Raw genomic sequence first — 57,671 nt, 5'->3', positions numbered from 1 at the left:
CAGCGCAGAGACAACTTCCGCCAGCCATTTGGCCAGCAGAAGAATGGACAGGCTTTGCACCAGGGTCAGGAAGCCGACGATCAGAAAGACCGGCTTAACTCCTTTGTACCCAAGCAAATTTTTATCCATTAGTATTCAAGATGCTCCTTCTCGTGAACCCGTTTGTGAAAGATAAAATAACTCCAAATCTGATAACCTAGCACGAACGGCAGCAGCGTCAACGCCACAATCGTCATAACCTTCAGTGAATAATGACCGGAAGCTGCATTTGTGATCGTCAGGTTGAACGCCTGATCAATGGAGCTAATCATCACCCGCGGGAACAGTCCCACGAAGATGGAAGCCACCGACAAGGCGAATACTGCTCCGGTCATTCCGAATGCCCAGCCGTCCTTCTTCTTCAACATGAAGTAGCCTGCCAGTACATATGCAATAATACCCAATATTACTATACTCAGAAGCAGTGTTCCACGCTTTTCAAAGATATCGGTCATGAAGTAGGTCATTACCACAAAACCCAGAAGTAGTACGCCGAGTGGAATCAACAGCTTCTGCCCCAGCTTGCGGGCCCGCACCTGTAGATCTCCAATCGTACGCAATGTCGTGAACATCAGGCCGTGTACCAGACACAGCAGAACGACTGTAATCCCGGCAACAACGGTGTAGATATTAACGATATCCGTGAATCCGGCATACATCTGCATGTTCGCGTCAATCGGCAGGCCTTTGATGAAGCTTGCGAATACGACAGCCAGCAGGAATGGTGGGAGGAAGCTGCCGAGGAAGATGCAGACATCCCAAGTTCTTTTCCAGGCTAGAGAATCACGCTTGCCCCTGAATTCAAATGCCACACCCCGAGCAATCAGCGCCAATAGCGCGAACACAAAGGGAATATAAAATCCGCTAAATAGCGTCGCATACCAGTTCGGAAAGGCCGCGAACATCGCGCCTGCACCCGTCAGCAGCCATACTTCATTGGCATCCCAGAACGGTCCAATGGAGTTGATCAGCACCCGGCGCTCCGTATCATTCTTGGCCAGGAACTGTGTTTCCATTCCTACACCAAAGTCAAAACCCTCCAGGAAGAAGAACCCGATGAACAGAACCGCAATCAATACAAACCACAATTCATTAAGAGAAAGCATGGGATCCCTCCTTGTTATATGGATCATGGGAATCGCCGTGATCGTTATCCATGGCATAAGGACCTTTTTTGATAACTTTGATGAACAAGCCGACCAGTACCAGACCCAGAATTAAGTAGATCGTTGTAAAAGAAATCACTGAGAACAACACCTGTCCGCTTGTGATATTAGGCGATACACTGTCTTTGGTCTGCATTAAACCAAATACCGTCCACGGCTGGCGGCCAAATTCGGTCATCACCCAGCCCGCCGTATTGGCGATTGGCGGAAGCAGCAGTCCCCAGAACATGAACCGCATGAACCAGGTATTCGGACGGTCCATCTTTTTACGCCAAATCAAGTAAATCGCATACAGACCAAGCACGATCATTGCCGTACCCGCAGCGACCATGATCCGGAAGCTCCAGAACGTAGTCCGTACCGGAGGGATATAATCCCCAGGTCCGTACTGCTGCTCATATTCTGCCTGCAATTGGTTCATCCCTTTAACTTCACCAGAGAACTTACTGTAAGACAGGAAACTAAGCAAATACGGAATTTTGAATTCACCGCTGTTAGTCTTGTTCGTAGGGTCAATATTCGCCCACACCGTCCAAGGTGCAGGATCGCCGCTCTCACCCCATAGTCCTTCGGAAGCCGCCATCTTCATCGGCTGAGTCTCTACCAGGTATTGTGCCTGGGCATGTCCTGCCACGGCTACACCCACAGAAGAGATAATGCCGACAATCGCCGCAATTTGAAAAGATTTCTTAAAGAAAGATACTTCCTGATTCTTCAGCAGCTTATAGGCACTGATACCCGTTACAAGGAATGCGCCTGTAGCGTAGGCCGCCAACACCGTATGCGGGAATTCCACCAGTAATTGTCCGTTCGTTATGAGGGCAAAGATGTCATTCATTTCTGCACGTCCATTGTTGATCGCAAAACCCACCGGATGCTGCATGAATGAGTTAGCCGTCAGAATCCAGAAAGCCGACATCATCGTACCAAAAGCCACCATCCAGATCGAGAGCAGATGCACCTTCTTAGAGACTTTGTCCCAGCCGAAGATCCACAGCCCGATGAACGTAGACTCCAGGAAAAAAGCCAGTAGAGCTTCCACGGCCAGCGGTGCACCAAACACGTCACCGACGAATCGTGAATAATCTGACCAGTTCATCCCGAACTGGAACTCCTGCAGAATACCTGTAACTACCCCGACTGCAAAATTTATGAGGAATAGCTTTCCCCAGAATTGCGCCATTCTCTTGTACTCTTCATCGCCTTTTCTTACATACATGGTCTCCATGATGGCAATTAAAAGCGCTAGCCCAATAGACACCGGCACAAAGAAATAGTGAAAAATTGTCGTCGACGCAAATTGAATACGTGACAGCATGATTGTATCCATATTTCTCCCCTTCCCTCTCCCTTATCAATACGTCTATTTTGTCAAAAATTTTAAGGGAACTGTGTGATGTAAATCACATTATACGCTCTATTTTTGCTATAAAAATAATAATTTTGTGACAAATATCACAAAGTAGTGACAAAAAAGCAAAAAAAATAAGACGGTTTAACCGTCTCGGAGTTTGTGCGTTATTCTATACTAAGCTTGGCTCATAAAGGCGCCGGTCACGTAATGGAAATACCCTTCTTCAGCGACTTCAGATCACCGTTGGAATTGAGCAGCAGCGGCAGCATCTTCATACTGCGGACCATTGGAGCGTTGCATAGACGACAAGAAGGCACAGTGTCAAAAGCAAAATTGTCCCTCATCCATCCATTGCACCCCTCGTTCGTACAGGCCCAAATCGCGGTATTCTCTTCCGGGATTTCCTCCACGGGTTTCTTCCGGTAGTTCATTGCCGTTCCTCCTTCCTTTATGTCACAAGTGGATTAACGATACATGATACCCCAAAATGTTAAGATTTATGCTTACACCTCTATAATAATAAGAAAAGCCCCAGTACGGAGCCCTTACAAAGGTTGTTGAATTCTGTTAAAAAAAGACCGTCCCAACTTTCAACAAGCGGGGACGGTATCTTCTATTATTACAGTTTTACAACGTTTTCGGCTTGTGGACCACGGTTGCCTTGAACAACGTTGAACTCAACGCGTTGGCCTTCGTCCAAAGTTTTGAAGCCTTCGCCAGTGATCGCACTGAAGTGTACGAATACGTCGCTACCGCCTTCAACTTCGATAAATCCGAATCCTTTTTCAGCGTTGAACCATTTAACTGTACCTGTTTGCATGTGTGTAACCTCCACAAATTTAAATTAATATGTTCTTTTTATCTTCAAACAAAGAAAAAATTCACACATTGAAAAAGGTTGTATATCGCTTGACCTGACAGCCCTTTTCAATAAGAGGATTAGTATCAAATGTCTGATTGTTCTCATAGTACCACACCTTCGAAGTAAAGGCAAGCTGACCCATCCGAATATCTCCGTTTTTTCCCACAAAAGGCTGACTTCCCAATGTAAGGGCTGTCAGCCTGGCTGGTCATGACTGCTATATCATTATATACCATTTGTGAAGGTTTTATTCCTCAGGCTTCTCTAAAAGTTTTACCGATACCTGTTTTAGAACCCCGTTTCTATAAAAAGTAATCTGCAATTCATCACCGATCTTAGTGTGATTATACAAATACTTCCGCAGTGAAAGGGTAGATGTGATGGGCTCTCCGTCAAATTTTGTGATAACATCGTTGAACTGGAGTCCCGCTACCTTTGCCGGTCCAACAGCATCGAGCACGACTACACCGTCTTTAACAGCCACAGGCAGATTCAGCTCTTTGCGCTGGTCTTCGGCCAGTGGAACATAAGGGTTGTTCAGATCGACCGTGTAGACACCCAGATAGGATCGTGCGATCTTCCCCTTGCTGGTTAGCTCCTCCGCCGTCTCCATAACATGATTGGTCGGTATGGCAAAGCCAAGCCCTTCTACGCCGGTATCCGAAATCTTCATCGTATTAATCCCGATAACCTTGCCGTTGAGATCAACCAGCGCACCACCGCTGTTACCTTCATTGATCGCCGCATCGGTCTGGATGACCTCTTGCTCCCAGTCGTACACACCATCCTGGTTGAGCGATACGGGAATCTTCCGCTCCGTATAGCTTATAATACCGGAGGTTAGCGTATCACCAAGGCCAAGTGGATTGCCAATAGCTATGACGGTCTCCCCGAGACGCAGTTTGGAGGAGTCACCGATCTGAGCGATGGTGTTGATGCCCTTGGCATCAATCGAAAGCACAGCAATATCGGTTACTTTATCTGCACCGACCAGCTCCGCTCTGCGGGTCTCCCCCGACACCGTAACAATCTCCAGCTTACCTGCACCCTGAACGACATGGTTATTAGTTATGATGTAGGCCTTATTCGCATCTTTTTTATAAATAACTCCGGAGCCCAGTGAGGACTGATCCAGAATATTCTGTTCCTTGTTATCTTCCTTGTGGTTAACGATGCTTACTACGGCAGGACGAACCATCGCCGCCGCCTGAATAATACGATCATAAGGATCGCCACTGCTCGGCGTCACGTTCTCAATAACGGTAGATCCTACTGCTCGCTCCGGCGCCCAATGTCCAGTCACCACGCTGAACAGCAATACCGCTACCACCGCACTGATTACGGAGCTAAGCGCAGAAATCTGCCATGTTGAGAGACTCCGACGCGATCTGCTAGTTCGCCACCCGCGTGACAAACCTTTGGATTTGTCTTGTTCTCTGCTCCGCCGTGGTACCTTCGTTGAATAAAAATCATCATCAAACAATCCCAACGGTAATCCTCTCCCCTCTATTGCTACTGCATTCATACCTGAACGCCAAGCAACACCCGAACGGCTTCGTACTCTTCTAAGACTCCAAAGAGTGCCAAAAGGTTTCACTTTATCCATTCGCCCAAATAGGCGGGTTCCAAGCGTAGGGGTCTCATATTCTTTCAATCAGGGAATATTTTACGACTTAAAAGACTACAATAGTAGAAAGCTCCAATTGTCACTTACGCCTAAACGCTCTGTATTGATTGTATCACAGGCGGGCACGCTTTCGCGGCTTTTCCGCCGTAATTATTCTGCACATTTTTCCCAAACCCCTATCTCATCCCCAAAGGAGGTGCAAAGAAATGGAATCCTCTTCGCTAGGCATGGATTTGGTGCAATTTATCGGTAAACTGGGTGATTTGAAGGATGAGCATTACCATATGACACTCGCCCTCAGTGCCATCATAGAGTTGTTGATCGACAAGGGCCTGATCACCCGTCAGGAGTTGGAGCACAAGACGGCCGAACTGGATCAGCTTATGGCTGGCTCACCATATCCCATGGCGTAGGGCGGTCATAATAAGTCTCACATAGCTTGAACTCACTGTCCTTGTAGAAGCAACCCCGGTCCTCCATGGCACCGCGTACAGACATCTTAGCTAGGTCCATCATATTATGATCCAGGCTCAAGTGCGCCAGATAGGTGCGTTTCGTCCTGCCGGTCAAAATCTCACTCAGAGCTGCGCCTGCGGCTTCGTTGGAGAGATGGCCCATGTCGCCGAGAATACGGCGTTTGGTGTTCCACGGATAGCGTCCCATCCTCAGCATCTCAATATCATGATTAGCCTCCAGCACCATCACATCGGAATCCGCAATCGCCATCCTTACCTTATCACTGACATATCCCAGGTCTGTAGCCACACATAGCTTTTCTTTGCCATCATAAAAATTGTAGCCCACCGGCTCTGCTGCATCATGAGAGATTGCGAACGACTCCACGCGCAGGCTACCGAAATCCCTCTGCTGTCCGGTCTCCATAATAATGCGATGATGGTCCGGTATTTTCCCGATGCCCTTCTCGATGGCCCCCCAGGTATTGGTGTTGGCGTAGATAGGTAGCTCATATTTACGGGCCATAGCCCCGAGTCCTTTGATATGATCAGAATGCTCGTGGGTCACCAGAATTCCGTCTATATCGCGCCCAGTCAGCTCACGCATGCCCAATAGTTCGTCAATCCGCTTCGCACTAAGACCCGCATCAATCATCAGCGTCGTCTCCCCATTACGTACCACAGTTACATTACCTGTAGACCCGCTCGACAATACTGAAAAAGATATCCCCATGTTTACTACTCCTTCTATCCTGAAATCACGATATTCTAATCTGTTGTTGTCTTGGGACTAATGATGTCCGCACTGATGGCGTCCACATAATAGGACTTGCCATTCTCCAGCATGAACCGCCACATCGGGGCAGCCACCTGACTTTCGGAATTGAACAACTCCCCATAATAACCAAGTACAATTTCCTTGACTGCCGTATCTGGCGGAAAATATTTCTCAATCAGGCTGCTTAGGGCATTGGATGCCGGAAGCACCTTCTGGACATCCTCATTGTTGCCGGGTCCTATCTGAATATTGGGGCGACGGTACGCCACAATCTTTTGATTGTTGTAAATAAGCTCCAGCCTGACCCTAAACAGCGGCCACTCCTTCTTCACCAGTGGATGCAGCACGAATTTCCCCGCTTCGCTTTCCAATGGATCGAACTGATAATCTGAGATATCCGGAATTTCACTCTGCAGCTCACGACTAAGTTCGGAGAACGTAAAGATCAGCTTACTATCTATGGGCCGCTTGAGCAGCACCGGCTGCTCGCTCTGCTCATCCCCGGAGTAGCGGTATGTAATCCCAGGAAGCTGAGGCGTTGCCGCCGGGATGGGGCACAGAATACGGATTCCCTTCTGCTCCATCACCTGCTGTGTGGTTTCGGAGAGGGAAGTGAAATCCAGATTGGCGCTGACCTGATCGCGCAGGTCAATCCACAACTGATAACACAGCAGTAGGTTCAACAGTAAAAAAGCGTAGATCAGCACATTTTTGGCCCTTCCCCAATCCATACCCGTTCCTCCTTCAATTGAATAGCTTAATTCAGTGTAAGCACACTGCCGTCACGCAGCGTAACCTTCCATACCGGCACTAGCTGCAGCTTCTCTCCCTTCAGAGAAGGGACGTAGGCCGGCGTCAAATCCTGGACCGGCGAGGTCTTGCTGATTTGGGCCAGTTGGCTGAGCAGCGTGTCGCCACCCGACAGTTCGGCCACCTTTTTAACCGCCTGATTCTCGTTCAGATACAATAGGGAACGCTCATAAGAAGAGACTGTGCCCTTCTGCAGCTCCAGATGAATCACGCCGAATTTCAGCTGCGGACGGTTCAGGATCGGGTAGGAGCCGTAAGGGTAAGAACCATAATATTGTTGAAAAGATACCCGTCGCTCCTTGCCGCCGTCCCCGATAGGTAGTTGATCCTGCAATTCGTCTTCCGCTGCAGCCAGCCGGTAAGTTCCATTCCATCCACCATGCTGATTCACGAAATCTACGGCTTCCAGCGCATCCTTCGCAGGCGTGCTCTCCCCGGCCGGCAGAGCGGCCGGATCACTGTAGCTCATCCAGTTCTGTTCCTGATCCACCTGGAGACTGCGCTTGCTGTCCGTATAGATCTCCGATCCATCCTTCTCACGAATATATCGCGTGCTGCTAGTATCGAAGAAGAGATTACTCTGCATTTGCTCAATGGTATACAAACCTGAAGGAATCTCGACCTGCACTAGCGACAGCTTGTCTGACGGCACATAATAATCCCCGTTCGCTGTTGTATACGGCGTCCAGTTCTTGCCGAAGTCCACATGCTGCTGAACATCCTGCACCGTCAGGTCGGCTTTGGCCGCTTCATAGACGATGTCTCCTCTCGTACTAAAGAAGATTGCATGCGCCTTGGAATCGTTCTTAACATTGTAAATCCAGATTCGGTCAATGCTCTCCCCCGCGAACAGGGAGTCGGGCGAAAGCTGCATCACCCGTTGCAGCAGCGTTACGGGAATTCCCGCACCGAAGGAAAGCTCGATCCCCGGGTTCTCTTTGCGGATCTTATTCCAGTCAAAGTCATCCACCGACCGCCGCTGGAAGCTCTCGAAGGTACGCCCCTTCAAGCGGTTGATAATCAAATTGTAGAATGTTGAGCTGGGATAGAACAGCGTGTGCTTGTCCTCGCCCATATGAATAATCATCTTGTCGGGATAGAGCAAGTTCTCTACCTTTTCCTCTGGTCCCATATTGTCTGTCTTTACATACAAATTCTCCGACATCACCGCCGAGTCGCTGCCCGGCAGACGATAGATCAGATAATAGCTCTCCACAAGACTGCTGAGGACGAGCAGCGCAAGAATCCATGACTTTACCCTCTCCTTCACGCTTCACTCCCCCTTTGCTCGTTCAGAGGCAGCGTGAAGGTCACCTTCGAGCCTTGGTTCACTTCAGATTGTAAGGAAATTGAGCCTCCATGCGCCTTCACAATTTCCCGGGCAATGGAGAGTCCAAGTCCGGTTCCTCCCATATTGCGTGAGCGGGCTTTATCTACCCGGTAAAAGCGTTCAAAAATGCGCTCAATATCCTTTTTCGGAATCCCGATTCCGGAATCTCGCACAGAAATTGATAGCATGCCGTCCTCATTCTGTAGGGCCTCCAGCTCAATACTGCCACCCTCAGGCGTGTACTTGAGTGCATTGGACACCAAATTGCCTAGCACCTGATCAATCTGATCACGGTCCAGCCAGGCAGAAGCAGCCTCCCTGCGCACTCTCGTACTGATATTGATCCGCTTCTGCCGGATCTGGAAGGAGAAGCGGTCGGCCACATCCTCCAACATTTCGGCCACATCCGTCTGCTGTATACGCAGGCGAGCCTCCTTGGAGTCGAGCCGCGACAGATGCAGCAGATCCGTTACCAGCCGGATCATCCGCTCTGTCTCGTTGCGAATGACTCCGACAAAGCGAGCGGCCAGCTGCGGATCATCCAGCGCGCCGTCATCCAGCGCTTCGGCGTAGCTCTTGATCGTCGTGAGCGGCGTACGCAGCTCATGCGATACATTCGCCACGAACTCACGGCGGGATTCCTCCAGGTTCTCCTGCTCCGTGACATCTTGGAGCACGGCGATCGTTCCCGCGATTCCGCCTTCCCGGCGATGGATCGGCGTGAAGGTGACCCGCACAATATTAGGGTCACCACCGCCCATCGGCGACAGATGAAGCATGGCCGAGTGTGCATTGTCGCGCGGCAAGGCCCCGGCCTGCTCTGAGTCTAAGCCGAGTAGTTCATTCAAGGGCGCGCCCTCCGGGAGCGGCCCTTCGGCGCCCAGCATGAGCGCGGCACGGCGGTTCATCAGGATGACCACGCCGCTCTCGTCGGTTGCTACCACGCCATCACTCATGTTCGTCAGAATAGAGGCCAGCTTCTCCTTCTCTTCCTCGTTCTGTGACAGCGCCTCATGCAATCGGCCCGTCATATAGTTGAAGGCCTGGCTCAGCTGGCCGATCTCGTCATTGCCAAAGACAGGCATCTTCCGGTTGAAGCGTCCCTCAGCGACTGCTGTAGCATGACGAGTCATCTCCTTGATCGGCTGAGTGAACGTATGGGCGATGATAACGCCCAGCACCGCCGTAAGAGTCAGTGCCAGCAGCAGCCCGGAGATGAATACGCTGTTAATCCGGCTCATTGTGGCATAAAGATCCTTCATATCGGCGGCGATGTAGATAGCGCCAACGACTTTCCCACCAGAGAGCACCGGCTTCGCGACGACCTTCTTCCGCACATTGTCATCGCCAATAATATATTCCTCATTGTCGCTGATGCCTTGAAGCGCACGGCTAACTACGGTCTGCGTATTTCGCTGACCCACATAATCATTCTGTGAAGGGACAGATGTCGTGATAATCTTGCCGCTGGCATCCAGCACCTGTATTTCGGCACCGTTAATATAGAGATTGTTCACCATGCCGCGCAGACTCTCTACCGCTGTCTCCTCATCTATGGTACCGGCCTCACTACCGAACTTGTCGGCAGTCAGGATGGACAACATCTCAGCTCTTGCCTTAAGGTCCTTCGTAAAGTTATCTGTCAGTGAATTTTTCATCGAACTGACAAAATAGACGCCGATCAGTTGCATTGCAATCAGAATCAGCAGGACATAAATGATAATGAACTTGGCCTGAATCGTCCGGAAAAAGGACAGTCCCTTCATCCTAACCCACCGTTTTTAGGGCTATGCATCAAATAACCAAGACCGCGCCGGGTGAAGATATACTCCGGCTTGCTGGGATTCTCCTCAATCTTCTCCCGCAGACGCCGGATCGTAACATCCACGGTCCGCACATCTCCGAAGTATTCAAAACCCCAAACGGCCTGCAGCAAATGCTCCCGGGTCATGACCTTGCCGGCATGGCGGATCATGTAATAGAGCAGTTCGTACTCCCGATGTGTTAGATCGAGCGCTTCTCCCTCTTTATAAACCATATACATATCCGTATCTATAAACAAATCGAAATGGTGAATGCCCTGCTTGGCAACGGGAGGCTCGTTACTTAGCGCCTCCGCCGTACTGGGCTTGTGCTGCCGCCGCATCTGTGCCTTGACCCGGGCCAGCAGCTCACGCGTGCTGAACGGCTTGGTTACGTAATCGTCGGCTCCCAGCTCCAGCCCAAGCACCTTGTCGATCTCCCCGTCCTTGGCTGTGAGCATAATGATTGGAATATCCAGATGGGCCGAGCGTACCTCCCGGCATACATCCATCCCGTCCTTGCCGGGAAGCATGAGATCCAACAGCATGAGATCGGGCCGTTTGGACAAAGCCAACTCTACTGCGCTATTACCATCAAAGGCGCAAATGACCTCATAGCCTTCTTTTTCAAGATTAAATTTCAAAATATCAGCAATAGGCTGCTCGTCGTCCACCACCAGAATCGTTCCCATCTGCATATGCGGCTTCACCTTTCTATCTGTACTTGCTTACTTTCCTTTATTCTAACATACCTGCCGTGGCCTCACATCCTACCAATTAAGCAGTCTGCTTAGGGAAAATAGAAGCCGCCCGAAGGAAGTTTCGGACGGCCTGTTAGAAGATATGAATTATTTCAAATACTTCATAGGATTCAATGCCGATCCGTTCTTGCGGATCTCAAAATGCAGATGTGTGCCGGTGGAACGTCCTGTACTACCCATGACGCCGATCTTCGCACCCTGCTCCAGACGCTGTCCTTGGGATACTGCAATACTGCTGAGGTGGCCGTAGTAGGTCTCATAGCCATTATTGTGATTGATAATCACTACATTGCCATAGCCACTCTGCACGCCCGCAAAGGATACTGTCCCCGCATCTGAGGCCTTGATGCTCCGGTTGCCTGACACCAGATCTACGCCCTTATGGGCACGACCCCAGCGTTCGCCAAAGCTGCTGGAGATCGTTGCACCGCTGACCGGCCATGCAAACATGCCGGATGCTTGCATGGCCGCTTTGATGGCGGATGCTTGCGTGGCCGCTTTGGTACCGGATGCTTGCATGGCAACTTTGGTCCCCCGGTATACAACCTCCGGGAGTGAGGCCTTCAGCACTGTCTGGCCCAGCCATTCCTCTCGCACCACGGTTCCGTTCTCCTTGGTCAACCGGTACTCCATTTCTTTAAGTCCGGTCTGTCCCGGACGAACTACCTTGCTCTTGCCGGCTTCCAGCAGATCGCTTGTACGCACGACCACTTCCGGTTCCGTAACAATCTGCTCGGACACTTTCTCTACTGTCACAACGGTAAGCTCAGGCTGGGGAACTGTCAGCTGCAGCTCATCCCCAATCTGCAGTGTCAATTCCTTAACCTCCGGATTGTTGCGGAAAATATCAGCTTGCGTGATCCCAAACCGCTTGGCAATAGCCGAGATGGTGTCGCCTTCCTGAACCTCATAGGTCAGCGGAGCATCTTTGCCTTCCGTCAGCGCTTTGACCGCTTCTTCCATGTTCAGTACCTTGTTCGGGTCCGCCTTAGTCGGTTCAATCGTCACCTGCTCACGAATCTTAGCCGACCCCATTAGCTCCGGCGAGGACTTGGAAGCAGTGGCCGCTGCCGTCCCGTTCGCCGCTGTCCGCTTCAGCTGGGCACCTTGTGATCCTCCTGTTTCTGGCACATAATGCTGCTTCACTCCCTGCAACACAGCATTAGCAGTTTCCTGATCCTTGACGATGCCGACGGCCTTGCCGTTCACCATCAGCTGTACACCTACCGCGTACGCCTTGAGCATGCCATCCAGCTTCTTCAGGGTAGCTTCGCTTTCAATTGTTGGTTTGTACGCCCGGTCAGGCTTCGTCGTAATCCCTTCCGTCTGTACAACCATCAGCGCTCCCGGGTACTTGGTCTGATATTCCTGTCTCTTCTTCTCGAAGAGGACGGACAACTCTTCCGCCTCGCGGATGGTGCCAATTTCCTTGTCATGCAGCATTACCCGGTAAAAGCTCTCCGTGTTGGCAGCCACATACTTCTTCTCTGCATTGATGCCAAATACGGTGAGAAGCGCCAGCCCGGCTGAGGCTAATACCCAATAGCGCCACCGTCTTCGAGGCTTCCCTTCTTCATGAACATCCCTCACTCCGGATTCCGCAGGCGTCTCCGCGTTGTTCTGCAGCTTCCCCATCCGGCGTATAATCTTGAATCCTTTCATGAAACTCTCCCTTTCAGCTTGCTTGCTTTTCCATGCCGCAGGTCAGCGGCCGAGCTTAGAATTGCGACCCCATGTACATCCTCTGCTCTATATATTGCTGCTTCTATTGCTGCTTAGATTCATCCGATTTTCTCTGGTGTTATGGCTGTGAAAAAAGGTTACAAAATATTAACCTTATTTGATCCTTGTCTACTTTAACATAGCCAGCCGAGGCTTTTCAACTTTACCGGCATGGAAAAACCCGCTGGAAACGCGGGTTTTTCCCAATAATATGGTTAATTCAAGGTAATTACGTGTCCAAATAATGACAGTTTTTAGTGCAGCGAGCCCTCCGGCACTGTAGGTGTAAGCATTTTCATTAACTCGTCATATTCCTTAGGGTCCACATATTTGGCGATAACCGCCTGCAGTTCCTTGACCTCCGCCTCCGTCAGCCCGTCCTCCATCGCAGCCGAAATCTTCTGCATTTCCTCCTGTGGCAGCTTGTTCATCAGGATATTGAAAATGTTAACCTTCTCTGCAGAAGGCAGATTGTCCTTCAAGTCACGCATAGCCTCCGGGGTCATCACCAATTGCTGATCCAGAGCGCTGCCCCCTTGGTTTTGAGCGTCTGTAGACCCACTAGCAGCCTGTCCCATGACAGGGAGAGCATCCTCCGGCACCTTCTCCTCAGCCGGCTTGTCGCTACCGGCTGGCAAAGGAGAACTTGAAGCTTTTGGCGTATCCGCGCTGCTGCGCTTGCCCTTATCCTGTACCGTCTTCCCTTTGTCCCCATTCACAGCCTCTGCCACAGCAGGCTTCTCCTTCGTTCCCATCAGACTCCGCATCATCCCGGCTATCCCCAGTGCAGGCTTCTCCAGCTTAATGTCAAAGCTCGCCAGCACCGATTGAATATAGGCATTCACCACAACCCCTGTCGTCAGAATCGAAAGGGTGCTCGCCAGCACTACAATCATACATACAGCAAGCGCACGCTTTACCAGTTTCATGTTTACCACTCCCTTGTGTCTGTTCAACGCTGACCCTTAAGGATCATGCCGCTTCTACATCCATCCTTCCAGTATTGACGGGAACAGACCTCGGGAAACCTTGAAATATCCATGAAATTGGAAAAAGGCAACAAAAAAGAGGCCCCTCACGAGGCCCCTTCAAAATTAGATATAGATTGGCAATACTTGATTTGTCTGCTCACGGTTGCGTCCTACAGAGAAGATCGCAATTGGAATGCCTGTCAGTTCCGCCACACGCTCTACATATTTCCGTGTGTTGGCTGGAAGGTCTTCCAGAGTCTTAGCAGCAGTGATATCCTCACTCCAGCCTGGCAGTTCCTCATAGACCGCTTCACACTCAGCAAGCATTTTGAGACTAGCCGGGTAATGGGTAATAACCTCGCCACGGTATTTGTAGCCGGTGCAGATTTTTACAGTCTTCAGTCCGCTCAGAACGTCAAGCGAATTAAGCGACAAGCCTGTAATCCCGCTCACACGACGAGCATGGCGTACCACTACGCTATCGAACCAGCCCACACGGCGGGCGCGTCCGGTAACCGTACCGTACTCATGTCCGGTTTCACGGATATAATCGCCAATCTCATCATTCAGCTCAGTAGGGAACGGGCCGTCACCCACACGGGTAGTGTAGGACTTGGCAACTCCGATAACCTGTTTGATTTTAGATGGACCTACACCAGAACCGATGCAGACACCACCGGCTGAAGGATTGGAAGAGGTCACGAACGGGTATGTGCCTTGGTCGATATCAAGCATTACCCCTTGTGCACCCTCGAACAATACCTTAGATTCAGCATCAATCGCATTATTCAGGACAACCGATGTATCAGCCACATACTTACGCAGCACTTCAGCATACTCGAGATACTGAGTCAGAATCTCCTCAACGTCCAGCGGCTCTGCACCGTACACTTGAGTGATCACCTGATTCTTCTCTTCCATCAAATGACGCAGACGCAGTTCGAACTCTTCTGCATCCATCAGATCCGCAATCCGGATTCCGTTACGAGCAGCTTTGTCCATGTAACATGGGCCAATCCCTTTACGGGTTGTTCCGATCTTGTTCGGACCTTTGCGGTCTTCTTCTAATGCGTCAAGCAGAATATGATACGGCATGATAACATGAGCACGGTCGCTGATGACCAGATTCTCTGTGTCAAAACCGTTCTCGTGAATATAATTAATTTCGTCGATCAACGCAACCGGATTAATAACCATCCCGTTACCGATGACACAAGATTTCTCTTTATAGAATACGCCTGATGGAATCAAGCTCAGCTTGTATTTCTTACCGTCAATCAGAATCGTGTGACCGGCATTGTTGCCCCCCTGATACCGAGCAACTACATCTGCGCTCTCTGCTAGAAAGTCAGTGATTTTACCTTTGCCTTCGTCTCCCCATTGTGTTCCCACGACGACTACCGTTGACATGTTCATTCCTCCGTAGGTGCTCGCACAGCACCATTATTTTTCATAATATGGGCCCTGTACACTAATCTTATGTACGCAACCCTTGCGGGCGCTTCAGCGGTTTTTCCCGTTAAAGCACAATAACCAGTGTACCAGCCGTCATTTTTAAAGTCAAATAAAAACGAACGATTATACATCGAAATGTACAATCGTTCGGATATTGTCAGAATTAGGTTTAGCCTGCAAATGGTTCTGCATGGGCCCTCTCGTAGTTGACGAACTTGTTGAAATTCTTAAGGAATACCAACTCCACCGTCCCCACCGGTCCGTTACGCTGCTTGGCGATGATAATTTCGATGATGTTCTTCTTCTCGGTCTCCTGGTTGTAATAATCGTCGCGATACAGGAAGGCAACGATATCAGCATCCTGCTCGATAGAACCGGATTCCCGCAAGTCACTCATCATCGGCCGTTTATCCTGGCGCTGCTCCACACCACGACTGAGCTGTGATAGTGCGATAACCGGCACATCCAGCTCACGGGCAATCATCTTCAGGGTCCGGGAGATTTCCGAAACTTCCTGCTGACGGTTCTCGCCCGCCTTACCGCGCCCTTGAATCAGCTGTAGATAGTCGATCAGGATCATGCCAAGACCTTTTTCCTTTTTCAACCGACGGCATTTGGCACGAATATCGGTGACGGTAATCCCCGCCGTATCATCAATATAAATCTCGGCTTCTGATAAGGACTGAATTCCCATTGTAAGTTTAGACCAATCATCATCACTCTTGAAGTCACCGGTACGCATAATGTTAGCATCTAGGTTAGCCTCGGCACAAATCATCCGCGTAACGAGTTGGGCTGCCCCCATCTCCAGACTGAAGATAGCAACGGTTTCTTTGGCACGAACCGCTACATTCTGAGCGATATTGAGCGCAAAGGCCGTCTTTCCTACGGAGGGACGTGCCGCCACGATGATAAGATCATTTCGCTGGAAGCCGTTCGTCATCTTATCAAGATCCGCGAACCCGGACGGGATGCCGGAGGTGTTGCCCCTGTTCTGATGGAGCACCTCCACCCGATCGAAGACTTCCATCAGGACATCGCGGATGGCGACAAACCCACTGCCGCTGCGGCGGTTGGAAATTTCCAGAATCCTCCGCTCGGCGTCACTCAGCATATCGCCGACATTTTCGCCGCCGGTATATCCTTCGCTCACAATTTGCGTCGCTGTACGAATCAACCGCCGCAGCATTGCCTTCTCTTCGATAATCTGCGCGTAATAATCCACGTTGGCCGCAGTCGGCACCGCATGTGCCAGCTTAGCCAAGTAGCTGACACCTCCGATATCCTCAAGCTCGCCCTTATCCTGCAGCTTGGCGGTCAGCGTAACTAGGTCAATCGGCTGGCTCTCTTCTCCGAGCTGCACCATCGCTTCAAAGATCATCTGATGCGGTTTATCGTAGAAGTCTTCGGTGTTCACCCGCTCCATTGCGGTAATTAACGCCTCGTCCTGGAGTAGAACAGCACCGATGACAGCCTGCTCTGCCTCCAGATTCTGCGGGGGAATCCGATCGAAAAAGAGATCTCCGCCCATCTTATTCCTCCGTTACCTGAACCTTAAGCGTAGCTTTTACTTCCGTATGCAGCTTCACACTTACCTGGGTTACACCCAGGTGACGGATAGGCTCACCCAGCTCAATTTTGCGTTTATCAATGGTGATGCCGTTTGCTGAAGCCAATGCTTCAGCAATCTGCTTGCTGGTGATGGCACCGAACAAACGGCCGCCTTCGCCAGCTTTAGCTTTCATCGTTAGCGTCAGCTCGTCCAGCTTCTTGCCAAGGTTCTGTGCTTCTTCCTTCTCATTATCCTTGCGGCGCTGTTCCGCAGCAGCCTGATTCTCCAGCACCTTTACATTACCATCTGTAGCTGGACGAACCAGACCACGTGGCAGCAGGAAGTTAGTAGCATAGCCTTCAGATACCTCTTTGACCTGACCTTTTTTACCTTGTCCCTTAACATCTTTTAAGAAAATGACCTTCATTCGAACAGACCCTCTTTCGCTTCAATTTCTGCCAGCACCTTAAGCAGTCTGGCCTCTGCTTCCTTGCAAGTTGCCTCAAGCTGAACTGCAGCATTGGATAAATGTCCGCCCCCGCCCAGCTTCTCCATTACGACCTGCACATTCATGCGCCCAAGTGAGCGGGCGCTAATGCCGATCAGGCCGTCAGGACGCTCACTGATGACAAAGGATGCCACCACATTCGTCATGCCCAGCAGCGTATCTGCCGTCTGTGCAATCAGAAGCTGTGGAATCTTCATCCCCGGCTGAGTGACTACCAGGGCGATATGGTCATAGACCATGCGTGCGTGCTTGATAATCTCCGCCTTGGAGATATATTCTTCGAGATCCTCTTTCAGCATCCGCTGAATGAGGATCGTATCCGCGCCGATCCGGCGCAGAAATCCTGCGGCTTCGAAGGTGCGTGATCCTGTGTGGAGCGCGAAATGCTTCGTGTCCACCGTGATTCCCGCCAGCAGCATCGTCGCTTCCAGCGGGCTTAACTGAACCTTGTCATGGATGTATTGCAATAGCTCCGTGACAAGCTCGCAGGTGGACGAGGCATACGGCTCCAGGTACACGAGCACAGCTTCGTTGATGAATTCCTCGCCCCGCCTGTGATGATCGACAACCACAATCCGGCTGGCATGCTGCACAAGCCGCGGCTCCATCGTCATCGATGCCTTATGGGTATCCACCACAATCAGCAGCGTATGCTCAGTCATGATCTGCAAAGCCTGCTCAGTGGAGATGAAAGACTTGTGCAGCTCCTCGTCCTTACGAATCTGTTCCAGCATACGTGTGATGGACGGGTTGGGCCCTTCCAGCACAATGTTAGCCTCCACGTTGTACATCTGCGCGGCCTTGAGCAGTCCAATCGATGCCCCGACGGCATCGATGTCTGGCGTCCGGTGCCCCATAATCAGCACCCGGTCGCTCTCCTGCATCAGATCGCGCAGTGCGTGGGCGATGACCCGCGCACGCACCCTAGTCCGCTTCTCTGCGGCGTTGCTCTTGCCGCCGTAGAAGGATAGCCGCTGTCCGGACTTGACGGCCGCCTGATCGCCGCCCCGCCCCAGCGCCATATCCAGGCTGGACTGGGCTAGCGCCCCAAGCTCGCTGGCAGAGTCAGCCCCGAAGGCCAGCCCGATGCTCAGCGTCATCGGCACCTTCAGATCAGCGGTCATCTCCCGCACTTCGTCGAGAATAACGAACCTGCTCTCCTCCAGTGCCTGCAAGCTGCGGTGGTTGAGCAGCATAAGATACCGCTCTGACGAAAGCCTCCGCAGGTACACCTCATACTCCTTGCTCCACTCGGTAATCTCGCTAGTCACCTTGGCAATCAGCGAGGTCCGCTGCTGGTCATCCATCCCCTGCGCCGACTCATCCAGATTGTCCATCATGACTATACCAAGGGCAAGTTTCTCACCCTCATAACGCTCACGTAGAACAACAAGCTCTGTAATCTCATACAGGTAGAGCAGACGTTCACTGGGGATAACCACCACCTGGTAATACCGCTCATCCACAGTAATCTCTACACGGTGGTCTTTTACCGCCCCGTCTTTGGCAGCTTCACGCTTTCCCTGTGCGCTTCCGGCAAGGGAAGGCATTAGATCAGGAAGGAGTTCCTGAATTGCCTCGCCGACCAGCGACTTGCGGGCAAAAATGTCGCCCGCATTTCGGTTATGCCATTCTACCGTACGGTCCTCGCTGTAGAGGATAATCCCGAGCGGCAGCATGCTGACTGCTTCACCTTCAATTCGCTTGATGCGAAACGACAGCCCATTGATATACTCCACCAGATTCCGGCGGAAGGAGATCTCCGCCTTCAGCATCGTGAAGCACAAGGTCCCCGCCAGAAACAGGCTGACGATACCCAGGGCCCAATTATAGATGCTCACGACTATGATAAGTACCAGCAGCAGCATGAACGCCCAGACGGTATGATAGCCGTGCCAGCGTCGTTGCAGAAATTTAGGCATGACCTCTCACCCTATCGTTTCGATTTCGTCACAAGCTCGCGCAGCGGGAACACCAGATCAATGATCCCGATGATCCGCAGCGGCGGAAGCAGAATAACAGGAACCGCCAGCAAAATCGGCATCACTTTATTCCATTTCCGTTCATGCGCCAAAAAGAAGAAGAAGCCGATGGCCTGAATCATAAAGCCGATTCGCAAGAGTGGCAGCAGATTGGCCGCGATCATGAGCATATAGTTGCTTTTTGAACCTGAGAAAATCAGTTGAATTACAATTCCAATCAAATAGTACCAGATAAAGGATCTTGGCAGTCTCCATTCCCGTGCAGGCTTGAGCCTCGGAACCGCAAGGTCCATGCTGTTCAGGATAGGACGGACGATGGAGTGAGTAATCACAGCAATCATGAAGGAGCTGACAATAAGCGTCATCGGAATCATCTGGATCGTCATATGACTGATCATCCGTACATCCTCAGATGTGAAGCTCAGATCGTTCAATAGCGGATTGGTTGTGCCGAGCTGCGACATCGGTGAAGTCACCATTTCCAGCACATCGTTCACATAGCCAGTCAAGTCAAAATGGAACAGCGCTGTTCCCAGCAGCAGCATAAGCATGAACTCACCAAGAATGGTAATCGTTCCTGCCAGCAAGGTGGACATTGCCGAAGCACGCCTTCTGTACCATCTGCCCATAACCAGGGCCGGGATCAAGAAATAAAGCGCAATCAATAAGTATACCGGGGTAATTAAAGCAATAATCAGCAGCACCGGCACTACATGCAGAATAAACTGCTTGGTACTAAGGCTCGTGAACAACACTACAGCCGGAACAATCATAAATAATGTGGTGATAATTAGCAGCGGGGTCGATAGAGATAGCAGCAAGAGCAAATAAGCGATACTCCAAGCTACCGATGTCCAACGAAATTTCAAAAGTATTCACCTCTTACGCATATGGTCTTCTAATGCGGATATATCCTGGTACCATTCTTCTAGCTGATGGCCTTCCTGGCGGTGTTTTCTCAGCTTCTCCAGCAGCAGATCATCCATTTCACGATAAGAAATGCCGAGTCTGCGCCCCAGAATATAAGAACTCATAAGCAAGCTTGCCAAGCTGTCACCTACACGGGTCGTACTACCCTCCCATAAGGCTTTAAATAACCGCGAGACTTGATCAATTACTTCGGTCTTCAGCCATTCAATCACCTTGGCGCGTTTAGCTACATCCAGATCCTTCGGCACATTGGGCATGTCTCTCTACCTCCGGCTAAAAGCTTTATTCTCCATTATAGCATAAAAAAATTACGGTCACACAAACCCACCAGCGGCAGTGGCGCTTTCAAAAAAGGCCCGCATTCCGCTGGTGCCGGAAATACAGGCCTTGGTTTCGCTCTCTCGGATGACTAAGATAAGCTAGTTATAACGATTCCTGCGACTGCCGCGAGACGAACTTCTCACAGTATTCTATGATCTGGCTGCGACGGACAATGCCAATGAACCGGTTCATATCATCGACGACTGGCACAAAATTCTGGATCTTGGCCAAGTTAATCAGATCCTCCATATCCGCTTCAATGGACACAGGCTTGTTGTTCATTCTGAGCGGTACATCTTTAAGCTGATATTTGGAGGCGTTCTCGAAAGTAACCTTGCCTTCCGAATCCTTTAAATACCAGAGCAGATCACCCTCTGTGACCGTTCCAGCGTATTCTCCGTTCCTGTTCAGTATCGGGATGGCTGTGTAACGGTGATGCTCCATCCTCTCCAGCGTCTGCCGCAGTGTCGAGTCCAGCGTAACACAAGCCACCTCCTGCTTCGGGAGCAGAAAAAATGCAATGTTCATGTCTTGATCCTCCTCAAAGATTTCCGAAGGAATAACGTGCATAACCTTCCCCTTGTCATAGGGCCACCGTAATTATACGCGGAAACACATGAATAGTTCCAGCTTATTATACCATGAAGACAGCAAACAGCAGCCACTAACATTATGAATGGCTGCTGCTTTTTTCACCTTATGGTATGAATTTATTAGGATTTATTCTGTTGCCGGTGTAGACTTCGGCTCCAGCGCGTTTCCAGCCTTGCCCGGCTGAATCAGTTGATCTGCCGGCGTTCCCGCATTGATCCAGTTATCGATCATCAGCTTAGCTTCACTCAAATCCTTTTGGTCTACAATATCATAGGAAATACCATCTATTCGCTTGCTTTCACCCATGACGGTGAAGCTGGAGATATCCATTTCCTTGCCACTCATGAACTTCTTAGCCAAATCAAGAATCAAGGAAGGCTGGATATCCGTCTTGAAGTTGTCACCCATAATATCGAGTAACTCCGGAATGTTGCCGATCTGGCTGATCGACAGCATCTTATTCGCAACCACATCGATGAACACTTGCTGACGTTTGGTCCGGTTAAAATCACTATCTTCACGGTAGCGGGTATAGTTGAGCGCCTCTTCACCGTTGTAATTCGATTTGCCACCTTTGATCGTAAATTTCTCATGATCCTTGCCCTTGTTGACAATATCTTTCTTGATGGGCAGTGGTACCCCGCCGATGGCATCAACAGCATCCTTCAGCCCCTTAAAATTAATAGTGGCATAATATTGAATATCATGTCCTAGCAGGGCCTCCAGCGTATCCTTGGCCATTTGTTGGCCACCAAAAGCAAAGGCATGGTTGATCTTGTCTTTCTTATTACCGCTATGTCCGATGATCTCCGTATACGTGTCACGCGGAATCGACACCAGCAGGACCTTATAATCCTCCGGGCGAACCACAGCGTAGATCATGCTATCGGACCTTGCGGTCTCATTGCCGCGCTGGTCTGTTCCCAGCAGCATGAGGGAAAACGGATCATTTTTATACACGATGGGCTCCGGCTTGGGCTTGTCGTCATTCACCAAAGGCTGATACGACTTCTCCCCCAGCTTCTTCTCCACTTGGTCGGAGAGGAACAGATCAAACGCAACCACCATCAAGGGTTTACGGAACAGGAATCCTCCCGTCACGAGAATCACAAGTACAATTAAGGCGATATATCGCTTTTTCAATTTTTTCATTATTTGACCTTCTTTATTGTGGAATGAAAGATAACGGATAACAATCTATTGGCAATGGTCACCTTCGCTCTTAACGCAGGCTCCCATGATAGGACTTCTCCGGCTGTAATGATAGTTGTCCCTATTCTGTTGCCTTATTGTTCCCCCTTTCCGGAAATAGGGTCATACCAATTATTAAATAAACATTTGGAAATTTCATCTGACTTCAGGCTTGGCCGGAAATGTAAAACTGCACTCCTTTGAATCTGCCTGTAGAACAATATTTCTATTGTAATCACTATGCGCTCAAAAAGAAACAACAAAAAACGACAGTATTAATGGTAAAGCACCATACCGATGATGTAAATCGGCATGATGCTTTATCTCCAGCTCAGTAAGGAAAAGGTCGCATTCAGGATATGCTTCACTCTCTCCCCAGTCGGCAAACTTCTGTAGAATCCATGGTTAAATAGCTTGGTTGCGGCTTCAAAACGACTCTGGCTGGTCTCCGCACCCAGCACAACGGCAATCAGCCGGTGCCCGTCCCGCTGAGCCGTTCCTGCGATGCAATAGCCCGATCGGATATCATAGCCGGTCTTCAAGCCATCTGTTCCAGCATAGGCAAATGCTCCGCCCATGGCGGGCAGCATCAGGTTCGTATTGCTGGCATACAGCCCCTTGGCCTTCAGCTGCATCTGTGTGCGGCTGCTGGCGTTCAGCACCTCAGGATGGCTGCGGATCAGGGCTGCTGCCAGCCTCGCCGTGTCCTTGGCTGTCATCAGAGTCTCACCGCTAATATATCCAAGCGGACGACTCGGTCCCAGTTCACTCGATGCCAGCCCGGAGGCATTGGTAAAGATCGTGCCTGAAGACAGTCCCAGACTGCGGGCTTTCTCGTTCATCAGCTGCACGAATGCATTCTCCGAACCAGCCGTATACTCAGCCAAGGCCACGGCGGCATCATTCGCAGAATACACGGTAATTCCTTCGAACAGTTCTCTTACGGTATAGGTCTCCCCTCGTTTCAGGGATAAAGTTGCACCTCCCAGAGATCCTGCATAGGGGCTAACCGTTATTCTGTCAGCCCATTGGATGGCTCCTGTAGAAATGCGGTCGAGCACGATCATCTCTGTCATCAGCTTCGTCACGCTCGCTGTCGGCATCGCCTTGTCGCCATTTGATTCCATCCATATACTATCGCTATCCATATCCAGCAGCACGGACGCGCTAGCGTCAATGCGCGGCCTGAACCCCAGACCTTCCGGCCGGCTCACTACAAGTATGGCAACGATTATTAGGGCTGCTGTGGCCCATATTATGCTCCGTCTCATCATCGTCGTCATCCTCCATAATATATATGACGAATGAAACACCATTTTGATTTCATATTTTTTGAAAAAATAAATATTTTTTTGGAAAATCCCCCTCGGATACCTACTTTTCACCAAAATCACACGGGTAAGAAACGTATAACCGCCATGAAAATACAAAAACCGCAAGCGGGTTGACTTCAAAAGCCCGGCTTGCGGTTAGTTAACAAAGGGCAGAGCCCCTACTCTTCCTTAATCCACCATTTCTGTGGTTCAATAATATTGCCCATGGAGTTGACTCGCACACCCTGTAGGCGCTTGTTGACTGCGGTTACGGTCTCCCGTTCTGCGAAGAAGATCATAGGCACCTCTTCATTAATCAGCTTCTGCCATTTATAGTACACCTGTTTACGGTATTCCTTATCATAAGATTTCATACCAACCCCGTCACGAATTAGCTCTTCATTCCGCTGGGATGACCACCTTGGGTAATTCCATAGATCTTTCTCCCGCCACAAGCCAGATGGATCAGGGTCGCTGGCCAGACCCCAGACTCCGTTGAACAGCTCTATAGAGGGGTCATCATTTTCTACCGCATCGTAGAAAGTATTTAACTCCTTCAGACCTCCGTCACTCAAACGAACATCAAGTCCAACATCACGCCAGTCTTGGATAATAGCCGCTGTGCGTGGTTCAGCCATCGCGCTACCGATCATTGCATCATAATGGATGGTGAATTTCTTGCCTTGCGGATCTTCGCGTAATCCGTCCCCATCCCTGTCAATATAACCTGCTTGATCCAGCAGTTCCTTGGCCTTCTCCGGCGAGTAAGGATACGTATTGATCTCCGAATCCGGGATTTTGGCCCAGCTACTCCCTGGAATCGGTGTTTCAATAAGCCGGCCCAGTCCGTAGGAGAAGGCATTGATAATGCCTTGGCGGTCCAGAGCGTAGTACATGGCCTGTCGCAGCCTTTTATCCTTAAATTTCGGATTGTCCATGACAATCTTCTGGGCATCATTATCCCAGTGTCCAAATTTGAACCCGATATACTCATACGATAGCTCTGATGTCTGCAGCAGATCCACAGTATCCAGCTTACTCAGACTCTCATAGGCATCGCGGGGCACCGTTTCGATATCAACCTCACCTTGTTCGAACAAACTGGTGATTCGCTTCTCATCAGACACTTTGTACAGTACACCATCCAAATGCGCTTTTCCCTGATAGTAATTGTCAAAACGCTTCAGCTCCACGAACTGACCTGGCTGAATTTGAGTGATCTCAAACGGGCCAATGCCGATAGGATGCTTCCGCACCTGGTCACTGCTTGGCATGTCCTTGACCTCAACGTCTGTGAAGTATTTCTTATTCATCGGATACGGCCACAGATTGTCGATCGAGTTGACCCTTGCAGTTGCCATCGTAATTCGAATGGTATAGGGATCAACCACCTTGATGCCGGAGATTTCCTTAGCCTTGCCGGTGTGATAGGCCTCAGCTCCCTGGATCATTTCCACACTATAGTAACGCGAACCCGTGTATTCAGGACTCGCAATGGTTTCCAGTGCAAACTTCCAGTCCTCTACTGTTAACTCGTCCCCGTTGTGCCAACGGATACCCGGCTTGATTTTGAAAGTGAATACTCTGTGATCCTCCGCTTCCATCCAAGTGGCAATATTCGGTTTCGTTGATAAATCATCCTCTATAGTGAACATCGCTTCTGTGCTGAATTGCAGTACATTATAATCATCTTCACCTTCATAGAATGCGGGTTCAAATAACCCCTGGAATGGCGAGGCGTAGCCATACGTAACAATGCCGCCCGCCTGTGGCTGTTCCGCCGCTTCTGAGTGGCTTGCAACAGACAGAGTACTACTGGAGTCTCTTCCGTTGCACGCGGACACCAGGACTGCTATCATAAGCAGCCACAGTGTGATCCCGCTTCTTCTCTTGTTAATCATATGTTCCTTCCCTTCTCTTATTCTGTGATGCCATGGGTGTCTGTGACAGGATGGATGAAAGGCAAAGGGATGTAAATCCCCTTGGATTGTAACGGGGTACTCCTCTAAAGAAGAATAAACCATCGGTCAATTCAATATATGTCTGTTAAAAATGCCTAGTAGTCACCACTATACTTATACTATAGAAGAATATATACAATAATCCCGGCAAAGTGAAGTCTATAATTTAACCAATCCACCTAGAGTCCCGGCAACATAGCACATACAAGAGTCTGCCCCTGCGGGCAGACCCTTGTATCTTTGTATGTTTATTACCGATCTTCCTCCAGTTCGACCGTCATTCCTTCCACATGCTTGCGGTTCATTAACTTGCGTTTCTTGCGGTCCTCCTTGCTCTCAAAAATAATATCCATATCGTAATCCTCTGGATACAGCTCCTCCTTCGAAATGTACGGCTTAAGACGTTTATGATTGATACTTAGCCGCTGCTTCTGAATCATCACACCAACCATTCCCAGCGAATCCCGCTGCTCGTAGACAATACCTGTCCTTCCCAGTGAGCTGACAAATACAGCATCCCCTATTTCAAAATCACGCTTCGGAACTTGAATCTGCTGATCCTCCTCACCGGGGCTTTGGGTCCCCTCAGGATTTCTTTGTTGTCCCTTTCCGCTGTTATAAGGGCCCCGCTCTTTCTTGTTCTCATTCCCCGTTATCTGTGCCATATTGTTGGCTTGGTCTGCAAACCCGGTACTCCATAGATTGATAGCCTGCGGCTCTTGCCCATGCTGTGCTTCTACAATTTGCCGGGAACGACGGATGACATCGACTGGAATACCAAGCTTCTCCGCAATTTGCAGGGCATAGCTTTCGCCTGCTTCGCCGATGGTCAGCCGGTATAACGGCTGCAATGTATCTTTATCAAACTCCATTCGTGCATTCTGGAATCCAGGAGTGGCGGCGGCGAAGCTTTTCAACTCATTAAAATGGGTGGTGACGATGATATTCGCCCCTTGGCGGCTCAGCTCTTCCAGAATCGCTATGGAAAGGGCGATTCCCTCCCCTGGGTCAGTACCTGCCGCCAACTCATCAATCAACAGCAGAACACCTTTACCGGCATTGCGCAACATGCCCTCGATACTCTTCATCTGTGCCGAGAATGTGCTGAGCGATTGCGCCAGACTCTGTCCATCTCCAATTACGCTCATGATCTCGGTGAAAATAGGAAATTCGCTGCCTTCCGCTACCGGAATCAGCAGACCGGATTGTACCATAAGCACTAGCAAGCCTAGTGTTTTAAGCACCACCGTCTTCCCGCCCGTATTAGGTCCGGTCACAATCAGGGACTGATAGCCTTTGCCAATGCTTAGGTTGATGGGAATCATCTCTTTGAGCATCGGATGCCGTCCGCCGTTCATCACCAGAACCCCTTGCTCATTGAGACTAACGGCAATTCCGCCAATGCTTTGGGCATATTTGGCTTTGGCAAAGATGAAATCATACGTCCCAGTGACTTCAATATTCAGTCGCAGCGCCTCCTGATCCCGCTCTACAAGCTCAGTTAGCATACTCAGAATTATTGCCTCCTCCCGTGCTTCTTCAGCTGACAGCAGATCCAGTTCGTTCTGGAGCACAGCTACCTCATCAGGCTCCACGTAGACTGTCTGCCCGCTTGTGGATTGATCCAGCACACTCCCTTTGACCTGCTTGTGGTACTCCCGTTTCACGGGGATGACATACCGACCGTTACGCATACTGAAGAGCTGTTCCTGTAAAATTGACTGGTGACGGGACATGATCCCCTCGATTTTTCTTTGCAGACGAAGCCGGGCCGCTTTAAGCCGCTTTCGTGCCCGCTCCAGCCCCTTACTGGCCCCATCATCAATGACACCAAAACGTATGCACCGGTTAATCTCATCCTGTACATGCCTTAGCTCCATCAATGAGGACGCATAAGCGCCAATCCGGGGGGCAATCTGCTCCTTCGAGGCCATATATTTACGCAACTGGCTGCAGCTGTTCAGAAAGGTAGCCACCGCCGTAAAATCCTTCTCACTGTAAAGATACCCCGTTCCTATCAGTGACATGAGCCATTCCATGCCTTCCAGTGAAGGAATGGGTACGCTCGCTCCTCTGTCCTGAAGAGCCCTGGCCTCCTCTGCTTCCTCCAATGCTCTCCTTATCACGGTAAGATTTTTCATCGGCTCCAATCCCTGAACATAATTCTTACCCACATAAGAAACCGCAAAATGTTCAAGCTCCTCTTTAATGGTTTCATATTCCAACGTGATCATACTTTGTCTGTCCAAACTCTCTTCCTCCTCTGGCTTGCTTTTCGCTTCCATCTAACTATCCTTCAATGCAAAAAAAGGGCAAAGAATGCCACTACGGCAGTCTTTGCCCTCATTTCCGGCCATTGTCCTTTGTTCAGCTCCTGTGACACTGCAGATCTACTGCAGAGACCGTGGAACCAAAAAAACCGTGCTGCAAGAGCACGGTTAAATACAAAGAGAACAACAGCCGTAAACAGGCTATTCGACGCTTCGTGTGTTCTTAACTAACTCATTCACCCTTCGGACCTCAGAGACCGCTGTCACGCAGACTCAAACAGAGCACGCCTTATTGTTAAGACGGGCCTTGCTGCCTTTTCTCCAGGTGATATGAAATTACTAGTTAAGAACGCTCACCAACATCAAAATTTCCCCTTTAGTTATAGGATAATTGTAATTTACTACATAAATCAGCTAACGTCAAACTTCTCGTGTCTAATAGGATGAACACTTCGTCCATGTCGCCCATTCTGGACACAATAGTCGGAGCACAACAAAAAAGACAGCCGGTTTCCCGGCTGCCTCTGTAAAGCGTACTATTCCGTTGTGTAAGGCAGCAACGCGATTTGACGCGAGCGTTTTACAGCAATGGTAAGAGCACGTTGGTATTTTGCACTTGTGCCTGTTACACGACGCGGCAAAATCTTTCCGCGTTCGCTGATGAATTTCTTGAGAAGCTCAGTATCTTTATAGTCAATGTGAGTAATCTTGTTCACAGTGAAGAAACATACTTTTTTACGCTTGTTGCGTCCACCACGACGAGCTGGTCTCTTGTCGTTGTCTCCGCCTTCTCTTTGTTTGAAAGCCATGTCAGTTCAGTCCTTCCTTATTAAAATGGCAAATCATCATCCGATATATCAATCGGTTTACCATCGCCCGAAAAAGGATCTTGAGTATTGTTGTTACGCGAGAAATTGTTGTTATTTCCGCGTCCACTATTACCGCCATTACCAGCGCCACCACCATAAGATGGTTCTTCAGGCATACCTGCACCACTTGGAGCATTTCCACCTTCACGGTTCTGCGATGATTCCAGGAAACGGACATTATCGGCAATAACTTCAGTAACGTATACACGTTTGCCTTCGTTATTCTCATAATTCCGTACTTGGATACGTCCTTCTACGGCTGCCAAACGGCCTTTGCGCAAATAATTGGCACAGGTCTCTGCAAGCTGTCTCCAGGTTACAACTGGAATGAAGTCCGCCTCACGTTCACCGTTCTGGCCCGTAAAGTTACGGTCTACGGCAAGCGTAAACTGTGTTACGGCAACACCAGCGGGAGTATAACGAAGTTCTGGGTCACGGGTCAACCGACCGATCAGAATGATACGGTTCAACAATTCTGTTCCCCTCCTTTAGAGCGATTGATTACAAAGCTTGTCAAAATCTTAGGCAACGTCGTTCGTAATGAGATAACGAATAACTTCGTCGGAAATCTTCATGATACGTTCCAATTCGGTAACAACTGCAGGTTCTGCAGTGAAGTTAACCAAAACATAAACGCCATCACGGAATTTCTTGATCTCATACGCAAGACGGCGTTTACCTTGCACATCGTGCTTTGTAATTTCCCCGCCGTTGGAGATGATGCCTTGGAATTTTTCGACTGCTGCTTGAACGGCTTCTTGTTCAATGTCAGGACGAATAATATACATCACTTCGTATTTGCGCATAAATTTCACCTCCTTATGGTCTGAGGCCCCTGATCACGTCAGGAGCAAGGATCGAGCACAAACATAAACTCGAACCATATTAATATACCAAAACGGCCAGTCGAGTGCAAGCTATATTCTGGATGCAGTCAAACCTTTGCTACAGTACATGAACCACTCCCTCTCCGCACACAATAAAGACGGACTTAATTACTCAAGAGGAGGTCGATAACCATGGGTGAGAAGACAGAATACGAAAAGGGCGATAAAGCCCCTAACCCCGGCATGTATACAGAGGTCGGAGAAGCGCGCAGCTTCCACACTGAAATCCAGAACCCCAAGCGTATTAGCATGGAGAAAGGTGATACTTTTCCCGAAACCAGCAATAAGAATCGCAAGTGGAAAAAGGTTGAAAAAGCCCGGGTTCATTAATTTTAAAATGGGATGTATAAAAAAACTCGCCTGACACATACTATTCTCAGGCAGTACAAAAGAGAGGTGTGGTTCCGTTGGACTTCGTAGTCGAACCAAATCACTGGAATTCTGAATCAGCATCTATTGTAAGTTGGGAACAGTAACAGCTGCTGCCTTAAAAAAGCGTCAGTCTGCACGAAGCCTATCGTCACTCTAGGTCTTAGACAGAGAAATTCCGAACATCAAAAATGTGCTGCCTCCTAAAGAAGGGCCCTTGGGTCCTTCTTTTTGTATGTCCGGAATAACGCAGCAACGTTTCTTGAATAATTAGAACACAAAAAACCTTCGTTCGAGGAACGAAGGTTTAGATAGTTGATATTAAGGTCTAAATGGCGGAGAGGGTGGGATTCGAACCCACGCACGCTGTGACACGCCTAACTGATTTCGAGTCAGCCCCCTTGGGCCTCTTGGGTACCTCTCCGCAGCAATATTTATTTTATCATGCAGCTTGTCTTTTTGCAAGTCTAAATATTGTTAGTGCCGCCCTCAGCTGATCTCAGTACCTTCTTCATGTTCTTCTCGAACTTGGCGCGGGGAATTAGTACGCTGTGCTGACAACCCGTGCACTTCACGCGAATGTCCATCCCCATACGGATAATCTCCATTTCATTGGTACCGCAGGGATGGGACTTCTTCATCTGTACTACATCACCAAGCTGAAATACCTTACGTTCCATTACTTCCCTTCCTCCCCTTTTTCCAGTGTTGCAGCCGCCTGTTGTCGTCCTTGAACGCCGCCCGGCTTCTGACCTTCTCCAGCCGTTTCTGTGGCCGTTTCCTCTGCTTCCGCACATTCCTCAGCCTCAGCCTTCTCGTGCGCCTCAGCTTGGGCCTCAGCGGCTTCCAGCGCGTATTGCTTCTCCAGTGCGTGTTTGATATCGCTTTGAATTTGCCGCTGTGCTTCATCCCGGGCATTAGGCAGACAATTCGCTGCCACACGGATCACGTACTCAGAGGTGCTCATCGATTGGATACCCAGTACATTGGGATAAGCCAATACATTAGCGTTACGCTCTTCAATCCCCTTCAACGCTTCAGCGATCAGGCCAAGTGTGGATTCCAGACTACGTTCCATTTTAACCGGTACATCCACTACCGCCAGCGCATTAGCCAACGAGTAGTTGGTAACATTGGTAATAGAGCCATTCGGGATAATATGCATCTCCCCGGTAGAACTGAGCAGCTTGGTGGTTCGGAGTCCAATCAGCTCCACGGTCCCTTTATACGTACCCGTCTGAATAACATCGCCAACGGCAAACTGGTCCTCCAGGATGATAAAGAAGCCTGTAATGACATCCTTCACCAGACTCTGCGCCCCGAAACCGATCGCAAGCCCAAGAACCCCTGCGCTGGCTAATAGCGGTGCCAGATTAAAGTTGAACTCTGAAAGAAGCAGCAGAATCATTACAAAATTGCAGATGACCGTGACTACATTCTTGAGCAGTTCACCTACGGTAGTGAACCTTCGGGTGTTCGCCAGAAGTCTTCCCCCTGTTTTACGATCAAGAGAACGGTCTATCACTTTATAGACTACTCGAATAATGACCCTTGTCAGGATGAAAATAAGAAGAAGTCTCAGCCCAGAAAATAATATATTGGTCCACATATCTACATCCGTAATCAGATTCCAGACCTTATCCTTGAAACGAAGTGCAGCCTTTACCTGATCACCTGCCGTAGCTTCAAGCACCCACTTATTCATGGTGTTCTCCCCCACTCTCGATCAGAACATACCCTTCATTATTCTTACCAAATATCCCGCGAATCTCAATCTTCTGGTCCGCAATAATATTTCTAACCTCTGCCAGCCTATCCCCTTCAAACTGAATGGAAATCGCGCAGCCCGCCGTAATCTCCTTCGGGGTTGGAAAGATATCAATCTCTAGCTCGGCATACTCAAGCAGTATTTCGGCGCGCAGCGCCTGCTGGGTAGAGTCAAAAGCAATCAACATCTCATCCTCCATCGCTCTCACGCCTCCTTCTGGGTATCTCGTCCTATCTCTTACGGCCATAGTATAAAATCGCTCTTTCATCCATATACTAGATATCATCAAATAGAATCAGCATCAGAAAGGAAGATGATATGAATTCACCCAAAGCATCATCCATGCAAGAATTGTCCTGTTTAAAAATATCACATACTGATCCTGATATCTATTCCTCCATCACGCACAGATTGCTCTTCCATTTCGCCCGCACCGCTCCTGACACTCAGATTGTAGTCGTCTGTATCGGCACAGACCGCAGTACAGGCGATTCTCTCGGCCCACTTGTCGGCACTGCACTCACCCGCTTCCACAGCCCGTTATTCGAGCTGTACGGAACTCTGGAGGAACCTGTTCATGCCGTAAATCTCGAAGAGACCCTGGCACTAATAAATGATAGATACAGCAATCCATTCATTATTGGAATCGATGCCTGTCTGGGCCATTCCACCAGTGTTGGCTGCATACAAGTCGTCGACGGTCCACTCAAGCCTGGTGCCGGCGTAAATAAACAATTGCCGCCGGTTGGCGATATCCATTTGACAGGAATCGTTAATGTCGGCGGCTTTATGGAATACTTTGTACTTCAGAACACTCGATTAAGTCTGGTGATGCGATTGTCAGACATTATTGCCTCTAGCCTTTATTCCGCCCTGAAGCAATGGAATCTTCATTCTAAGACCGCTGCAGCGCGAGAGCAATAACCTCTTTTTCTTCCGGGGACAGCGGGTATTGCGATTCGCCATTCTGTAGTGGCTTGGAATAGATATAGGAGTTCTCACGGTTGTGGAGACTGGTGAGCACAACCCCACTGCGGTCATCATCCAGAACCGCCAAGGAGAAGCTCAGGTCACTTCCCCGCTCACCAAAAGCATTATAACGCTTTAGCGCCACATTAGATTTCATACTGCGGATTTTCAGCCGGGCAGCCTCCAATTGGGCAGCTTGATCACGCATGCCATCTTCCAACATATCACTTTGATTTTTCAAATCAATCAGCAGGCTTTCCAAATCTTCTACCCCTGTTCCAGTCATCATCGACTCATATCTGCGTCTCATTTTACGCAGCCTGCTGCCCTGCACCATAGCCACAATCAATAGCACCAGAATTAACAACGTGAACCCTAATACAAACCACTGTAATTGCTCATTAATTAATTGATTCATTTCTGACATGAATGGACCATCCTTTTTAATTGGTGCTGCGGGCGCTGCCGTAGAGTTCTTTCATAGCTGCCAGCATTCTGTTAACATCCTGCTCGGTTGAATCAACACCCACACTTGCCCTGACGGCCCCACTAGCCAGCGTATCCACTGCCGTGTGGGCCAAGGGCGTACAATGCATCCCTGCACGTACAGCTATATTGTATTCGCGATCCAGTCGATGAGCAATTCCCGCAGAATCATGCCCTTCAATCACGAAAGACACAATACCACTTCGTGGGGCCCCAAGCGCAGGACCTAATAATCGGATACCTGGAACGGTGGACAACCCCTCCATCATTGTTTGAGCCAGACGCCATTCCCGTTCGCGAATGACGTCTACACCGATAGACCTTACCTTCTTCACACCCGCCATCAGCCCGGCTATCCCCACTGCATTCTGTGTTCCCGCTTCATACCTGTCCGGACGAACCAAAGGCTGTTCGATATTCTCAGACTGACTCCCTGTCCCTCCAAGCATTAGCGGCTCAAGATCCAGATGTGGCGCAATATACAACCCACCTGTTCCTTGCGGACCCAGCAGACCCTTATGTCCAGGAAACGCCAACAGATCAATGTTCATTGAAGTCACTTCAATATCTAGTGCCCCTGCACTCTGCGCACCGTCCACCAGAAATATTGCACCATGAGATTTTGCCAGATCGCCAATATCACCTATCGGAAGAATACTGCCTAACAGGTTAGAACTGTGATTACAGATAACCATCTTAGTATTATGCTTAAATGCCTTCTGCAATTCCTGCAGATTAAGCTGCCCTTCCTCATTCACCGGGATGTAATCCACTTCAAGCCCCTGAGTCCTCCGCAAATACTCTAACGGACGGCGAACAGAATTATGCTCAGTCATCGTCGCTATGACATGATCCCCAGCACGCAGTGCGCCTCTGATTGCCATATTAAGACCCATGGTCGTGTTGTGAGTAAAAGCGATATCCTGCGCATTAGATACTGCGAACAAATCAGCCAACAAACTGCGAGTCCGCATCAACACACGCCCAGCACTCATGGCCAGGGAATGATTACCTCTTCCTGCGTTCGCTCCGGAATGCTGCAGGGCATCCATCATAGCCGAAGCTACCTCTGGTGGTTTAGGCCATGAAGTGGCTGCATGATCCAGGTACACCAACTCTTCCACCACTCCGCCCACCTTCTATTCTATTTTGACTTTAAAAAACACACCCCTCCTTATCCATTCTAGGATATCTCAGGATATGTTTTTCAGTGACTATCGCTTACAAGTTACCTAACAATTCCAGAAGTCTCTCCAAGTCCTGGGCACTGTAGTAATTCAGTTCAATCTTCCCTCTTTCTTTTCCTTGCTTGATCTTGACTGTAGTCTTGAACCGTTCCCGTAGTAACTCCTCAACATTATCAATGTAAGGATCGCGCTTCACGCTTTTCGCCTTAGCTGCACCTGCCGGTTTGCGATCAAGATTTTTCACCGTCTCCTCAAGCTCCCGTACACTCCACTCTTGCTCTACACACTGCTTCGCCAACCCTTTGACTAGGTCAGCATCCTTCAATGCGACAATGGCACGAGCATGACCCATAGAAATTGTTCCACGTGAAACATATTCCTTCACTTCCTCGGGCAAAGATAACAGTCGTAGGAAATTAGCAATATGCGATCTGGATTTTCCAACTTTGAGAGAAAGTTCCTCTTGAGTCAGCGAGAACTGATCCATCAGACCTTGATAAGCAACCGCGATTTCCATTGCATTCAGATTCTCACGCTGCAGGTTCTCGATCAAAGCAATCTCCATAACCTGTTGATCGCTCAGGTTTCGGACAACCGCCGGGATGGTTGCTTTTCCACAGTATTGAGAAGCACGGAATCTGCGTTCCCCGGCAATAATCTCATATCCCTTTAGTACACTGCGTACAATAATCGGTTGGATAACGCCATGCTGCCGAATGGATTCTGCCAATTCCTGAATGGCCTCTTCATTGAAATCTTTACGAGGCTGATAAGGGTTAGCGCGAAGCTGTCCTAACGAGATTTCTACCACCTTATCATCTTCATTAATAGACAGGGACGGGATCAATGCATCCAGCCCTTTACCCAAACGCTTACTCATAAGAAATCACTTCCTTTGCCAACTCTAAGTACACTTCCGCTCCCTTGGAACGGGAATCATACGTAATAATAGACTGACCATGAGACGGAGCCTCACTAAGCCGTACATTCCGCGGAATAATCGTTCTATACACCTTTTCTTGGAAATACTTCTTAACTTCTTCAATGACCTGAATCCCTAGATTGGTCCGGGCATCCAGCATTGTCAGCAATACGCCTTCGATCTTCAGTTGCGGATTCAAGTTCTTCTGAACAAGTCGTACGGTGTTCAACAGTTGACTCAATCCCTCAAGCGCATAATACTCACACTGGATCGGTATAATTACAGAGTCTGCAGCAGTCAAAGAGTTAATCGTTAATATCCCCAAAGAAGGTGGGCAATCAATAATGATGTAATCATAATTAGCTTTAACTGTATTTAAGGCTTTCTTGAGCCTTAGCTCCCGTGAAATGGTGGATACCAATTCAATCTCCGCACCCGCGAGCTGGATGGTGGCAGGAATAATATGCAGACCCTCAATCTTGGTCTCCAGTATCGTTTCCCTCGGTTCGGCTTCATTGATTAGAATATCATAAATGCAATTTGCTACATCTGCTTTGTTGATGCCAACGCCGCTGGTAGTGTTGCCTTGAGGGTCGATATCGACAAGAAGCACTCTCTTTCCCAGAGTAGCCATGCCGGCACCCAGATTCACAGAGGTCGTTGTTTTACCGACACCACCCTTTTGATTTGCTATGGCAATAATCTTGGACACTTATTTCACCTCGAATAGTTAGGAAGAGTCTTCTTGTAGGTCGCAAGTAGAAACGGCGTTGCTGACCTGATGGACAGCATCACTTTCTGCGAGAATATAAGCAAAGCATCTATGGATGCCTTTCCGAAGAAGCAGATGATCTAACATTATGAATATTCGCTGTACATCCTTGGCTAAGTCACAGAAAAGGCGACCAAACACCTCAGGGTCGCCTTCAGCTACTGAAACAATTTATCTTTTAGGAATTTGGATTACAATCTCGTAATGGTCACCACGGTCGTTCTCCGACGTTTTGATTTCCATCCCCGAGCCTGACACCATATCAATAGATTGACGAATTGTATTAAGAGCTAGACGAACGTCCTTTGTATAGGAAACCCGTTTCGATTTTTTAATTTGTGTTACTTCTTTATAAAATGCGATACGTGCTTCTGTTTGTTTAACATTCAAGCCCTTGGAGATAATCTCTTCCAGAACCTTCAGCTGCATTTCCACACTATCCAGAGACAACAATGAACGTGCATGCCTTTCTGTTACCTGGCGTTCCATAAGCGCTATCTTCACTTCTTCAGGAAGCTGAAGCAGCCTTATTTTATTGGCGATGGTCGATTGGCTCTTACCAATTCGTTGAGCCAGACTTTCTTGAGTCAATTGATGAAGATCAATCAATTTCTGATACGCGTAGGCTTCCTCGATAGAGGTTAGATCCTCTCGCTGCAGATTCTCGATTAATGCAATAGAAGCCGCCTGGGAATTATTGAACTCGCGAACAATAGCTGGAATTGTCTCCATACCGAGCTTCTTCACAGCCCGCCAGCGACGTTCACCGGCAATGATCTCATACTGTGATTCGCGCATGCGAACGACTATAGGCTGAATCACGCCATGTGTCTTTATCGTCTGGCACAGCTCGTCTATCTTCTCATCATCAAATATTGTCCGTGGCTGATAAGGACTGCTGATGACCTCATGAACCGGGATTTGTTTGATCTCATCTCCGCTGCTCCGCTCGGTAAATCCAAAAAGCTTGGTGAATTGTTCTTTCATTCCGTTCATAACCACCTAATTTCGTTATAGTACGATCTTCTTGACCTTATTCCCGGTAAAAGCATATCGTACAGCAATGGAAACTGCTCGCCTAGGGCCAGCAAGTTCTTCCCTCTCTCCCGCTATAAATGCTGAAGAGAGCCTTATTCCCCATAAAATTCTTACTATATTATTCTATCACTTTTTCTTCTATAATCCTATTCTCCGTATAGACCTATTTTTCCTGCATTTATCAAATATGCGTCTCTTTACAATTCACAAGTTGGTGTCGTCACTTGCAATGCTACTCCCAGTCTTAACTTAACGTGTTCTCTCCCCCCTTTTGCTAGAGGCCTAATTTCATTAAAAAATCATCATACCTATATAAGATGAACTTAAGGTCTGGTCGTAAGGCTAGTTAGTCACTGCGGTGGAATGTTTAGAAATCCGGTCGCTGTTATCGCCAGGTTTCTTCTTTATAAACCACTTATAGGGATTGAAATTTGGCGACAGCCTAAGCTTTCGATGTGATCTTTCCAAAGGATAGTCATTAAGCTAGCACTTCGCTTCTACAGTTCCAAACTTCTCCCTTCATGCCTCCACACTTACTGTTACTTTCTATTGTTCATTTTATATAGACTGCCCTTTCTCTATTAATAAGAAAAACACGCCGTACCTCCCTCTCTGCTCAGCTGCCCCAACCCGAATAATCAGAACAGTCACAAAATTACAACGTATGAACTCAACTTATGAACTACTCACAAGCGAGGAAGTTAGTATCTGTGACATACTAGATGCATACGAAAAAGAGCAACTCTCATCTTCAACAATGAGAGTTGCTCTTAGAAAACCACAATAAAATCTTTGGCTGCTATGTTTCACGTGAAACATTTATACTAAAGGCGTTTTGGCAGGAATTCCTGCCTTGCGCGGATACTTCGCTGGTGTAGTAGCTGTCTTACTAACCAGGATAATATGCCGTGCCGATTCTTCTACAGGAAGCTTGAAAGGCTCAACCTTAATAAGTTGGCCTCGCAATTCCTTCAAACTATACTTAGCCTCCGTTAATTCCTCAGCAGGATCGCTGCCCTTCATGGCCGCGAAGACGCCACCCTTTTTTGCAAAAGGAAGACAGAACTCATTCAGCAATGCCATCCGTGCTACGGCACGAGCTGTCACCACATCATAAGCATCGCGGTGAGCATCCTGTCTGGCAATATCTTCAGCGCGTCCATGAATCAGCTGCACACCCTCCAGCTGCAACGTATCGCAGATATGCTGGAGGAATTTGATCCGCTTGCTGAGAGAATCCACAATCGTCAGCTTTAGATGTGGAAAGCATATTTTTAGAGGAATACCTGGAAAGCCCGCACCTGATCCAATATCCGCCAAGCTTCCTCTCTCCCCCAGATTCAGATAAAAAGATAGTGAGATAGAATCGTAAAAGTGCTTGGTATAGACTTGATCACGTTCGGTAATCCCCGTTAGATTCATCTTCTCATTCCAGGACACTAATTCCTGATAGTACAGCTCGAATTGATGCAGCTGAGTGGAGTCCAGCTTTATCCCATGCTGCTCCAGAAGCTCTGTAAATTGTGCTACAGTCTGATCCATAACTTATCCTTTCGCCGCCGTCACCCGGTTATAATGCTCCAGATACACAAGCAGGATGGAAATATCGGCTGGAGTTACTCCGGAGATCCGGGAAGCCTGACCAATAGAGATTGGACGGATGTTGGAGAGCTTCTGGCGGGCTTCCATGGCGATGCCGTGAATCTCATTGTAATTAATATCTTCAGGAAGCTTTTTCTTCTCCATCTTTTGCAGACGTTCCACATGTTGCAACTGTTTCTCGATATAACCCGAGTACTTGATTTGGATGCCTACTTGCTCCTTCATATCCTCGTCCAGTTCGACAGGAGATGGGGAGAATTGATCGATCAAACTATAATCCACTTCCGGACGACGCATGAGGACAAGCAAGTTGCTACCGTCCACAATAGCCGCGGATTCAAACTGTGCCAGGATAGGATTGATCTCGGTTGGCTTCACCTTGGTTTCTTGCAGGCGGACGATTTCACGCTCTACCCGCTCCTTCTTATCCACAAAAGCATCGTAACGTTCCTGCGGGATCAATCCAATGTCATAACCGATCGGCGTCAGGCGCAGATCTGCATTGTCATGGCGAAGTAGCAGACGGTATTCAGCCCGCGAGGTGAGCAAACGGTATGGTTCGTTGGTTCCCTTGGTTACAAGATCATCAATCAGCACGCCGATATAGCCTTGCGAACGGTCCAGGATAACAGGCTCTTTGTCCTGAACTTTGCGGGCAGCGTTAATACCAGCCATTACTCCTTGTCCTGCCGCTTCTTCATAACCAGAGGTTCCGTTGATTTGTCCAGCTGTGAACAAGCCAGGCAGCCGTTTCGTTTCAAGGGATGGCCAGAGCTGAGTAGGTACCATGGCATCATATTCGATAGCGTAACCATTACGCATCATCTCTACTTTTTCCATACCCGGAATAGAGCGAAGAACGGCCAATTGCACATCTTCGGGAAGACTCGTGGATAGACCTTGTACATAGTATTCCGATGTGTTTTTGCCTTCAGGCTCCAGGAAAATCTGATGCTTGGACTTATCACTGAACCGGACTACCTTATCCTCAATGGAGGGGCAGTAACGTGGCCCCGTTCCTTCAATAACCCCTGTGAACATAGGCGCTCGGTGAAGGTTGTCATTGATGATCTGATGCGTCTCTTCCGAAGTATACGTCAGCCAGCAAGGAAGTTGTTCGTTGTCCGAAGATTTTGTTTCAAAGGAGAAGAACTTAGGTTTGCTGTCTCCCGGCTGAATCTCAGTCTTGGAGAAATCAATACTATCCTTGTGCACCCGCGGCGGCGTACCCGTCTTGAAACGGGCTAGTTCAAAGCCTAGCTCACGCAAATGCTCGGACAGCTTAATGGATGGTTGTTGATTGTTAGGTCCGCTTTCATAAGCGAGCTCACCCATAATCACTTTACCACGCAAATATGTCCCGGTAGTCAGAATAACGGTCTTACTGTGATATTCTGTTCCAGTCTTCGTAATAACACCCGCACAGCGGCCATCTTCGATAATCAGACGCTCTACCATCCCCTGACGCAGTGTCAGGTTAGGTGTCTTCTCCATCGTTTCTTTCATCGCATGTTGATAGAGGAACTTGTCCGCCTGTGCACGCAGAGCATGTACAGCTGGCCCCTTCCCTGTATTCAACATCCGCAGTTGTATATAAGTCTTATCTATATTACGGCCCATCTCGCCGCCAAGAGCGTCAATCTCACGCACCACATGTCCTTTAGCTGGTCCGCCAATAGACGGATTGCAGGGCATGAATGCCACCATATCCAGGTTGATCGTGATCATTAATGTACTGCAGCCCATTCGGGCGGCAGCCAGAGCTGCTTCGCATCCGGCGTGACCGGCGCCGATGACGATTACGTCATAGCTGCCTCCATCATAACTCATGTCCTGTTTCCTCCTATATAAATGTTATTTACCCAAACAAAATTGCGAGAAGATTTGGTCTAGCAGCGAATCAGCAGCAGTGTCGCCGACAATCTCGCCAAGCTGTTCCCAAGCCAGTCGCACATCAATTTGAATCATGTCGATCGGAATGAACTGCTCCGCCGCATCATAAGCGTCCTGCAGCGATTTGTACGCTTTTTTCAGCAGGGCGATATGTCTGACGTTGCTCACATATGTCAAATCACCGGACTCCAGCTTGCCGCCGAAGAACAGTGTTGAAATAGCATCTTCCAGTTTATCCAGACCTTCCTCTTCCAGAACGGACATCGGGACAATACTGCTCTCCTCAAAATGAGCAAGCAACTTGGCCTTATCCAATTTGGACGGTAAGTCCATTTTATTCATGATCACCAGGCATTGTCTACCGTGGATTTGTTCCATGAGCGCCAATTCGTCCTCATGCAGTTCCTCATTGGAGTTCAGCACAAGCAAAATCAGGTCAGCTCCAGTGACCGCAGCCTTGGAGCGCTCCACCCCGATCTTTTCCACAATATCCATGGTCTCACGGATACCCGCAGTATCGAGTAGCTTCAGAGGAATATTATTGATGGTGACATACTCTTCAATTACATCACGCGTAGTGCCGGGAATATCGGTAACAATCGCTTTGTTATCCCGGGCCAGCGCGTTAAGCAGTGAGGATTTGCCGACGTTAGGACGTCCAACAATTGCTGTCGTAATGCCCTCACGAAGGATCTTGCCTTCACTTGCAGTCTTCAGTAGTTTGGTGATGCCTTCCATTACTTCACTGCTCTTGTCTTTAATAAACTCAGCAGTCAATGACTCCACATCGTGCTCGGGATAATCAATATTGACCTCGATATGAGCTAAGGTCTCAATCAAAGAATGACGAAGGGTGTGGATACGCTCCGATAGAGAGCCACTAACTTGCTTCAGTGCTACTGAGAAAGCACGGTCTGATTTGGAACGGATGAGATCAATAACCGCCTCAGCCTGTGTCAGGTCAATTCTTCCTCCCAGGAAAGCTCGTTTAGTGAACTCCCCCGGCTCGGCGAGCCTGATCTCCTGTTGCAGCAGTAAGTCCATCACACGGCGCACAGAAATAATACCGCCATGGGCACTAATCTCCACAACATCCTCAGTTGTAAAAGAGCGTGGCCCCTTCATCAAGGTCACGAGTACTTCTTCCATGGTCTCTCCATTATCGGGACTAATGATATGCCCGTAATGAACTGTATGAGATTCCGCCTCTGTCAGTGGAACCCGGCTTCGGAACAAAGGTGCTACCTGGCTGATCGCCTCCGGGCCACTTACCCGGATAATAGCAATGCCTCCCTCTCCAAGTGCCGTTGAGACGGCTGCTATTGTATCGCTGAACATGTTGTCATTCACCTCATTAGATATGGACATTTATCTGTTTTATTTGTAAAAAAGCAATGACCCCATAGATTAGACTAGGAGTCATTGCGGCATATAGTCTCTACTTCAAAGTAATTACGACGCGGCGATTGGGTTCATCGCCCTTGCTGAGTGTGTTCACCTGCTTGTGATCCTGCAGCCTGGAATGAATGATCTTCCGTTCTTGAGGCGACATCGGCTCCAGCACAACTTCTTTACGTGTGCGGATGACGCGGCCTGCAAGCCGATCCGCCAGCTCCTCCAGCGTCTTCTTGCGTCGTTCCCGAAAATTCTCTGCATCCAGAACGAGACGAATAAAGCTGTCAGAGTAGCGATTAGCTACGATATTCGCCAGATACTGCAAGGCATCAAGCGTTTGTCCTCTTCTGCCAATGACTAGTCCAAGATCCGGACCGGATATTTGTAGAGTAGTCGATTCCTTGGCATGGACGATTTCTACTTCCACCGTGAGCCCCATGCTCTTGGCGACGTCCACAATGAAACGTACAGCTTGCTGGTAAGCTTCTTCCCCCGGTTGTCCGGAATCTTGGCGTGGTACACCGCCGATAGCCTCCTGTGTACTTTCTCTGGCTGACTGCTGAGGCACTGACGGAGCACTCGCCGCGGGCGCCGGTGCAGGGATCAAGGTCAATTCAACCTTGGCCTCCTTCGCACCGATCAATCCCAGGAATCCTCTTGAGGGCTGTTCAATCACATTGACCGTAACGCGGTCCCTGTTAACGCCAAGCTGGGTCATTCCCCGTTCTACAGCTTCTTCAATGGTTTTTCCTGTCGCGACGACTTTGCTCATTTCGACTTTTTGGCCCCCTTCGATGCCTTGCTGCCATTACTCTTCGTGGAAGATGTGTTCTTGCCCTTCGCAGGACTATCTTCCTTGTCGTTCGCGGAGTTTACGACAGCCAATTTAGTTTTATCGTTGTTGCGGTATAAGAAGTAGTTCTGAACAATGGTGTAGAGGTTACTATAGAACCAGTACAGCGGAAGTGCAGACGGGAAATTGTAGGACATGATGAAAATCAGGACAGGGTATACCATCATCATGAACTGCATTGGCCCCTGCTGTTGCATCGGGTTCATCTTCGTCATCATACGAGTCTGCAGGAACGTCGTGATTGCAGCCAGTGCCGGTAGAATGAACAGATGGTCCGGCTTGCCAAGCTCTAGCCACAAGAAGGAATGCTCACGCAGATGCGGGTTGTAATAAATCGAGTTGTACAGCGCGATGAAAATCGGCATTTGCACGATCAGCGGCAGACATCCTGCCATCGGGTTAACCTTGTTCTCCTGGAAGAGGCGCATCGTTTCCTGCTGCACTTTTTCAGGTGTGTCTTTATATTTTTTCTGGATCTTCTGGAGCTCCGGTTGAATGGCCTGCATCGCACGCGAGCTCTTCACCTGTTTCATGGTAAGCGGCAAAATCAGCGTGCGCACAATAAGAACCATAACAAGTACGGCTAGTCCATATTGTCCGTTAAACCACTTTGCGAACGTTTCCAGCGCTATAGCAAAATAATAAACAACGTTACTTTGCCAGAAACCGCCATTCTTCAAATCCTCCGTAGTGTGTGTAACAGTGGCTGACGGAGCGCAACCGGACAAGACAGCGATCATCAACACCATTACAGCGATGAGGAAGAACCATTTTCCTCGTCTAGTCTTCATTAGAGACACTTCAAAACCCCTCTCTTGAACATTCCATTGCACCGTAAATCATACCATAATTATGAATACAAATAAACAAGCCTCTTCGGCCCTTCTTATTTGCGGGAAGCCTTTAGTAGCTTGGCTTTGCGAAGCACATGAAGCACACTTTTCTCAAGCTCTGTGTATTCCATGGCGAGAGCCCCTTTTCGCACAATAAACACCAGATCCAGGCCGCTTGCGATCTCTGGCTCATGATGCCTGACAATCTCCTTCACGAGTCTTCGCATCCGGTTGCGGACAACGGCGTTCCCCACCTTTTTGCTAACCGACACTCCGAGCCGGAAACGCTCCACCTCTTTTCTATTGAACCAATACACCACGAATTGGTGGTTCGCAAATGACTTTCCATGGCGGTATACGCGGCTGAAGTCGGCGCGGTTTCGTAATCGCAAACTTTTGTGCACGATAATCTCCTTACTTGAAAAAAACCGGTCTTTTTTAGGCTGCCCGGAATTTTTCCTTCTATATTAGTAGTATACTCACCCCGCGATAGCCGTAAACGGCAGCTTGTACACTGATTGATCGGCGCTTAACGGTAAGACAATTCGGATTACTTCCTATATAGGTGTATACGAATAGCCCCACAAAGTGTAGCCGACGCATACTAGCGTAATCTAGACCTTCGCAGGGTTTCACCGGAAAATATGAATGCAAAAGCGAAAAACGGGTACCGCCCTTTCCGAAAGACGATACCCGTTTCACCTGTGAACTATAAGAAAGCGGAGTACGAATAGAGATCAACTACAGTCTTATATGTTGAAAAAAAGACCACCGTAGTGGTCCTTAATGGCCTAACTTACGCACTCAGAACTTTTCTGCCTTTTAGGCGGCGAGCTGCCAGCACTTTACGGCCGTTTTTCGTGCTCATTCTTTTGCGGAAACCATGTACCTTCTTGCGTTTGCTCACATTCGGTTTGAACGTCGGTCTCATGTATTGCACCTCCCTTACAGGATCTTAATTACTGTCATATCTAAGCAGAAACGGCTTGGCCGTCCTTAAAGTAGGGACAGTATCTACAGTATCATCATTTAAATGTTTGAAGACATATCCTCACAGAAAACACCTTTATATATTTAAACACAATAATCGGTCAAAAGTCAACCTGTCTTTGCAGACTTCCTCCCCCTCTTATAGAAGGCTATTATCCACAACCCCCATTCGTCAAAAAATAATCCACAGCATTCTACACTTATCCACCTGTGATTAAAAAAAGAAGTCGATTGTCCGCAGACTAGGACAACCTGTGTATAAAAAAATCAAAAGTCTGACGCTTCCTGTCGAACGATAAACAATTTATCAACAATATGTAGTGTTGTTCTTAAATTTTGTACACAAGTGATTGAATTTGTGGATAAAATGACCCGAATCATTGAAAAACAGGGGGGCTTTTGCTATGATGGTATTACTTTTGAATGTGAATAGATTTGTTTGCTCTCTATATTATCAACAAGCTGTGGATAAAGTTGTGAACAATTCAAATTTATCCATATTTTTTTGTCCCCTCGTCCTTTGTATTGGGGATAAATATCAGCATCTATATATTTTCTTCGACATTTCCACTTCATGGCTGATGCCACATTTGGAAGATTTAAAGGAGTGACAGTCTGTGGACAGCCATACTTCCGAATTATGGCAGCAAATATTATCAATCATCCAATCCAAACTGAGCAAGCCAAGTTTCGATACCTGGTTTAAGGCGACCAAAGCGTTAACCTTCAACCAACAGGTACTCATTATCTCGGCTCCGACAACATTCGCAGTAGAATGGCTGGAAAGTCGCTACACCAAGCTGGTGGGAGCTACAGTTCTGGAAGTTACCGGGCAACAAGTGGATGTCAAATTCGTCATTGAGGAGAATAAGCCGGCCGAGCTGATCATACAGCAGTCTGCCCCATCCCCTGCCGTTTCGCGCGAAGAAGCGCAGACCCATCTGCTCAATCCCAAATATACCTTTGACACATTTGTCATCGGTTCGGGCAACCGTTTTGCCCACGCGGCTTCGCTAGCCGTCGCCGAGGCGCCGGCCAAAGCCTACAACCCCTTGTTCCTGTACGGCGGAGTGGGTCTCGGAAAAACCCACCTGATGCATGCGATCGGCCATTACGTGCTGGAGCATAACCCCAATAACAAGGTTATTTATATTTCCTCCGAGAAATTCACGAATGAGTTCATCAACTCCATCCGTGACAATCGTGGGGAAAGCTTCCGTAACAAATACCGCAACGTAGACATTCTGCTTATTGACGACATTCAATTCCTGGCCGGCAAAGAATCCACGCAGGAGGAATTCTTCCATACATTCAACGCCCTGCACGAAGAACGCAAACAAATCATTATTTCCAGTGACCGACCACCAAAAGAAATCCCGACTCTCGAGGAACGGCTACGTTCCAGGTTCGAATGGGGTCTTATTACGGATATCCAGCCGCCGGATCTGGAGACACGGATCGCAATTTTGCGTAAAAAGGCGAAAGCGGAGAACCTCGACATCCCTAATGAAGCGATGATGTACATCGCCAACCAGATTGATACGAACATTCGTGAACTGGAAGGCGCGCTGATTCGGGTCGTGGCCTATTCTTCCTTGACCAATCAGGATGTCACCACCCATCTGGCAGCGGAAGCGCTGAAGGATATCATTCCTTCTAGCCGTCCGAAGATGATTACCATCGGTGATATTCAGCAAAAAGTTGGTGAATACTACAATTTGCGCCTGGAGGACTTCAAGGCACGCAAACGCACGAAAGCCGTAGCTTTCCCGCGCCAGATCGCCATGTATCTCTCTCGTGAATTAACAGACTATTCGTTACCCAAGATCGGTGAAGCTTTCGGGGGACGTGACCATACGACAGTTATTCATGCACACGAGAAAATAACACAATCACTAAAGGTCGATCAGGAGCTGTACAAAGTGGTAAATAATCTTGCGGAGAAAATCAAAAATCCTTCCTAAGAGGAATACAGAGCCTATACACAATCTATACACATGTGGGTAGGCTTAATTTTATGCGGCTTTCGAAGGTTATCCACATATTAGACGCTCCTACTACTAATACTATTAAATAACTATAATAATTCATCATCTATAAACAGTGTGAATAACTCACTGCATAACGCAACTTCCCAATTTTCAGCTAGGAGTGAAATCATGAAAATAAGCATTCTCAAAAACGAACTCAACGAATCCATTGGACATGTATCCAAAGCGATCTCCAGCAGAACGACTATTCCCATTCTGACCGGGATTAAGCTGGAAGTTACCCATCAAGGCGTAACTTTGACAGCAAGCGACACCGATATTTCGATTCAGTCGTTTATTCCTGCCGAGAATGATAGCCATACCATCGTAAAAGTTGAGCAACCAGGTAGCGTTGTGCTTCCAGCTAAATTTTTCGTAGAAATCATCAAAAAATTGCCTTCCAAAGAAATCCACATGGAAGTTAAAGAAGGCTTCCAAACCTATATCTCTTCTGGTTCAACCGAGATTCAAATCGTAGGACTGGACCCGGAAGAATTCCCAGTGCTGCCGAACATCGAAGAAAATGATATGATCTCTATCCCAGGCGATTTGCTCAAAAATATGATCAAGCAGACGGCATTCTCCATCTCCACTCAGGAAACGACACCGATTCTTACGGGAATTCTCTGGAATCTGAGCGATAACGAGTTCAAGTTCACCGCTACAGACCGTCACCGGCTCGCTACCCGAGCAGCCCATTTGGAGGGAACAGAGAATGTTCATTTTGGCAATGTTGTTATTGCCGGAAAAACCTTGAACGAACTGAGCAAAATCATCCCTGACCAAAATATGCTGGTGGATATCGTCGTAGCCGATAATCAGGTTCTCTTCAAAATCGACAAAGTGCTGTTCTATTCCCGTATCTTGGACGGTATTTATCCGGATACTTCTAGAATTATTCCAACTGCCTACAAAACAGAACTAACTTTGGACACGAAAAAATTAAGCGAGTCGATTGACCGTGCTTATTTGCTGTCCCGTGAGGAAAAAACGAACATTGTCCGCATGCAGACCCTGGATCAGGGCGGCATCGAAATTTCCTCCAGTTCCTCAGAGCTGGGTAAAGTGCGTGAAGAGCTGGAGACTATTGATTTTAAAGGGGAACCTCTGAAAATCTCGTTCAACTCCAAATATATGCTAGATGTGCTCAAAGTTATCGAAAGCGAGCAGCTTGTCATTGCCTTCACCGGAATGATGAGTCCGATTATTTTGCGTCCGCTGGATGACAGCCGCAGTATGTATGTGATTTTGCCATATCGTACGACTAACTAAAGTCACTGTTCACGAGCCTGTGGATAAGTGGTGGAAAGGATAAAAATAATGAAAAAAATACTTATCCACAGTGGATATATCAAGCTGGATCAATTTCTGAAACTGTCGGATTGTGTATCCACAGGGGGAATGGCCAAGGCCCTGTTGCAGGAAGGACTAGTCTTGGTCAATGGGGAGAAGGAAGAACGCCGGGGCAGAAAGCTCTATCCGGGCGACCGCATTGAAGTGCAGGATGAAGGCTCGTTCGAGGTCATTGGCGGCGAAGTGCAGAAATAAAGAGGGGGAGAACCCCTAGTGATTAGAGCGGCTCTTCGGAGTCGCTTTTTTGAGTCCAAACAACGGCTAGTATTTGCAAGACTACAACAATCAGTGTTTTTGGTATAAAATAAAGCTTTAGGGCATTTTACGCTCGTGGGAGCTTCATACGATCTTGGAGCACATGATTTTCGCTTAATGAAATAAGCTTTGTAGCATAAACTCCACGCCTGTGGGGTCTTGGGAGGAACCATTTCGTGTTTGTTAAAAATATCGGCCTGCAGCATTATCGCAATTACGGGCTGCTGCGTCTGGAAAGCCTGGGGGATGTCAATCTGATCCTCGGTCAGAACGCCCAAGGCAAAACAAACCTCATGGAGGCCTTGTTCGTCCTGGCGATGACCAAAAGCCACCGCACCTCCAAGGATCGTGAGCTAATCTCGTTCGATGCTCCTAGTGGCAGTGCGCAGATTTATGCCGAGATTCAGCGCAAATACGGAGATCTGAAGCTGGAGCTCAGTCTCTCTGCCCAAGGGAAGAAGGCGAAGGTCAACGGTCTGGAGCAGCGCCGGCTGAGTGAGTTCGTAGGATCACTCAATGTGGTGATGTTTGCTCCGGAGGACCTGGAGATTGTTAAAGGCACACCGGGTGTTCGACGCCGTTTCCTTGATATGGAGATCGGGCAGGTGCAGCCCGGCTATCTGTTTCACCTGCAGCAGTACCAGAAAATTTTGCTGCAAAGAGGCAATCTGCTGAAGCAATTATGGGGCAAGCCCGCTGGCGGAACGGAGATGCTGGAGATCTGGGATGCTCAACTTGTAGAGCATGGTGTTAAAATCGTCAAAAAAAGGAAAGAATTCATAAAGAAGCTGCAGATCTGGGCGGAAAGCATCCACAAGGGAATTACAAATGGCGGAGAAGAGCTCAAATTGCGCTACGTACCCTCTTTTGGCGAGAGAGAGGAAGAAGATGAAGCTGTCTTATTAGACAATTTTATGTTAAAGTTATCACAAACGAGAGAGCAGGAAATCAGGCGCGGCATGACGCTGACGGGTCCCCATCGGGATGACCTGTCCTTTTTTATCAACGGACGTGAAGCCCAAGTCTACGGGTCCCAGGGACAGCAGCGCACGACAGCCCTGTCGCTCAAGCTGGCGGAAATCGAGCTGATCCATGAGGAGATTGGGGAGTATCCTGTGCTGCTTCTTGATGATGTGTTATCCGAGCTTGATCCTTATCGCCAGACTCAGCTTATTGAAACCTTTCAAAGCAAGGTACAGACATTCATTACCGCTACGGGAATTGAAGGTCTGCATGCCGATAAATTAAAAGGCGCAAGCCTATATCATGTTCGTGACGGACAAGTGGAGCTATAAAGAGCGGAGGAAGAAGATGTATATTCATTTGGGCGGGGAAAAGATCATCCGGTCATCAGAGCTGATTGCTATATTTGATATTTCGATTGAGAAATCTTCCAAGGTATCCAAACAGTTCGTCATTCAGTCTCAGCAGGATAAGAAGCTGGTTCGGATTGGTGAAGAGGAAGCGAAATCTATTGTCGTAACCAAGAATAGCGTGTACTACTCCCCCATTTCCTCCTCCACTCTCAAGAAAAGAGCCAAAATGCTGTTGGAAATATAGCTCTACCGCAGTAACAAAGAGATAATCTGAAAGAAGTAGGTGAAGGCATGTCAATGAATCAACCGACATATGATGAGAGCCAGATTCAGGTACTAGAAGGGCTGGAAGCGGTTCGGAAACGCCCGGGCATGTACATCGGCTCTACGAGCGCTAAAGGTCTGCATCATTTGGTGTGGGAGGTCGTAGATAACAGTATCGACGAGGCGCTGGCAGGTTATTGCGACCGGATTCAAGTGATTATACACGAGGATAACAGCATCACCGTTATCGACAACGGGCGGGGAATCCCTGTAGGGGAGAACACGAAGCTCAAGAAGTCGACGCTTGAAGTGGTTATGACTGTACTGCATGCTGGCGGTAAATTCGGTGGCGGGGGATATAAGGTATCCGGCGGTCTGCACGGCGTGGGGATCTCCGTAGTGAACGCCTTGTCCGAGAGAGTCGTGGTGTCTGTAAAACGTGAAGGTCACATTCACCAGCAAGAATACAGACGTGGCGTTCCGCAGTACGATATCAAGATTACCGGTGATACGGAAGAGACAGGTACGACAACTACATTCCACCCAGACCCGGAGATTTTTACGGAGACTACAATCTTTGAATACACGACGCTGCTTACCCGTATTCGGGAGCTTGCTTTTCTGAACAAGGGAATTGAGCTTTCGCTGACAGATGAGCGCACTGGTGTATCCAATGCCTTCAGATACGATGGCGGTATTGTGGAATATGTGAAATATCTGAATGAGAAGAAAGAAGCGCTGCACGAGGATCCTATCTACGTAGAAGGCTCTCGCGATATGATCCAGGTTGAAGTGGCGCTGCAATATAACGATTCCTACACCGAGAATATTTATTCTTTTGCTAATAATATCAATACACATGAGGGCGGAACCCACGAATCGGGCTTCAAGAGCGCCTTGACGCGTATTATCAACGATTATGCCCGCAAGTCGGGCGTAATCAAGGACGGCAATTCCAATTTGACCGGGGATGATGTGCGGGAAGGTCTGACAGCGATAATTTCCGTCAAAATCCCTGAACCTCAGTTCGAGGGTCAGACGAAGACCAAGCTCGGCAACAGTGAAGTCCGCGGTATTGTGGAATCCCTGTTCGGAGAGAAACTTCAGGAATTCCTAGAGGAGAATCCGGCAGTATCCCGCCGTGTGCTGGAGAAATCACTGCAGGCTTCACGTGCCCGTGAAGCTGCGCGTAAAGCGCGTGAGCTGACTCGTCGTAAGAGTGCGCTTGAAGTCAGTGCCCTGCCTGGTAAGCTGGCAGACTGTTCGTCCAAGGACGCTTCCATCAGTGAACTGTACATCGTCGAAGGTGACTCTGCCGGCGGATCGGCCAAACAGGGCCGGGACCGTCATTTCCAGGCGATCCTGCCGCTGCGCGGTAAAATCCTGAACGTAGAGAAAGCTCGTCTGGATCGTATTTTGTCCAATGCTGAGATTCGGGCAATCATTACCGCTCTGGGTACGGGCATCGGGGATGACTTCGATTTATCCAAAGCACGTTACCACAAAGTTGTTATTATGACGGACGCAGACGTTGATGGAGCCCATATCAGAACATTGCTGCTGACGTTCTTCTACCGGTACATGCGTAAACTGGTAGACGCGGGATATATCTATATCGCCCAGCCACCGCTCTTTAAGATTGAGCGCAACAAGGTTGTACGGTATGCGAGTACCGAAAAAGAGCGCGATGAGATCATTGCCACTTTCGGAGAGAACGTGAAAGTCAATGTCCAGCGCTATAAAGGTCTGGGCGAGATGAATGCAGAGCAGCTTTGGGATACAACTATGGATCCTGAGAGTCGGACCATGCTGCAAGTCACGATTGAAGATGCGATACTGGCTGACAGCATTTTCGATACGCTGATGGGCGACAATGTCGAGCCGCGGCGTGACTTTATTCAAGAACATGCCAAATCCGTCAAGAATCTTGACGTGTAGGCTGAACAAGACTAACGAGTATTAGTAATACAGAAACCTCCGGTTGCTATTCCGCTCGGAATAAGCAGGCCGGAGGTTTTCTTTTTTAGACAATGATAAGAAAAGACGTCATAGTGCCTTGCGGCGAGAAGAAACAGAGTCCCCGGATTTCTTGAGTCTTCCGTAGGCGACGGCATAACGGTGGATTTTACGATAGATGGATTTGTCGGGAAACAACTTGAAGACGATGATGGAGGGGAGGGTGTTCACCTCCAGGAGCCACATGTCATGGTGCTGATCCAGGGCGACATCCAGTCCAATTTCTTTAATTCCCGGATAGGATAGCTCAAGCTGGCCTGCAATTTGAACACCAAGCTGCTTTAATTGTTGGATGGCGGTGCTGGACTCGGAAGGGTTCATATGCTCTTTGAATAAAGTATTTACCTGTAGAATGCGGCCTCCGTTGTGATAATTGGTCACGATTTTATGCGGTGCGGCCACCCGGCCAAGCATTCCGGTGGTTTCCCAGGTGCCCAATGGTGTTTTCTGGGCAAGAACCCGCAGGTCGAATGGGCGGTCATGATGTCGCAGCAGATCGATTCCTTTTTGGATCAGATAGAATTTTCCCTGTGTTCGGCCTAATATAGCTTCGTGCAGTTCCTGGGGGGAAGCGAAGATTTGCGCTGTTTTGTTGTAGCGCAGAATGTACATGGTTTTCTCTTCCTTCCGAACCGCTTTGCGATCATCGCTATCTTCCGCCAGAATGCTGGGCGCTAGGGAGACCACTCGCTGTTCGGCTCTCATCACACCGCTACCATATGTTCCTCGGTCAGGCTTAACGTACACTGTTGCGTGTATGGCTAGCATTTCTACAAGTGTAGGGAAATTGTATTTGCGAGTGTCAGGAATGTAATTCGATAATCCGGGATTGAGTAGAATTACACTTGTTTTGGCCCATTTGCTGGAGACCCGTTGAATTTTCATCATTGCCCTCCTTAAAGGTTATCTGCAGGTGCTGCTCCTTAGAGTCCTTGCTTGCAGAACTCCTTAGGGAGCCTAATCTCCTGTGGCCTGAAATTTCAGGACAAGCTCTTTAAACAATGGTATAATACAAGGATATGGGATTATGCTTTATTGGACGAACATAGAACGATTAAAGCTATCTTTCTCTCTGTACAGTCTATGTGTGGAGGGCGTTCGCGGAAAGGGCATATACCCTTACAGGAACAAAAGAAATCAGATTTAAAAGATAAAAGGCTATTATGTTTAATTGTGCTACTTTTGTGAAAGTAATATAATAAAGGGTAGCGGTTTTTTAACTGAAGGAGGTCCAGCACTCATGGCTGAACAAAATAACCCGCAAATCAAAGACCGGGACATTGGGGTGGAAATGCGCGATTCATTTATGGATTACGCAATGAGCATCATTGTCAGTCGGGCTTTACCCGATGTGCGGGACGGATTGAAGCCGGTTCACAGGCGCATTCTGTTTGCGATGTCGGAACTCGGAATGTCTCCGGATAAACCCCATAAGAAATCAGCGAGAATCGTCGGTGAGGTCATTGGTAAGTACCACCCTCACGGAGACTCTGCCGTATATGAAACAATGGTACGTATGGCTCAGGATTTCTCGATGCGTTATATGCTGGTTGACGGTCACGGTAACTTCGGTTCAATCGATGGTGACATGGCTGCTGCTATGCGGTATACGGAAGCACGTCTTTCCAAAATCGCAATGGAAATGCTCCGGGATCTGAATAAGGAGACCGTAAATTTCGCACCAAACTATGATGGTGAAGAGCATGAGCCAGTGGTTCTGCCTGCACGTTATCCGAACCTGCTTGTTAACGGCGTATCTGGTATTGCTGTAGGGATGGCAACCAATATTCCGCCGCATAACCTAGGAGAGGTTATTGATGGGGTACAGGCAATGATCCGTAATCCCGAGATTACGCCAATGGAACTGATGGAATATATTCAAGGACCGGATTTCCCTACATCGGGATACATTTTGGGCCGCGAAGGGATTCGTCAGGCTTATCGTACAGGCCGGGGCTCAGTTACGATGCGTGCGAAGGCTACGATCGAAGAGTACAACGGCAAGGCGCGTATTATCGTGCATGAGCTGCCATATCAGGTAAACAAGGCGCGGCTGGTTGAGAAGATCGCTGAATTGGTACGTGAGAAGCGGATTGAGGGTATTACTGATCTTCGTGATGAATCGGACAGAAACGGTATGCGTGTCGTTGTAGAGATGAGACGCGATGTTAATCCAAGTGTCGTCTTGAACAATCTATATAAGCACACCTCAATGCAGTCTACATTCGGGATCAATATGCTTGCGATCGTGAACAACGAACCGAAGATTCTTAATCTGCGCGATGTATTGTACCACTATCTGCAGCATCAGATTGAAGTTATCCGCCGCCGGACAGAGTTTGATCTGAAAAAAGCGGAAGCCCGTGCCCACATTTTGGAGGGCTTGCGTATTGCGCTTGATCACCTGGATGAGGTTATTGCTCTCATTAGAGCTTCCCGTACCACAGACATCGCCCGTGAAGGGCTGATGAATACCTTCAGCTTAAGTATTGAGCAGGCTCAAGCCATTCTCGATATGCGGATGCAGCGTCTGACCGGTCTGGAACGCGAGAAGATCGAGAACGAATACAATGAGCTGCTGGCTAAAATTGCGGAATACCGTGAGATTCTGGCTAACGAGCACCTCGTGCTGGAGATTATCAGTAACGAGCTGCAGGAGCTGCGTGATAAATATGCCGACAACCGTCGTACAGAAATCACCGTTGGGGAAGAAAGCATCCTTGACGAGGATTTGATCCCACGGGAAGAGGTTGTTATTACCATCACGCATACGGGCTATATCAAACGCCTGCCGGTGACAACCTACCGTAGCCAAAAGCGCGGAGGCCGCGGCGTAATTGGTATGGATACGAAGGATCAGGATTTTGTGGAGCATCTCTTTGTGAGTAACTCTCATAACTACCTGATGTTCTTCACCGATAAGGGCAAAGTCTACCGGATCAAGGCCTATGAGATTCCGGAGCTTGGCCGAACTGCGCGGGGGACGCCGATCATCAACCTGATCCAGATCGAACAAGGGGAGAAGATCAGTGCGGTTATCCAGGTAGAGGATGCTGATAGTGATAAGTACCTCTTCTTCGCCACCCGTGAAGGTATCGTTAAGAAAACGCCTCTTGAAGACTATAACAACATCCGCAAAGGCGGCTTGATTGCTATCAATCTTCGTGAAGAGGATTCTCTAATTGAAGTGAAGCTGACCGATGGGCAGCAAAATCTTATCATTGGTACGGCTCGCGGTATGTCGATCACGTTCTCCGAGAACGATGTACGGTCGATGGGACGGAGCGCAACGGGTGTCAAAGGGATTACCCTAGACAGCAACGACCATGTTATCGGTATGGACTGTGTAGATCTGGATCTTGAGGTGCTGATCGTAACGGCCAAGGGATACGGTAAACGTACACCAGCTGGTGATTATCGTTCCCAGACGCGCGGTGGTAAGGGGATCAAGACGATCAACCTTACAGACAAGAACGGTCTGGTGGTCGGTCTGAAGGTTGTTAAGAAGGATGAGGACCTCATGATCATTACGACCAGCGGTACTTTGATCCGTACCAGCATGGATGGTATTTCTACCATGGGTCGTTATGCACAAGGTGTTAAATTGATCAATATTCGTGAAGATGATGCAGTGGCTACCCTTTGCCGAGCCGATAAGAATGAGGAGGACGATTTGTCTGAATCAGAGGAAGGCGAAGAAGGACAGGTTACAGAGGAAAACGTAAGCGATGAGTCCGTAATAGAGACGAAGAGCGAAGACGATCATCTGGAATAAAGTATATTTGAAGAGTGGAAGTTTCTTTTACAGAGACTTCCACTCTTTTTTTAAATAAAATTCAGGATTCTCCTGCCTCATACTGGTCGCTGGCTCCCTTACATACTATAATTAGGGACATGGTGAAATAAGGAACTTCGGATTGCGATTAGCCGGACGTTAGATGTTTCAATCCACAAGAGTGTCACTATTAATGGGTTAGCGAATAAAGGGGCTGAGCTTATGCCATACATAGCAGTTGGAGAAGTTAAACCAGGATCGAAAATTATACAAGATGTTGTCACGCCATTAGGAGGAACGTTGTTTCCCAAGGGCAAGGTGTTGCTGCCGCGCGATATGGAGATTTTACAGGCATTTTTGATTCAACAGGTGGAGATTGAGGGCAGTGAGATTGAGGCTAAGGTTAGTGAGCAGGTTAAGTCTGGCAGTAAAGTAGCTACGGCGAAAACAGGATTGCTCATCAATGAGTCAACACTATCCCGAAACTCGGTTTTGCATGATGAATATGAGAAGATGGTAGCTCTCATTAAGAACTGTTATCGTTCTGCAGCAGCAGCACCCCTTCCGATCCTCGAATTGAGAACCCAACTCGAAATCCTGATCGGCCATTTGAAGGAATATCATGTTCTGAAGTTTGCGCCGCGGACATTGAACGAACAGGACTACAACTATCATAACGCCGTGTTGTCGGCGTTGACTTCATATAAGATCGCCCAATGGTGTGGTTATCCGCAAAAGGACTGGTTGCAGGCTGCCTTCGCAGGATTGCTACATGATATAGGGAACGTAAAGGTAGACCCTTCGCTATTGCTGAAGCCCGAATCCTTAACGAACGAAGAAAAGGAAGAGGTACGCAGACATACCACCTACGGTTATCAATTGCTGCGCAACGTCACGGCGATAAATGAAGGTGTGCGGCTTGCCGCACTGCAGCATCATGAGAAGGTGGATGGCTCAGGCTACCCACTTCGGATGGAAGGCAGCCAAATTCATGTGTACGCCAAGATTGTAGCTGTAGCGGATATCTTCCATGCTATGACGCTGGAAAGAGCCTACAAGAAGGCACAATCGCCTTATCTTGTGCTGGAGCAGATCTTAACGGAGAGTTTCGGCAAGCTGGACCCGGCCATCGTTCAAACTTTCATTCAGAAATCGACAGAGCTGTATAACGGAACAAGGATTCGTCTCAGTGATGGTCGTCATGGAGAGATTATCTTTACGGATCGCACACACCCTACCCGGCCTATGGTGCAGGTGGAGGGAACAATTGTTAATCTGGCCACCGAACGTGAGCTGTATATTGATGAAATCATCGCTTAATGTATATTGAAGATGTATGGCTGCTATATATCCTAGGTTCTAAATGGCTTTAAGGAGAGAGAATTAAGGATATATCGCAGCTTTATAGTTTTTTTCAAAAAAAAACTTGCAATGGTCTTCTATACATGGTATATTCTAATTCCGGCCGAGAAACAAACGATGCCGAGCTCGAAAAAAGAAATTAAAAAAAGAGCTTGACATTAAAACGCTGGACATGATATAGTATAAGAGTTGCTGCTGAGACATTAAGCGGATAACGAGAACAGCTTGATCTTTGAAAACTGAACAACGAGTGAGTATCGAATTCACGAAAGTGAATTCAAAATGAGAATTTTTAATTCTCGTCAGATGTTTCAAAATGAGCAATCGCTCTTTCTAAATACCAATTTGGAGAGTTTGATCCTGGCTCAGGACGAACGCTGGCGGCGTGCCTAATACATGCAAGTCGAGCGGAGTTAATTTGAAAGCTTGCTTTCAAATGGGCTTAGCGGCGGACGGGTGAGTAACACGTAGGCAACCTGCCCCACAGACTGGGATAACTACCGGAAACGGTAGCTAATACCGGATAATTCCTTTTGGCTCCTGCCAAGAGGATGAAAGACGGAGCAATCTGTCACTGCGGGATGGGCCTGCGGCGCATTAGCTAGTTGGTGAGGTAATGGCTCACCAAGGCGACGATGCGTAGCCGACCTGAGAGGGTGAACGGCCACACTGGGACTGAGACACGGCCCAGACTCCTACGGGAGGCAGCAGTA

55 protein-coding genes, 1 tRNA gene and 1 rRNA gene (1 of these 57 running past the window's edge) are annotated in these 57,671 nt (G+C 48.6%); 12 read left to right on the top strand and 45 right to left on the bottom strand.

Features of this window, described 5'->3' with window-relative positions:
* From ACFVRY_RS22325 to ACFVRY_RS22295, 7 genes are all read right to left on the bottom strand, one after another.
* On the bottom strand, positions 1-129 hold the start of the coding sequence (locus ACFVRY_RS22325; protein WP_387502508.1) for an ABC transporter ATP-binding protein/permease. Its footprint begins 1,800 nt before the window's first position; only the first 129 of its 1,929 coding nucleotides appear in the window; its start codon is at positions 127-129; its stop codon lies off the left edge, out of view.
* Entirely contained in the window at positions 129-1,145 is a 1,017-nt protein-coding gene (gene cydB / locus ACFVRY_RS22320) for a cytochrome d ubiquinol oxidase subunit II (RefSeq protein WP_387502507.1), read from the bottom strand. The genes ACFVRY_RS22325 and cydB overlap by 1 nt, the downstream gene beginning before the upstream one ends.
* The gene (locus tag ACFVRY_RS22315) at positions 1,132-2,535 is read right to left on the bottom strand and encodes a cytochrome ubiquinol oxidase subunit I (RefSeq protein ID WP_387502506.1); all 1,404 of its coding nucleotides are present in this window, start codon (positions 2,533-2,535) and stop codon (positions 1,132-1,134) included. The genes cydB and ACFVRY_RS22315 overlap by 14 nt, the downstream gene beginning before the upstream one ends.
* A gap of 224 nt (positions 2,536-2,759) precedes the next feature.
* Complete coding sequence (locus tag ACFVRY_RS22310; RefSeq protein WP_066377880.1) at positions 2,760-2,990, bottom strand: cold-shock protein; 231 nt, start codon at positions 2,988-2,990, stop codon at positions 2,760-2,762.
* Between the two features lie 188 nt (positions 2,991-3,178).
* Positions 3,179-3,379: a cold-shock protein gene (locus ACFVRY_RS22305; RefSeq protein WP_039878010.1), complete on the bottom strand. Its 201-nt coding sequence runs from the start codon at positions 3,377-3,379 to the stop codon at positions 3,179-3,181.
* Positions 3,380-3,440: 61 nt separating this feature from the next.
* A complete protein-coding gene (locus tag ACFVRY_RS22300; RefSeq protein ID WP_387502505.1) occupies positions 3,441-3,587 on the bottom strand; it encodes a hypothetical protein in 147 nt (48 codons plus the stop codon).
* Positions 3,588-3,668: 81 nt separating this feature from the next.
* Complete coding sequence (locus ACFVRY_RS22295) at positions 3,669-4,910, bottom strand: S1C family serine protease (protein WP_387502708.1); 1,242 nt, start codon at positions 4,908-4,910, stop codon at positions 3,669-3,671.
* A 344-nt stretch (positions 4,911-5,254) separates the two neighbouring features.
* Between ACFVRY_RS22295 and ACFVRY_RS22290 the strand changes: the two genes are divergently transcribed.
* The gene (locus ACFVRY_RS22290) at positions 5,255-5,461 is read left to right on the top strand and encodes a hypothetical protein (protein WP_387502504.1); all 207 of its coding nucleotides are present in this window, start codon (positions 5,255-5,257) and stop codon (positions 5,459-5,461) included.
* On the opposite strand, the gene ACFVRY_RS22285 is transcribed toward ACFVRY_RS22290, so the two are convergent.
* The 21 genes from ACFVRY_RS22285 to rpsF all read right to left on the bottom strand — a co-directional run bounded on the left by ACFVRY_RS22285 (position 5,430) and on the right by rpsF (position 29,429).
* On the bottom strand, positions 5,430-6,236 hold the full coding sequence (locus ACFVRY_RS22285) for an MBL fold metallo-hydrolase (protein WP_066377873.1): 807 nt from the start codon (positions 6,234-6,236) through the stop codon (positions 5,430-5,432). The two genes, ACFVRY_RS22290 and ACFVRY_RS22285, sit on opposite strands and share 32 nt — an antisense overlap.
* Before the next feature lie 35 nt (positions 6,237-6,271).
* Positions 6,272-7,012: a two-component system regulatory protein YycI gene (gene yycI, locus ACFVRY_RS22280; RefSeq protein ID WP_387502503.1), complete on the bottom strand. Its 741-nt coding sequence runs from the start codon at positions 7,010-7,012 to the stop codon at positions 6,272-6,274.
* A gap of 26 nt (positions 7,013-7,038) precedes the next feature.
* Positions 7,039-8,361, bottom strand: coding sequence for a YycH family regulatory protein (locus tag ACFVRY_RS22275; protein WP_387502502.1), 1,323 nt, complete (start codon positions 8,359-8,361; stop codon positions 7,039-7,041).
* Entirely contained in the window at positions 8,358-10,187 is a 1,830-nt protein-coding gene (gene walK / locus ACFVRY_RS22270) for a cell wall metabolism sensor histidine kinase WalK (protein ID WP_387502501.1), read from the bottom strand. The genes ACFVRY_RS22275 and walK overlap by 4 nt, the downstream gene beginning before the upstream one ends.
* Positions 10,184-10,921, bottom strand: coding sequence for a response regulator YycF (yycF, locus tag ACFVRY_RS22265; RefSeq protein WP_387502500.1), 738 nt, complete (start codon positions 10,919-10,921; stop codon positions 10,184-10,186). Before yycF ends, walK begins: the two co-directional genes overlap by 4 nt.
* A gap of 150 nt (positions 10,922-11,071) precedes the next feature.
* Positions 11,072-12,646 carry a peptidoglycan DD-metalloendopeptidase family protein gene (locus ACFVRY_RS22260; protein ID WP_387502499.1) on the bottom strand — a complete coding sequence of 525 codons (1,575 nt, stop codon included), beginning with the start codon at positions 12,644-12,646 and terminating at the stop codon, positions 11,072-11,074.
* 314 nt (positions 12,647-12,960) lie between these two features.
* Entirely contained in the window at positions 12,961-13,635 is a 675-nt protein-coding gene (locus ACFVRY_RS22255; protein ID WP_387502498.1) for a hypothetical protein, read from the bottom strand.
* Between the two features lie 165 nt (positions 13,636-13,800).
* Positions 13,801-15,087 carry an adenylosuccinate synthase gene (locus ACFVRY_RS22250; protein ID WP_387502497.1) on the bottom strand — a complete coding sequence of 429 codons (1,287 nt, stop codon included), beginning with the start codon at positions 15,085-15,087 and terminating at the stop codon, positions 13,801-13,803.
* Positions 15,088-15,301: 214 nt separating this feature from the next.
* Entirely contained in the window at positions 15,302-16,663 is a 1,362-nt protein-coding gene (gene dnaB, locus ACFVRY_RS22245; RefSeq protein WP_387502496.1) for a replicative DNA helicase, read from the bottom strand.
* A 1-nt stretch (position 16,664) separates the two neighbouring features.
* Complete coding sequence (rplI, locus tag ACFVRY_RS22240; RefSeq protein ID WP_066377857.1) at positions 16,665-17,111, bottom strand: 50S ribosomal protein L9; 447 nt, start codon at positions 17,109-17,111, stop codon at positions 16,665-16,667.
* Entirely contained in the window at positions 17,108-19,114 is a 2,007-nt protein-coding gene (locus ACFVRY_RS22235; RefSeq protein WP_387502495.1) for a DHH family phosphoesterase, read from the bottom strand. The genes rplI and ACFVRY_RS22235 overlap by 4 nt, the downstream gene beginning before the upstream one ends.
* A gap of 11 nt (positions 19,115-19,125) precedes the next feature.
* Positions 19,126-20,043 (bottom strand): DUF2232 domain-containing protein, encoded by a 918-nt coding sequence (locus tag ACFVRY_RS22230; RefSeq protein ID WP_387502494.1) that lies wholly within the window; start codon positions 20,041-20,043, stop codon positions 19,126-19,128.
* Between the two features lie 6 nt (positions 20,044-20,049).
* Complete coding sequence (locus tag ACFVRY_RS22225; protein WP_066377846.1) at positions 20,050-20,361, bottom strand: MazG-like family protein; 312 nt, start codon at positions 20,359-20,361, stop codon at positions 20,050-20,052.
* Between the two features lie 166 nt (positions 20,362-20,527).
* Positions 20,528-20,953 carry a CBS domain-containing protein gene (locus tag ACFVRY_RS22220; protein ID WP_379198690.1) on the bottom strand — a complete coding sequence of 142 codons (426 nt, stop codon included), beginning with the start codon at positions 20,951-20,953 and terminating at the stop codon, positions 20,528-20,530.
* A 192-nt stretch (positions 20,954-21,145) separates the two neighbouring features.
* On the bottom strand, positions 21,146-22,171 hold the full coding sequence (locus ACFVRY_RS22215; protein WP_387502493.1) for an LCP family protein: 1,026 nt from the start codon (positions 22,169-22,171) through the stop codon (positions 21,146-21,148).
* Between the two features lie 359 nt (positions 22,172-22,530).
* Positions 22,531-23,484: a D-alanyl-D-alanine carboxypeptidase family protein gene (locus tag ACFVRY_RS22210; RefSeq protein ID WP_387502492.1), complete on the bottom strand. Its 954-nt coding sequence runs from the start codon at positions 23,482-23,484 to the stop codon at positions 22,531-22,533.
* Positions 23,485-23,702: 218 nt separating this feature from the next.
* Positions 23,703-25,424 carry an oligopeptide ABC transporter substrate-binding protein gene (gene opp4A, locus ACFVRY_RS22205; RefSeq protein ID WP_387502491.1) on the bottom strand — a complete coding sequence of 574 codons (1,722 nt, stop codon included), beginning with the start codon at positions 25,422-25,424 and terminating at the stop codon, positions 23,703-23,705.
* Positions 25,425-25,735: 311 nt separating this feature from the next.
* Positions 25,736-27,733: an endonuclease MutS2 gene (locus ACFVRY_RS22200; RefSeq protein WP_387502490.1), complete on the bottom strand. Its 1,998-nt coding sequence runs from the start codon at positions 27,731-27,733 to the stop codon at positions 25,736-25,738.
* Positions 27,734-28,290: 557 nt separating this feature from the next.
* Positions 28,291-28,563, bottom strand: coding sequence for a 30S ribosomal protein S18 (gene rpsR, locus ACFVRY_RS22195; protein ID WP_066377841.1), 273 nt, complete (start codon positions 28,561-28,563; stop codon positions 28,291-28,293).
* Between the two features lie 20 nt (positions 28,564-28,583).
* Positions 28,584-29,096, bottom strand: a complete 513-nt coding sequence (gene ssb, locus ACFVRY_RS22190; protein WP_066377838.1) for a single-stranded DNA-binding protein — start codon at positions 29,094-29,096, stop codon at positions 28,584-28,586.
* 48 nt (positions 29,097-29,144) lie between these two features.
* Positions 29,145-29,429 carry a 30S ribosomal protein S6 gene (gene rpsF, locus ACFVRY_RS22185; protein ID WP_025706808.1) on the bottom strand — a complete coding sequence of 95 codons (285 nt, stop codon included), beginning with the start codon at positions 29,427-29,429 and terminating at the stop codon, positions 29,145-29,147.
* A gap of 213 nt (positions 29,430-29,642) precedes the next feature.
* Between rpsF and ACFVRY_RS22180 the strand changes: the two genes are divergently transcribed.
* Positions 29,643-29,840, top strand: a complete 198-nt coding sequence (locus tag ACFVRY_RS22180) for a YjzC family protein (protein ID WP_387502489.1) — start codon at positions 29,643-29,645, stop codon at positions 29,838-29,840.
* 372 nt (positions 29,841-30,212) lie between these two features.
* Here the strand turns inward: ACFVRY_RS22180 and ACFVRY_RS22175 are convergent.
* The 4 genes from ACFVRY_RS22175 to ACFVRY_RS22160 all read right to left on the bottom strand — a co-directional run bounded on the left by ACFVRY_RS22175 (position 30,213) and on the right by ACFVRY_RS22160 (position 31,846).
* Positions 30,213-30,303 (bottom strand) — tRNA-Ser (locus ACFVRY_RS22175).
* A 43-nt stretch (positions 30,304-30,346) separates the two neighbouring features.
* A complete protein-coding gene (locus ACFVRY_RS22170; protein WP_387502488.1) occupies positions 30,347-30,559 on the bottom strand; it encodes a DUF951 domain-containing protein in 213 nt (70 codons plus the stop codon).
* On the bottom strand, positions 30,559-31,584 hold the full coding sequence (locus ACFVRY_RS22165) for a mechanosensitive ion channel family protein (RefSeq protein ID WP_387502487.1): 1,026 nt from the start codon (positions 31,582-31,584) through the stop codon (positions 30,559-30,561). Before ACFVRY_RS22165 ends, ACFVRY_RS22170 begins: the two co-directional genes overlap by 1 nt.
* Positions 31,577-31,846: a putative Se/S carrier protein gene (locus tag ACFVRY_RS22160; RefSeq protein ID WP_387502486.1), complete on the bottom strand. Its 270-nt coding sequence runs from the start codon at positions 31,844-31,846 to the stop codon at positions 31,577-31,579. Before ACFVRY_RS22160 ends, ACFVRY_RS22165 begins: the two co-directional genes overlap by 8 nt.
* Positions 31,847-31,965: 119 nt before the next feature.
* Here ACFVRY_RS22160 and yyaC point away from each other — a divergent pair, with 119 nt between their 5' ends.
* Complete coding sequence (gene yyaC, locus ACFVRY_RS22155) at positions 31,966-32,571, top strand: spore protease YyaC (protein WP_387502485.1); 606 nt, start codon at positions 31,966-31,968, stop codon at positions 32,569-32,571.
* Here the strand turns inward: yyaC and ACFVRY_RS22150 are convergent.
* The 12 genes from ACFVRY_RS22150 to rpmH form a co-directional block, all read right to left on the bottom strand.
* On the bottom strand, positions 32,543-33,043 hold the full coding sequence (locus tag ACFVRY_RS22150) for a DUF4446 family protein (RefSeq protein WP_387502484.1): 501 nt from the start codon (positions 33,041-33,043) through the stop codon (positions 32,543-32,545). The two genes, yyaC and ACFVRY_RS22150, sit on opposite strands and share 29 nt — an antisense overlap.
* 16 nt (positions 33,044-33,059) lie before the next feature.
* A complete protein-coding gene (locus ACFVRY_RS22145; RefSeq protein WP_387502483.1) occupies positions 33,060-34,226 on the bottom strand; it encodes an aminotransferase class V-fold PLP-dependent enzyme in 1,167 nt (388 codons plus the stop codon).
* A 97-nt stretch (positions 34,227-34,323) separates the two neighbouring features.
* Entirely contained in the window at positions 34,324-35,169 is an 846-nt protein-coding gene (locus tag ACFVRY_RS22140; protein WP_387502482.1) for a ParB/RepB/Spo0J family partition protein, read from the bottom strand.
* Positions 35,162-35,923 (bottom strand): ParA family protein, encoded by a 762-nt coding sequence (locus tag ACFVRY_RS22135; RefSeq protein ID WP_387502481.1) that lies wholly within the window; start codon positions 35,921-35,923, stop codon positions 35,162-35,164. The genes ACFVRY_RS22140 and ACFVRY_RS22135 overlap by 8 nt, the downstream gene beginning before the upstream one ends.
* A 231-nt stretch (positions 35,924-36,154) precedes the next feature.
* Positions 36,155-36,970 carry a nucleoid occlusion protein gene (gene noc, locus ACFVRY_RS22130; RefSeq protein ID WP_387502480.1) on the bottom strand — a complete coding sequence of 272 codons (816 nt, stop codon included), beginning with the start codon at positions 36,968-36,970 and terminating at the stop codon, positions 36,155-36,157.
* Between the two features lie 870 nt (positions 36,971-37,840).
* Positions 37,841-38,563: a 16S rRNA (guanine(527)-N(7))-methyltransferase RsmG gene (gene rsmG, locus ACFVRY_RS22125; protein WP_387502479.1), complete on the bottom strand. Its 723-nt coding sequence runs from the start codon at positions 38,561-38,563 to the stop codon at positions 37,841-37,843.
* A 3-nt stretch (positions 38,564-38,566) separates the two neighbouring features.
* Positions 38,567-40,453 (bottom strand): tRNA uridine-5-carboxymethylaminomethyl(34) synthesis enzyme MnmG, encoded by a 1,887-nt coding sequence (gene mnmG / locus ACFVRY_RS22120; protein ID WP_387502478.1) that lies wholly within the window; start codon positions 40,451-40,453, stop codon positions 38,567-38,569.
* A gap of 24 nt (positions 40,454-40,477) precedes the next feature.
* Positions 40,478-41,854 carry a tRNA uridine-5-carboxymethylaminomethyl(34) synthesis GTPase MnmE gene (gene mnmE / locus ACFVRY_RS22115; protein WP_387502477.1) on the bottom strand — a complete coding sequence of 459 codons (1,377 nt, stop codon included), beginning with the start codon at positions 41,852-41,854 and terminating at the stop codon, positions 40,478-40,480.
* A gap of 100 nt (positions 41,855-41,954) precedes the next feature.
* Positions 41,955-42,683: an RNA-binding cell elongation regulator Jag/EloR gene (jag, locus tag ACFVRY_RS22110; RefSeq protein WP_387502476.1), complete on the bottom strand. Its 729-nt coding sequence runs from the start codon at positions 42,681-42,683 to the stop codon at positions 41,955-41,957.
* Complete coding sequence (locus ACFVRY_RS22105) at positions 42,680-43,564, bottom strand: YidC/Oxa1 family membrane protein insertase (RefSeq protein WP_387502475.1); 885 nt, start codon at positions 43,562-43,564, stop codon at positions 42,680-42,682. The genes jag and ACFVRY_RS22105 overlap by 4 nt, the downstream gene beginning before the upstream one ends.
* Before the next feature lie 86 nt (positions 43,565-43,650).
* Positions 43,651-44,001 (bottom strand): ribonuclease P protein component, encoded by a 351-nt coding sequence (gene rnpA, locus ACFVRY_RS22100; protein WP_387502474.1) that lies wholly within the window; start codon positions 43,999-44,001, stop codon positions 43,651-43,653.
* A gap of 392 nt (positions 44,002-44,393) precedes the next feature.
* The gene (gene rpmH / locus ACFVRY_RS22095) at positions 44,394-44,528 is read right to left on the bottom strand and encodes a 50S ribosomal protein L34 (RefSeq protein WP_019914530.1); all 135 of its coding nucleotides are present in this window, start codon (positions 44,526-44,528) and stop codon (positions 44,394-44,396) included.
* A gap of 676 nt (positions 44,529-45,204) precedes the next feature.
* Between rpmH and dnaA the strand changes: the two genes are divergently transcribed.
* The 6 genes from dnaA (at position 45,205) to gyrB (ending at position 51,743) form a co-directional block, all read left to right on the top strand.
* Complete coding sequence (gene dnaA, locus ACFVRY_RS22090; protein ID WP_066377797.1) at positions 45,205-46,551, top strand: chromosomal replication initiator protein DnaA; 1,347 nt, start codon at positions 45,205-45,207, stop codon at positions 46,549-46,551.
* A 195-nt stretch (positions 46,552-46,746) separates the two neighbouring features.
* Positions 46,747-47,889: a DNA polymerase III subunit beta gene (gene dnaN / locus ACFVRY_RS22085; protein WP_175373534.1), complete on the top strand. Its 1,143-nt coding sequence runs from the start codon at positions 46,747-46,749 to the stop codon at positions 47,887-47,889.
* A gap of 48 nt (positions 47,890-47,937) precedes the next feature.
* Positions 47,938-48,165, top strand: coding sequence for a S4 domain-containing protein YaaA (yaaA, locus tag ACFVRY_RS22080; protein WP_387502473.1), 228 nt, complete (start codon positions 47,938-47,940; stop codon positions 48,163-48,165).
* A gap of 236 nt (positions 48,166-48,401) precedes the next feature.
* Positions 48,402-49,520 carry a DNA replication/repair protein RecF gene (gene recF / locus ACFVRY_RS22075; RefSeq protein WP_387502472.1) on the top strand — a complete coding sequence of 373 codons (1,119 nt, stop codon included), beginning with the start codon at positions 48,402-48,404 and terminating at the stop codon, positions 49,518-49,520.
* A gap of 16 nt (positions 49,521-49,536) precedes the next feature.
* A complete protein-coding gene (gene remB / locus ACFVRY_RS22070; protein ID WP_066377786.1) occupies positions 49,537-49,785 on the top strand; it encodes an extracellular matrix regulator RemB in 249 nt (82 codons plus the stop codon).
* A 47-nt stretch (positions 49,786-49,832) separates the two neighbouring features.
* Positions 49,833-51,743 carry a DNA topoisomerase (ATP-hydrolyzing) subunit B gene (gene gyrB / locus ACFVRY_RS22065; protein WP_387502471.1) on the top strand — a complete coding sequence of 637 codons (1,911 nt, stop codon included), beginning with the start codon at positions 49,833-49,835 and terminating at the stop codon, positions 51,741-51,743.
* A 108-nt stretch (positions 51,744-51,851) separates the two neighbouring features.
* Here gyrB and ACFVRY_RS22060 read toward each other — a convergent pair whose 3' ends face one another.
* Positions 51,852-52,709 (bottom strand): YheC/YheD family protein, encoded by an 858-nt coding sequence (locus ACFVRY_RS22060; protein ID WP_387502470.1) that lies wholly within the window; start codon positions 52,707-52,709, stop codon positions 51,852-51,854.
* 352 nt (positions 52,710-53,061) lie between these two features.
* Here ACFVRY_RS22060 and gyrA point away from each other — a divergent pair, with 352 nt between their 5' ends.
* The 3 genes from gyrA to ACFVRY_RS22045 form a co-directional block, all read left to right on the top strand.
* Positions 53,062-55,596: a DNA gyrase subunit A gene (gene gyrA / locus ACFVRY_RS22055; RefSeq protein WP_387502469.1), complete on the top strand. Its 2,535-nt coding sequence runs from the start codon at positions 53,062-53,064 to the stop codon at positions 55,594-55,596.
* A 222-nt stretch (positions 55,597-55,818) separates the two neighbouring features.
* On the top strand, positions 55,819-56,916 hold the full coding sequence (locus tag ACFVRY_RS22050; protein WP_387502468.1) for an HD-GYP domain-containing protein: 1,098 nt from the start codon (positions 55,819-55,821) through the stop codon (positions 56,914-56,916).
* Between the two features lie 384 nt (positions 56,917-57,300).
* Positions 57,301-57,671 (top strand): 16S ribosomal RNA (locus tag ACFVRY_RS22045); the annotation flags it as partial.

Origin of the sequence: Paenibacillus sp. NPDC057934, from assembly GCF_042887565.1 — a bacterium.
Lineage (GTDB): Bacteria > Bacillota > Bacilli > Paenibacillales > Paenibacillaceae > Paenibacillus_AQ.
This window is presented reverse-complemented; position numbering and strand designations above follow the sequence as displayed.

Bases quoted from the DNA above. Each gene is read 5' to 3' on its own strand.
- ACFVRY_RS22225 (WP_066377846.1), bottom strand. From the start codon at position 20,361: ATGCCCAATGTGCCGAAGGATCTGGATGTAGCTAAACGCGCCAAGGTG.
- mnmG (WP_387502478.1), bottom strand. From the start codon at position 40,453: ATGAGTTATGATGGAGGCAGCTATGACGTAATCGTCATCGGCGCCGGT.
- rpsR (WP_066377841.1), bottom strand. From the start codon at position 28,563: ATGGCTTTCAAACAAAGAGAAGGCGGAGACAACGACAAGAGACCAGCT.
- yyaC (WP_387502485.1), top strand. From the start codon at position 31,966: ATGAATTCACCCAAAGCATCATCCATGCAAGAATTGTCCTGTTTAAAA.
- opp4A (WP_387502491.1), bottom strand. From the start codon at position 25,424: ATGATTAACAAGAGAAGAAGCGGGATCACACTGTGGCTGCTTATGATA.
- rpsF (WP_025706808.1), bottom strand. From the start codon at position 29,429: ATGCGCAAATACGAAGTGATGTATATTATTCGTCCTGACATTGAACAA.
- ACFVRY_RS22255 (WP_387502498.1), bottom strand. From the start codon at position 13,635: ATGAAACTGGTAAAGCGTGCGCTTGCTGTATGTATGATTGTAGTGCTG.
- ACFVRY_RS22060 (WP_387502470.1), bottom strand. From the start codon at position 52,709: ATGATGAAAATTCAACGGGTCTCCAGCAAATGGGCCAAAACAAGTGTA.
- ACFVRY_RS22260 (WP_387502499.1), bottom strand. From the start codon at position 12,646: ATGAAAGGATTCAAGATTATACGCCGGATGGGGAAGCTGCAGAACAAC.
- ACFVRY_RS22235 (WP_387502495.1), bottom strand. From the start codon at position 19,114: ATGCCTAAATTTCTGCAACGACGCTGGCACGGCTATCATACCGTCTGG.
- dnaB (WP_387502496.1), bottom strand. From the start codon at position 16,663: ATGGGCGGAGATCTCTTTTTCGATCGGATTCCCCCGCAGAATCTGGAG.
- rsmG (WP_387502479.1), bottom strand. From the start codon at position 38,563: ATGGATCAGACTGTAGCACAATTTACAGAGCTTCTGGAGCAGCATGGG.
- ACFVRY_RS22140 (WP_387502482.1), bottom strand. From the start codon at position 35,169: ATGAGTAAGCGTTTGGGTAAAGGGCTGGATGCATTGATCCCGTCCCTG.
- cydB (WP_387502507.1), bottom strand. From the start codon at position 1,145: ATGCTTTCTCTTAATGAATTGTGGTTTGTATTGATTGCGGTTCTGTTC.
- ACFVRY_RS22305 (WP_039878010.1), bottom strand. From the start codon at position 3,379: ATGCAAACAGGTACAGTTAAATGGTTCAACGCTGAAAAAGGATTCGGA.
- rpmH (WP_019914530.1), bottom strand. From the start codon at position 44,528: ATGAGACCGACGTTCAAACCGAATGTGAGCAAACGCAAGAAGGTACAT.
- ACFVRY_RS22170 (WP_387502488.1), bottom strand. From the start codon at position 30,559: ATGGAACGTAAGGTATTTCAGCTTGGTGATGTAGTACAGATGAAGAAG.
- ACFVRY_RS22150 (WP_387502484.1), bottom strand. From the start codon at position 33,043: ATGTCAGAAATGAATCAATTAATTAATGAGCAATTACAGTGGTTTGTA.
- gyrA (WP_387502469.1), top strand. From the start codon at position 53,062: ATGGCTGAACAAAATAACCCGCAAATCAAAGACCGGGACATTGGGGTG.
- yycI (WP_387502503.1), bottom strand. From the start codon at position 7,012: ATGGATTGGGGAAGGGCCAAAAATGTGCTGATCTACGCTTTTTTACTG.
- noc (WP_387502480.1), bottom strand. From the start codon at position 36,970: ATGAAAGAACAATTCACCAAGCTTTTTGGATTTACCGAGCGGAGCAGC.
- ACFVRY_RS22285 (WP_066377873.1), bottom strand. From the start codon at position 6,236: ATGGGGATATCTTTTTCAGTATTGTCGAGCGGGTCTACAGGTAATGTA.
- ACFVRY_RS22210 (WP_387502492.1), bottom strand. From the start codon at position 23,484: ATGATGAGACGGAGCATAATATGGGCCACAGCAGCCCTAATAATCGTT.
- mnmE (WP_387502477.1), bottom strand. From the start codon at position 41,854: ATGTTCAGCGATACAATAGCAGCCGTCTCAACGGCACTTGGAGAGGGA.
- ACFVRY_RS22165 (WP_387502487.1), bottom strand. From the start codon at position 31,584: ATGAATAAGTGGGTGCTTGAAGCTACGGCAGGTGATCAGGTAAAGGCT.
- ACFVRY_RS22050 (WP_387502468.1), top strand. From the start codon at position 55,819: ATGCCATACATAGCAGTTGGAGAAGTTAAACCAGGATCGAAAATTATA.
- walK (WP_387502501.1), bottom strand. From the start codon at position 10,187: ATGAAGGGACTGTCCTTTTTCCGGACGATTCAGGCCAAGTTCATTATC.
- remB (WP_066377786.1), top strand. From the start codon at position 49,537: ATGTATATTCATTTGGGCGGGGAAAAGATCATCCGGTCATCAGAGCTG.
- ACFVRY_RS22290 (WP_387502504.1), top strand. From the start codon at position 5,255: ATGGAATCCTCTTCGCTAGGCATGGATTTGGTGCAATTTATCGGTAAA.
- yaaA (WP_387502473.1), top strand. From the start codon at position 47,938: ATGAAAAAAATACTTATCCACAGTGGATATATCAAGCTGGATCAATTT.
- ACFVRY_RS22220 (WP_379198690.1), bottom strand. From the start codon at position 20,953: ATGAACATTGCATTTTTTCTGCTCCCGAAGCAGGAGGTGGCTTGTGTT.
- ACFVRY_RS22315 (WP_387502506.1), bottom strand. From the start codon at position 2,535: ATGGATACAATCATGCTGTCACGTATTCAATTTGCGTCGACGACAATT.
- jag (WP_387502476.1), bottom strand. From the start codon at position 42,683: ATGAGCAAAGTCGTCGCGACAGGAAAAACCATTGAAGAAGCTGTAGAA.
- ACFVRY_RS22160 (WP_387502486.1), bottom strand. From the start codon at position 31,846: ATGGAGGATGAGATGTTGATTGCTTTTGACTCTACCCAGCAGGCGCTG.
- yycF (WP_387502500.1), bottom strand. From the start codon at position 10,921: ATGCAGATGGGAACGATTCTGGTGGTGGACGACGAGCAGCCTATTGCT.
- dnaN (WP_175373534.1), top strand. From the start codon at position 46,747: ATGAAAATAAGCATTCTCAAAAACGAACTCAACGAATCCATTGGACAT.
- ACFVRY_RS22250 (WP_387502497.1), bottom strand. From the start codon at position 15,087: ATGTCAACGGTAGTCGTCGTGGGAACACAATGGGGAGACGAAGGCAAA.
- ACFVRY_RS22215 (WP_387502493.1), bottom strand. From the start codon at position 22,171: ATGAAAAAATTGAAAAAGCGATATATCGCCTTAATTGTACTTGTGATT.
- gyrB (WP_387502471.1), top strand. From the start codon at position 49,833: ATGTCAATGAATCAACCGACATATGATGAGAGCCAGATTCAGGTACTA.
- ACFVRY_RS22180 (WP_387502489.1), top strand. From the start codon at position 29,643: ATGGGTGAGAAGACAGAATACGAAAAGGGCGATAAAGCCCCTAACCCC.
- rplI (WP_066377857.1), bottom strand. From the start codon at position 17,111: ATGAAGGTCATTTTCTTAAAAGATGTTAAGGGACAAGGTAAAAAAGGT.
- ACFVRY_RS22310 (WP_066377880.1), bottom strand. From the start codon at position 2,990: ATGAACTACCGGAAGAAACCCGTGGAGGAAATCCCGGAAGAGAATACC.